The organism is Blautia sp. St.27G3 (genome assembly GCF_059728505.1).
The window spans coordinates 1-57,671 of record NZ_BAAGFO010000001.1; the positions used below are offsets into that span (position 1 = coordinate 1).

At 39.1% G+C, this 57,671-nt stretch carries 47 protein-coding genes and 1 riboswitch; of the genes, 45 read left to right on the top strand and 2 right to left on the bottom strand.

Annotated elements, in window-relative coordinates; all coding sequences use genetic code 11:
- The first annotated feature begins 100 nt into the window (after nt 1-100).
- From dnaA to AC6I2O_RS00135, 27 genes are all read left to right on the top strand, one after another.
- Nucleotides 101-1,456, top strand: coding sequence for a chromosomal replication initiator protein DnaA (gene dnaA / locus AC6I2O_RS00005; RefSeq protein WP_497742478.1), 1,356 nt, complete (start codon nt 101-103; stop codon nt 1,454-1,456).
- 413 nt (nt 1,457-1,869) lie between these two features.
- The gene (gene dnaN / locus AC6I2O_RS00010) at nt 1,870-2,976 is read left to right on the top strand and encodes a DNA polymerase III subunit beta (protein WP_497741470.1); all 1,107 of its coding nucleotides are present in this window, start codon (nt 1,870-1,872) and stop codon (nt 2,974-2,976) included.
- A 36-nt stretch (nt 2,977-3,012) separates the two neighbouring features.
- Nucleotides 3,013-3,222, top strand: a complete 210-nt coding sequence (locus AC6I2O_RS00015; RefSeq protein ID WP_497742479.1) for an RNA-binding S4 domain-containing protein — start codon at nt 3,013-3,015, stop codon at nt 3,220-3,222.
- 15 nt (nt 3,223-3,237) lie between these two features.
- Entirely contained in the window at nt 3,238-4,323 is a 1,086-nt protein-coding gene (recF, locus tag AC6I2O_RS00020) for a DNA replication/repair protein RecF (protein WP_120393649.1), read from the top strand.
- A 10-nt stretch (nt 4,324-4,333) separates the two neighbouring features.
- Nucleotides 4,334-6,250: a DNA topoisomerase (ATP-hydrolyzing) subunit B gene (gene gyrB, locus AC6I2O_RS00025; protein ID WP_120393648.1), complete on the top strand. Its 1,917-nt coding sequence runs from the start codon at nt 4,334-4,336 to the stop codon at nt 6,248-6,250.
- A 32-nt stretch (nt 6,251-6,282) separates the two neighbouring features.
- Nucleotides 6,283-8,784, top strand: a complete 2,502-nt coding sequence (gene gyrA / locus AC6I2O_RS00030; RefSeq protein WP_120393647.1) for a DNA gyrase subunit A — start codon at nt 6,283-6,285, stop codon at nt 8,782-8,784.
- A gap of 3 nt (nt 8,785-8,787) precedes the next feature.
- Entirely contained in the window at nt 8,788-10,146 is a 1,359-nt protein-coding gene (locus AC6I2O_RS00035; RefSeq protein WP_120393646.1) for a Mur ligase family protein, read from the top strand.
- 52 nt (nt 10,147-10,198) lie between these two features.
- Nucleotides 10,199-10,915 carry a type 1 glutamine amidotransferase gene (locus tag AC6I2O_RS00040; RefSeq protein ID WP_497742480.1) on the top strand — a complete coding sequence of 239 codons (717 nt, stop codon included), beginning with the start codon at nt 10,199-10,201 and terminating at the stop codon, nt 10,913-10,915.
- A 209-nt stretch (nt 10,916-11,124) separates the two neighbouring features.
- A riboswitch (SAM riboswitch) is annotated at nt 11,125-11,224 on the top strand.
- A 144-nt stretch (nt 11,225-11,368) separates the two neighbouring features.
- A complete protein-coding gene (gene metK / locus AC6I2O_RS00045; RefSeq protein WP_120393644.1) occupies nt 11,369-12,556 on the top strand; it encodes a methionine adenosyltransferase in 1,188 nt (395 codons plus the stop codon).
- Between the two features lie 231 nt (nt 12,557-12,787).
- Nucleotides 12,788-14,278, top strand: a complete 1,491-nt coding sequence (locus tag AC6I2O_RS00050) for a sensor histidine kinase (protein ID WP_120393643.1) — start codon at nt 12,788-12,790, stop codon at nt 14,276-14,278.
- On the top strand, nt 14,271-14,960 hold the full coding sequence (locus AC6I2O_RS00055; RefSeq protein WP_120393642.1) for a response regulator transcription factor: 690 nt from the start codon (nt 14,271-14,273) through the stop codon (nt 14,958-14,960). Before AC6I2O_RS00050 ends, AC6I2O_RS00055 begins: the two co-directional genes overlap by 8 nt.
- Before the next feature lie 146 nt (nt 14,961-15,106).
- A complete protein-coding gene (locus AC6I2O_RS00060) occupies nt 15,107-16,414 on the top strand; it encodes a tyrosine-type recombinase/integrase (protein ID WP_120393641.1) in 1,308 nt (435 codons plus the stop codon).
- A 147-nt stretch (nt 16,415-16,561) separates the two neighbouring features.
- On the top strand, nt 16,562-17,848 hold the full coding sequence (locus AC6I2O_RS00065) for a tyrosine-type recombinase/integrase (RefSeq protein ID WP_120393640.1): 1,287 nt from the start codon (nt 16,562-16,564) through the stop codon (nt 17,846-17,848).
- Nucleotides 17,849-18,406: 558 nt separating this feature from the next.
- Nucleotides 18,407-18,625: a helix-turn-helix domain-containing protein gene (locus tag AC6I2O_RS00070; protein WP_120393639.1), complete on the top strand. Its 219-nt coding sequence runs from the start codon at nt 18,407-18,409 to the stop codon at nt 18,623-18,625.
- The gene (gene dptF, locus AC6I2O_RS00075; protein WP_120393638.1) at nt 18,622-20,346 is read left to right on the top strand and encodes a DNA phosphorothioation-dependent restriction protein DptF; all 1,725 of its coding nucleotides are present in this window, start codon (nt 18,622-18,624) and stop codon (nt 20,344-20,346) included. The genes AC6I2O_RS00070 and dptF overlap by 4 nt, the downstream gene beginning before the upstream one ends.
- Nucleotides 20,346-21,755, top strand: coding sequence for a DNA phosphorothioation-dependent restriction protein DptG (gene dptG, locus AC6I2O_RS00080; protein ID WP_120393637.1), 1,410 nt, complete (start codon nt 20,346-20,348; stop codon nt 21,753-21,755). Before dptF ends, dptG begins: the two co-directional genes overlap by 1 nt.
- Complete coding sequence (locus AC6I2O_RS00085) at nt 21,736-27,081, top strand: helicase HerA domain-containing protein (RefSeq protein ID WP_497741471.1); 5,346 nt, start codon at nt 21,736-21,738, stop codon at nt 27,079-27,081. Before dptG ends, AC6I2O_RS00085 begins: the two co-directional genes overlap by 20 nt.
- Nucleotides 27,082-27,152: 71 nt before the next feature.
- Nucleotides 27,153-28,226 carry a DNA sulfur modification protein DndB gene (dndB, locus tag AC6I2O_RS00090; protein WP_120393635.1) on the top strand — a complete coding sequence of 358 codons (1,074 nt, stop codon included), beginning with the start codon at nt 27,153-27,155 and terminating at the stop codon, nt 28,224-28,226.
- Nucleotides 28,227-28,236: 10 nt separating this feature from the next.
- A complete protein-coding gene (dndC, locus tag AC6I2O_RS00095; RefSeq protein ID WP_120393634.1) occupies nt 28,237-29,814 on the top strand; it encodes a DNA phosphorothioation system sulfurtransferase DndC in 1,578 nt (525 codons plus the stop codon).
- The gene (gene dndD, locus AC6I2O_RS00100) at nt 29,811-31,751 is read left to right on the top strand and encodes a DNA sulfur modification protein DndD (protein ID WP_120393633.1); all 1,941 of its coding nucleotides are present in this window, start codon (nt 29,811-29,813) and stop codon (nt 31,749-31,751) included. Before dndC ends, dndD begins: the two co-directional genes overlap by 4 nt.
- An 11-nt stretch (nt 31,752-31,762) precedes the next feature.
- Nucleotides 31,763-32,146: a DNA sulfur modification protein DndE gene (dndE, locus tag AC6I2O_RS00105; RefSeq protein ID WP_120393632.1), complete on the top strand. Its 384-nt coding sequence runs from the start codon at nt 31,763-31,765 to the stop codon at nt 32,144-32,146.
- Complete coding sequence (locus AC6I2O_RS00110; protein WP_120393631.1) at nt 32,146-33,297, top strand: cysteine desulfurase family protein; 1,152 nt, start codon at nt 32,146-32,148, stop codon at nt 33,295-33,297. The genes dndE and AC6I2O_RS00110 overlap by 1 nt, the downstream gene beginning before the upstream one ends.
- A gap of 22 nt (nt 33,298-33,319) precedes the next feature.
- Entirely contained in the window at nt 33,320-35,095 is a 1,776-nt protein-coding gene (locus AC6I2O_RS00115) for a hypothetical protein (RefSeq protein ID WP_120393630.1), read from the top strand.
- A 53-nt stretch (nt 35,096-35,148) separates the two neighbouring features.
- Nucleotides 35,149-36,804, top strand: coding sequence for an RNA-binding domain-containing protein (locus AC6I2O_RS00120; RefSeq protein ID WP_497741473.1), 1,656 nt, complete (start codon nt 35,149-35,151; stop codon nt 36,802-36,804).
- A 390-nt stretch (nt 36,805-37,194) separates the two neighbouring features.
- Nucleotides 37,195-37,533, top strand: a complete 339-nt coding sequence (locus tag AC6I2O_RS00125) for a MobC family plasmid mobilization relaxosome protein (RefSeq protein WP_120393628.1) — start codon at nt 37,195-37,197, stop codon at nt 37,531-37,533.
- An 881-nt stretch (nt 37,534-38,414) separates the two neighbouring features.
- On the top strand, nt 38,415-38,636 hold the full coding sequence (locus AC6I2O_RS00130; protein WP_120393672.1) for a helix-turn-helix domain-containing protein: 222 nt from the start codon (nt 38,415-38,417) through the stop codon (nt 38,634-38,636).
- A 386-nt stretch (nt 38,637-39,022) separates the two neighbouring features.
- Nucleotides 39,023-39,244 (top strand): HAD-IA family hydrolase, encoded by a 222-nt coding sequence (locus tag AC6I2O_RS00135; protein ID WP_120393627.1) that lies wholly within the window; start codon nt 39,023-39,025, stop codon nt 39,242-39,244.
- Nucleotides 39,245-39,248: 4 nt separating this feature from the next.
- Here the strand turns inward: AC6I2O_RS00135 and AC6I2O_RS00140 are convergent, their stop codons facing one another.
- Both AC6I2O_RS00140 and AC6I2O_RS00145 read right to left on the bottom strand, forming a co-directional pair.
- Nucleotides 39,249-39,890 (bottom strand): D-sedoheptulose-7-phosphate isomerase, encoded by a 642-nt coding sequence (locus tag AC6I2O_RS00140; protein WP_120393626.1) that lies wholly within the window; start codon nt 39,888-39,890, stop codon nt 39,249-39,251.
- A 6-nt stretch (nt 39,891-39,896) separates the two neighbouring features.
- Nucleotides 39,897-40,859: an HAD family hydrolase gene (locus tag AC6I2O_RS00145; protein WP_497741474.1), complete on the bottom strand. Its 963-nt coding sequence runs from the start codon at nt 40,857-40,859 to the stop codon at nt 39,897-39,899.
- A gap of 256 nt (nt 40,860-41,115) precedes the next feature.
- Between AC6I2O_RS00145 and AC6I2O_RS00150 the strand changes: the two genes are divergently transcribed.
- From AC6I2O_RS00150 to atpC, 18 genes are all read left to right on the top strand, one after another.
- On the top strand, nt 41,116-42,117 hold the full coding sequence (locus AC6I2O_RS00150) for an extracellular solute-binding protein (protein WP_120393624.1): 1,002 nt from the start codon (nt 41,116-41,118) through the stop codon (nt 42,115-42,117).
- A 77-nt stretch (nt 42,118-42,194) separates the two neighbouring features.
- Complete coding sequence (locus tag AC6I2O_RS00155) at nt 42,195-43,319, top strand: ABC transporter ATP-binding protein (RefSeq protein WP_120393623.1); 1,125 nt, start codon at nt 42,195-42,197, stop codon at nt 43,317-43,319.
- The gene (locus tag AC6I2O_RS00160; RefSeq protein WP_497741476.1) at nt 43,319-44,365 is read left to right on the top strand and encodes an ABC transporter permease; all 1,047 of its coding nucleotides are present in this window, start codon (nt 43,319-43,321) and stop codon (nt 44,363-44,365) included. Before AC6I2O_RS00155 ends, AC6I2O_RS00160 begins: the two co-directional genes overlap by 1 nt.
- A 71-nt stretch (nt 44,366-44,436) precedes the next feature.
- On the top strand, nt 44,437-44,967 hold the full coding sequence (locus AC6I2O_RS00165) for an ABC transporter permease (protein ID WP_497741477.1): 531 nt from the start codon (nt 44,437-44,439) through the stop codon (nt 44,965-44,967).
- 19 nt (nt 44,968-44,986) lie between these two features.
- On the top strand, nt 44,987-46,690 hold the full coding sequence (locus AC6I2O_RS00170; RefSeq protein ID WP_497741478.1) for a sensor histidine kinase: 1,704 nt from the start codon (nt 44,987-44,989) through the stop codon (nt 46,688-46,690).
- Complete coding sequence (locus AC6I2O_RS00175; protein WP_497741479.1) at nt 46,683-47,489, top strand: response regulator transcription factor; 807 nt, start codon at nt 46,683-46,685, stop codon at nt 47,487-47,489. Before AC6I2O_RS00170 ends, AC6I2O_RS00175 begins: the two co-directional genes overlap by 8 nt.
- A gap of 72 nt (nt 47,490-47,561) precedes the next feature.
- A complete protein-coding gene (locus AC6I2O_RS00180; protein WP_497741481.1) occupies nt 47,562-48,323 on the top strand; it encodes an RluA family pseudouridine synthase in 762 nt (253 codons plus the stop codon).
- Nucleotides 48,324-48,507: 184 nt separating this feature from the next.
- Nucleotides 48,508-49,545 (top strand): AI-2E family transporter, encoded by a 1,038-nt coding sequence (locus tag AC6I2O_RS00185; RefSeq protein ID WP_147412328.1) that lies wholly within the window; start codon nt 48,508-48,510, stop codon nt 49,543-49,545.
- A 381-nt stretch (nt 49,546-49,926) separates the two neighbouring features.
- Nucleotides 49,927-50,178: an AtpZ/AtpI family protein gene (locus AC6I2O_RS00190; RefSeq protein WP_120393618.1), complete on the top strand. Its 252-nt coding sequence runs from the start codon at nt 49,927-49,929 to the stop codon at nt 50,176-50,178.
- Nucleotides 50,159-50,569, top strand: a complete 411-nt coding sequence (locus AC6I2O_RS00195; protein ID WP_120393617.1) for a hypothetical protein — start codon at nt 50,159-50,161, stop codon at nt 50,567-50,569. The genes AC6I2O_RS00190 and AC6I2O_RS00195 overlap by 20 nt, the downstream gene beginning before the upstream one ends.
- Nucleotides 50,570-50,704: 135 nt before the next feature.
- A complete protein-coding gene (gene atpB, locus AC6I2O_RS00200; RefSeq protein WP_120393670.1) occupies nt 50,705-51,379 on the top strand; it encodes a F0F1 ATP synthase subunit A in 675 nt (224 codons plus the stop codon).
- A gap of 35 nt (nt 51,380-51,414) precedes the next feature.
- Nucleotides 51,415-51,681: an ATP synthase F0 subunit C gene (atpE, locus tag AC6I2O_RS00205; protein WP_120393616.1), complete on the top strand. Its 267-nt coding sequence runs from the start codon at nt 51,415-51,417 to the stop codon at nt 51,679-51,681.
- Between the two features lie 101 nt (nt 51,682-51,782).
- Complete coding sequence (atpF, locus tag AC6I2O_RS00210) at nt 51,783-52,298, top strand: F0F1 ATP synthase subunit B (RefSeq protein ID WP_120393615.1); 516 nt, start codon at nt 51,783-51,785, stop codon at nt 52,296-52,298.
- Nucleotides 52,286-52,861, top strand: coding sequence for an ATP synthase F1 subunit delta (gene atpH, locus AC6I2O_RS00215; protein ID WP_120393614.1), 576 nt, complete (start codon nt 52,286-52,288; stop codon nt 52,859-52,861). The genes atpF and atpH overlap by 13 nt, the downstream gene beginning before the upstream one ends.
- On the top strand, nt 52,858-54,363 hold the full coding sequence (gene atpA / locus AC6I2O_RS00220; protein WP_120393613.1) for a F0F1 ATP synthase subunit alpha: 1,506 nt from the start codon (nt 52,858-52,860) through the stop codon (nt 54,361-54,363). Before atpH ends, atpA begins: the two co-directional genes overlap by 4 nt.
- 15 nt (nt 54,364-54,378) lie before the next feature.
- Entirely contained in the window at nt 54,379-55,236 is an 858-nt protein-coding gene (gene atpG / locus AC6I2O_RS00225) for an ATP synthase F1 subunit gamma (RefSeq protein ID WP_120393612.1), read from the top strand.
- Between the two features lie 377 nt (nt 55,237-55,613).
- Nucleotides 55,614-56,999, top strand: a complete 1,386-nt coding sequence (atpD, locus tag AC6I2O_RS00230; RefSeq protein WP_120393611.1) for a F0F1 ATP synthase subunit beta — start codon at nt 55,614-55,616, stop codon at nt 56,997-56,999.
- 13 nt (nt 57,000-57,012) lie between these two features.
- Nucleotides 57,013-57,423, top strand: coding sequence for an ATP synthase F1 subunit epsilon (gene atpC / locus AC6I2O_RS00235; RefSeq protein ID WP_120393610.1), 411 nt, complete (start codon nt 57,013-57,015; stop codon nt 57,421-57,423).
- Nucleotides 57,424-57,671: the final 248 nt, after the last annotated feature.

Here is a 57,671-nt window from a genome sequence, read left to right on the forward strand (position 1 = left end):
TTTTTACATTTTTTCTTTTTCAAAAAAGTTACCATTGCTAAATCACCCATTTTGTTTTAATATTATGGTAGGAAAAAATGGTTTTTTTGGAGATTACAACATGGACATACTAAAAGAAAAATGGGATGAGATCCTTCAGCTCGTCAAAACTGAGCATGAACTTTCTGATATCTCTTTCAAAACATGGCTCAAGCCACTGGAAATACACAGTGTTTCCGACCATATGGTAACAATACTTGTTCCATCTGAACAGATGGGCATTGATTATATTACAAAAAAATATATGTTTCCTATTAAAGTGGCAATCGCTGAGTTTACAGGAAAAGAATATGACATTGAGTTTATACTTCCGGAACAGGCAAAAGAACGCAAAAAAAAGTTCACTCCTGTAAATCTTGTAGACAACAGCCCCAGCATAGAAAAGGCTAATCTCAACCCAAGATATACCTTTGATACATTTGTTGTTGGTAATAACAACAAATTTGCACATGCTGCAGCACTTGCTGTTGCGGAGTCGCCGGGAAAAATGTATAATCCTCTTTTTATCCATGGAGGGGCCGGACTTGGAAAAACGCATCTTATGCATTCCATTGCTCATTTTATTTTGAATGAAAATCCTGAAAAGAAAGTACTTTATGTGACCAGTGAGTATTTTACAAATGAGCTGATTGATTCCATTCGTAATGGAAATAATACTTCTATGACCAAGTTCCGTGAAAAATACCGCAACGTGGATGTCCTTCTGATTGACGATATCCAGTTTATTATAGGTAAGGAATCCACGCAGGAAGAGTTTTTCCATACCTTTAACGATCTGCATAACAACAAAAAACAGATTATTATCTCCTCTGATAAACCGCCAAAAGATATTGAAACATTAGAAGCAAGGCTCCGTTCCAGATTTGAATGGGGTCTGATTGCTGATATTTCGTCTCCGGATTTTGAGACTCGTATGGCTATTCTTCATAAAAAAGAAGAAACCGACGGTTATGACATTGATAATGAAGTCATCAAATACATTGCTATGAATATTAAATCCAATATTCGTGAACTGGAAGGAGCTCTGAATAAACTCGTTGCGCTTAGCAACCTGGAAAACAGAGAAATAACGGTACGTCTGGCTGAGGAAGCATTAAAAGACATTATTTCCCCAGATGAAAAGAAAGAGATTACCCCTTCCCTCATTATTTCTGTTGTAGCAGAACATTTTCATATTACAGAAGACGATATTAAAAGTAATAAACGTAACACAGAAGTTGTTTTCCCAAGACAGATCGCTATGTACCTTTGCAGCAACATGACGAGCGTCGGACTCAAAAAAATTGGCTCCGAGATGGGAAATCGTGATCATTCCACTGTTCTTCATGGTTCCAAGAAAATTGCTTCTGAAATAAAAACTTCAGATTCTACAAGAAATATAGTAGAAATTTTGAAAAAAAAGATAAGTCCGGCATAAAGTTATCCACAAAGTTATCCACTTATCCACATGATAACCAGTTTTAATGTGTGTGAAAGAGTTGTGGACGAGTGTTTATAAACAATTTCCGGATCAGATCGTTTTATCCTTTCAAAAATTTGAAATGTGAATAAGCTTTCTGTTATCCATATCGTTTCTTAGGTGACTACACATCGTTGTCCATCTAAAAAATGCCGTAAATATAAAGCCTTATATGGGTTTTACACATATCCACAGCCCTTAATAAGATTACTGCGGATTTTTCTCATATATATATTTAAAGCGCTTCGCGCAATTTACACTTCGCAGAGCCGATTCTTTTTTGTAAGCTTTATATTTTTTGATAAAAAAATGATGGAAAGAACGATTTCCGTTCAGATCATCTGCAACATTACGAAGGGAGTATATCTATTATGAAAATTACTTGCAGCAAAAGTAACCTTCTGAAAGGTGTAAATACTGTAATGAAGGCCGTTCCTTCAAAAACCACGATGCCAATTCTCGAATGTATTCTGGTTGATGCTTCATCAGGCATCATAAAGTTCACAGCCAATGATATGGAACTGGGAATTGAAACCAAGGTGGAAGGTGAAATTCTTGAAAAAGGAATTGTAGCTTTGGAAGCAAAACTTTTTTCTGAGATTATCAGAAAACTGCCTGACAGTGATGTTACGATTGTTGCAGATGAAAAAAACAATACACAGATCACCTGTGAAAAAGCAAAATTTTCTATTATGGGAAAAGATGGAGAAGACTTCTCCTATCTTCCATTTGTTGAGAGAGATTATAAGATAAGCTTATCGCAGTTTACTCTGAAAGAAGTAATCAGACAAACTATTTTCTCAATTGCTGTGAACGACAGTAATAAAATGATGACGGGTGAGCTGTTTGAGATTCAGGAAAATGAAATGAGAGTTGTCTCTCTTGATGGTCATCGGATTTCAATTCGGAAAATAGAGCTTAAATCACATTATGGAGAGAAAAAGGTTATTGTTCCTGGTAAAACACTGATTGAAATTTCAAAAATTTTAATTGGTGGAACAGAAGATATCGTAGATATTTATTTTACGGATAATCATATTGTTTTTGAATTTGATCAGACGGTTGTTGTTTCGAGATTGATTGAAGGAAATTATTTCCGTGTAAATCAAATGCTTTCCAATGACTACGAGACAAAAGTTACAATCAATAAAAGAGAATTTCTTGATTGTATTGACAGGGCTACCCTTCTTGTAAAAGAAGGTGATAAAAGACCTATTATTTTGAATATTTCAGAAGGTGTTATGGAACTTAAAATTTCGTCTCAGATCGGTAGTATGGATGAAATTATTGATATTGAACTGGAAGGAAAGAATATAAAAATTGGTTTTAATCCGAAATTCCTGATTGATGCACTTCGTGTCATTGATGATGAATCTATTGATATCTATTACATGAATCCAAAAGCGCCATGTTTTATAAGGGATGAGGAGCAGAATTATATTTATCTGATTCTGCCAGTTAATTTTGTAGATGCATAATTACATGTTACAAGTATGGAGAATAAAATTATGGAAATGACGGAAATCAAGCTTCGGGATGAATACATTAAGCTGGGTCAGGCGTTAAAAGCTGCCGGTATTGCAGAGAGCGGAGTGGATGCAAAGTATAAGATTCTGGAAGGACAGGTTCTTGTAAACGGAGAAAAAGAATTTCAGAGAGGAAAAAAGCTTTTTGAAGGTGATGAAGTAATCTGTGAAGAAATTATGATTAAAATAACCAGATAAAAAGATGGTGTAAAGATGATTATTGAATCCATAAAGCTTTGTCATTTTCGTAATTATGATGAGCTCGAACTGAATTTTGACAGAGGAACAAATCTTTTTTATGGTGATAATGCGCAGGGGAAAACAAATATTCTGGAATCGGTTTATCTCTGTGGTACAACCAGGTCTCATAAAGGAAGTAAAGACAGAGAATTAATACATTTTGGAGAAGACGAATCCCATATCTGCATGAAAATTAAAAAAAATGAGATTCCATATCGGATTGATATGCATCTCAAAAAGAATAAAACAAAAGGGATTGCAATTAATGGTATGCCGGTTCGAAAGGCAAGTGAGCTGATCGGACTTGGCAATTTTGTATTTTTTTCTCCTGAAGATTTGAATATTATTAAAAATGGCCCTGCTGAGAGACGAAGATTTCTTGATATGGAGATGTGTCAGCTCGATAAAATATATCTTTATCATCTGTCAAACTATAATAAAATTCTGAATCAGCGAAATCGATTGCTGAAGGATTATACCTTTTATGAGGAATCGAATACCATGCTTGATGTACTGGATGAACAGCTCGTCAGATACGGACAGGTAATCATTCAAATGAGAAGTACATTTGTTGAAGTATTATGCGAAATTATTCAGGATATACATAGAAATCTTTCTGGAAAAAAAGAGATTTTAGTTGTTGAATATGAAAAAGATACAGATTATGAAAAATTAAAAGAAAAATTAAGGGGTAACAGGGAAAGAGACATCAGGACAAAGGTGACAAATGAAGGGCCACACAGAGACGATCTGTGTTTTCTGATTAATGGAATTGATATTCGGAAATATGGATCTCAGGGACAGCAAAGAACAGCAGCTCTGTCTTTGAAGCTTGCAGAAATAGAGATTGTTAAAAGAAAAATAAAGGATACGCCTGTTTTGTTGCTGGATGATGTTCTTTCTGAGCTTGACAGCAGCCGACAACGATATCTTCTTGAGAATATTCATGATATCCAAACATTGATTACGTGTACAGGCGTGGACGATTTTGTCAGTTATAATTTTCAAATAAATAGACTGTTTCAGGTTTCATGTGGAACAGTTGAGGAAAAAGGTTAGGAGGGTTTCGATGAGTGCAGAATACGGTGCAGATCAAATCCAGATTCTGGAAGGTCTGGAGGCAGTAAGAAAAAGACCCGGTATGTATATTGGAAGTACCTCGGCGAGAGGTCTTCATCATCTTGTTTATGAAATTGTGGACAATGCAATTGATGAGGCGCTAGCCGGTTTTTGTGATTATATTACAGTAACAATAAACAAAGATAATTCTGTAACAGTGACGGACAATGGACGTGGTATTCCAGTTGGAATTAACCATAAAGCAGGACTTCCGGCAGTGGAAGTCGTATTTACAGTACTCCATGCAGGTGGAAAATTCGGAGGCGGAGGATATAAGGTATCCGGCGGTCTTCACGGGGTAGGAGCTTCTGTTGTAAATGCTCTTTCTGTATGGCTTGAGGTAACAATCTGCAAAGATGGAAACATTTACAGACAGCGGTATGAGAGAGGTAAGGTTGTTGAAAAGCTGAAAATTATCGGTACGTGTGAACCGGAAAAGACAGGAACTACCGTTACATTTTTCCCGGATGGAGAGATTTTTGAGGAGACAATTTTTGATTTTAATACGCTGAAACAGCGTTTGCGGGAAATGGCGTTTCTGACAAAAGGGATCAAGATAGTTCTCCGCGATGACCGGGAGGAGGAACCGGAAGAGCGTACGTTTCACTATGAAGGCGGAATCAAAGAGTTTGTAACGTATCTGAATAAAGGAAAAACGCCCCTTTATGAGGATATCATTTTTGCAGAGGGTGAAAAAGACGGAGTTTACGTAGAAGTAGCGATGCAGCATAACGATGCGTACACGGAAGGAAGCTACAGCTTTGTCAATAATATTACGACACCGGAAGGCGGTACGCATCTGACCGGTTTTAAAAATGCACTCACAAAGACATTCAATGATTATGCAAAGACAAACAAGCTGATTAAAGAAAATGATCAGAATCTTTCCGGTGATGATATTCGTGAGGGTCTGACTGCAATTATCAGCGTTAAAATTGAAAATCCACAGTTTGAAGGACAGACAAAACAGAAGCTTGGCAACAGTGAGGCAAGAGGAGCTGTAGAAAATATTGTGTCCGATCAGCTTATGATTTATCTGGAACAGCATCCTCAGGTAGCAAAAATTATTGTGGAAAAATCGCTGATGTCACAGAGAGCGAGGGAGGCAGCAAGAAAAGCGAGAGATTTGACGAGAAGAAAATCTGCGCTTGACGGACTTTCTCTTCCCGGAAAGCTTGCAGACTGTTCGGATAAGAATCCGGAAAACTGTGAAATTTATATTGTTGAGGGAGACTCGGCAGGCGGTTCTGCCAAAACAGCCAGAAGCCGAGCAACACAGGCAATTCTGCCTCTTCGTGGTAAAATTCTGAATGTGGAAAAGGCGCGTCTTGACCGCATTTATGGAAATGCAGAGATTAAGGCAATGATTACAGCGTTTGGTACCGGTATTCATGAAGATTTTGATATCTCAAAACTTCGGTATCACAAAATTATTATCATGACAGATGCCGATGTAGATGGTTCTCATATTGCGACGCTTCTGCTGACATTCATATACCGCTTTATGCCGGAGCTGATCAAACAGGGATATGTGTATCTGGCTACGCCTCCGCTTTTTAAGCTGGAGAAAAATAAAAAAGTATGGTATGCATACAGTGATGAACAGCTGGCGGCGATCCTCGATGAAGTAGGCCGTGATCAGAATAACAAAATTCAGCGTTATAAAGGTCTTGGAGAGATGGATGCAGATCAGCTCTGGGAGACTACTATGGACCCAGAGAAACGTATTTTGAAAAGAGTTGTGATGGATGAAAATCAGTCTTCGGAGATTGATGTGACCTTCACAACACTGATGGGAGACCAGGTGGAGCCCAGACGTGAGTTTATTGAAGAAAATGCAAAGAAAGTGAGAAATCTGGACATCTGATTCTGGATTAGCATCACAGGAGGAGCGAAACTTTGGAAGATAATATTTTTGATAAAATAAAAGAAGTAGACCTCAAGAAAACAATGGAAGAAAGTTATATTGATTATGCCATGAGCGTAATCGCTTCCCGTGCTCTCCCGGATGTGCGCGATGGTCTGAAGCCGGTACAGAGAAGGGTTCTTTATTCCATGATTGAGCTGAATAACAGTCCTGACAAGCCTCACAGAAAATGTGCGCGTATTGTCGGTGATACGATGGGTAAGTATCACCCGCATGGTGACAGTTCGATTTACGGAGCGCTTGTCAATATGGCGCAGGAATGGTCCACAAGATATCCTCTTGTTGACGGACACGGGAACTTCGGTTCCGTGGATGGCGACGGGGCGGCGGCTATGCGTTATACGGAGGCGCGCCTCAGCAAAATTTCCATGGAAATGCTGGCTGATATAAATAAAGATACCGTGGATTTTGCCCCAAACTTTGATGAAACTGAGAAAGAGCCTGTGATTCTTCCTTCCAGATTTCCAAATCTTCTGGTGAACGGAACAACGGGTATTGCAGTCGGAATGGCAACTAACATTCCGCCTCATAATCTTGGAGAGGTAATTTCTGCTGTTGTAAAGATGATTGATAACCGGATTGAGGAAAAGAGAGATACCTCAATTGAAGAAATTATGGATATCATCAAAGGGCCAGACTTCCCAACCGGAGCACAGATTCTTGGAACAAGAGGAATTGAGGAGGCCTATCGTACGGGACGAGGTAAAATTCGTGTTCGAGCAATAACCAATATTGAGACAGCCCCGAATGGAAAAAGTCATATTATTGTGACGGAATTGCCGTATCTTGTAAACAAGGCGCGTCTGATTGAAAAAATGGCAGACCTTGTAAGGGATAAAAGAATTGACGGTATCACGGCAATTACAGATGAGTCAAGCCGTGAAGGAATGCGAATCAACATTGAGCTGAGAAAAGACGCGAACGCAAATGTCATTCTCAATCAGCTTTATAAGCATACACAGCTTCAGGATACGTTTGGTGTCAATATGCTAGCGCTTGTAAAAAATCAGCCAAAGGTGCTGAACATTCATCAGATGCTGAGTTATTATATCAAACATCAGGAGGATGTCGTAACAAGAAGGACAAAATATGAGCTGAACAAAGCAGAAGAACGCGCTCATATTTTGCAGGGCTTGCTGATTGCGCTTGATAACATTGATGAAGTAATTTCTATTATCCGCAGTTCTCAGAATACACAGGCTGCAAAAGCACGGCTGATGGAACGTTTCAGTCTCTCGGACGCACAGTCACAGGCGATTGTAGATATGCGTCTGCGCGCGCTCACCGGTCTGGAACGGGAAAAACTGGAAAATGAATTCAAAGAACTCATGGAAAAAATCAAAGATTTGAAGGCAATTCTTGCAGATGAAAATCTTTTGCTTGGCGTGATTAAAAAAGAGATCACGATCGTAAAAGAAAAATTTGGAGATGAGAGAAGAACTTCAATCGGATTTGATGCATTTGATATTTCCATGGAAGATCTGATACCGGATGAAAATGTTGTGATTACCATGACAAAGCTTGGATATATTAAGCGTATGACTCCGGATAATTTTAAGTCCCAGGGCCGAGGCGGCAAGGGAATTAAAGGAATGCAGACAATCGAAGACGATTACATAGAAGAACTTCTTATGACGACAACGCATCACTATCTGATGTTTTTCACAAATAAAGGAAGAGTGTATCGTCTGAAAGCGTATGAAATTCCAGAAGCAGGAAGAACGGCGAGAGGAACAGCGATTATTAATCTTCTTCAGCTCATGCCAGAAGAAAAGATAACGGCGCTGATCCCGATCAAAGAGTATAAAGACGGTCGTTTTATGTTTATGGCAACAAAAAATGGAATTGTCAAAAAAACGCCGATTACGGATTTTGTGAATGTGAGAAAAACTGGACTTGCTGCCATCAGTCTCCGTGAAGAAGATGAATTGATCGAGGTCAAATTTACAAATAATAAGAAAGACATCTTCCTTGTAACGAAATACGGACAGTGTATTCGCTTCCACGAAACGGATGTAAGAAGAACAGGCCGTGTCTCCATGGGTGTCATCGGAATGAACCTTTCAGACGGAGACGAGGTGGTCGGCATGCAGCTCGATACGCAGGGCGATTATCTTCTGATCGTATCAGAAAACGGTATGGGTAAACTCACCTCCATGGAAGAATTTACTCCTCAGAACAGAGGAGGAAAAGGTGTAAAATGTTACAAAATTATGGAAAAAACAGGAAATGTCGTTGGCGTTAAAGCAGTAAACAATGAAAATGAAATTATGATGATCAACACAGAAGGTATTATTATACAGATGTCATGTGAAGATATCTCTGTGCTTGGACGTATTACAAGCGGCGTTAAGCTGATGAATTTAAGTGGAGATGCCAGAGTAGCAAGTATTGCCAGAGTCAGAGAATCCCTGGCAAAAACAGAAGAGGATACCTTAAAATCACTGGAAGAGGAACTGAAGAAAGAAGAATAGAAAATGAGAGTACGAAGGTTAATTGCCATTTGGATGGCAAAAATCGTGAGTACTGCATGCAGAATTTCCGGCAGACAGGGTGTTACGTTTGCCGGAAAAGTTGCACTTAAGGCTGATCCGCAGATTTTAAAAGATCTGGCAGGTCAGGTGCGGGAAAAGATTTTTGTCGTATGTGGAACAAACGGAAAGACAACTACAAATAATCTGCTGTGTTCCGCCGTAGAATCGGAGGGCAAAAAGCTGGTATGTAATCACACAGGGTCCAATATGTTGGCCGGTGTGGCTGCCGCCTTTGTGCTTGCGGCAAAAAATAACGGAAAGCTGGATGCAGATTATGCATGTATCGAGATTGACGAAGCTTCAACGCTTCGGATTTTCCCGCATTTCAAACCGGATTATATGGTTCTGACCAATCTTTTCCGCGATCAGCTCGACCGATATGGAGAAATTGATATAACGATGGATATGCTAAAAAGAGCCATGCAGATGGCTCCGGATATGACAGTAATTGTAAATGGAGATGATGCGCTGTCCGCCTATCTTGCCATGGAAAGCGGAAATCCGTATAAGACATACGGTATAACGGAAAAGGTATTTGATTCCCAAAGTGAACATGAGATCCGGGAGGGACGTTTCTGCAAGAAATGCGGAGCAAGGCTGGAATATGATTTTTATCATTATAGCCAGATCGGAAAATACGATTGTCCAAATTGCGATTTTACAAGACCTGTGATTGATTATGAAGCATCCGGAATCAGTATGGAAAATGGTCTTTGTTTTGAGGTAGAAGGACGTCGCGTCGCAGCTGATTATAAGGGATTTTATAATATTTATAACATTCTTGCAGCATACAGTGCGGCAAGAACGGCAGGAATGAGTCTTGCTCATTTTGATCAAGTACTTGCAGAATTTAATCCTCAAAACGGCAGAATGGAAGAATTTGAGATTGAAGGAACGCATGTTATTTTGAATCTGGCCAAAAATCCGGCTGGATTTAACCAGAATATCTCCGCAGTCATGGAGGATGAAAAAGAAAAGGATATTGTCATCGTGATCAATGACAATGCGCAGGATGGAACCGATATTTCCTGGCTCTGGGATGTTGATTTTGACCGGTTTGCAGAGGATCATATTCATTCCATAACAGTTAGTGGAATTCGTTGTCAGGACATGCTGCTTCGAATGAAATATGTGGATATCTACTCAGAATTGATTGGTGATGTCAAAACTGCAATTGAAGCAAGAATTAAAGACGGATGTAAAAATTTATACGTTCTGGTAAATTATACAGCGCTGTTTTCTACCAGAAATATTTTAGTGGAAATGGCAGGGAAAAAGACGAATCGGTCAAATAAAAACTGAAGATTCAGTAAACAGATGACAGCGAAGCGTCACTGAGAATGAGGATTAGATGATGAAAATAAGAATAGGACACTTATATCCGGATTTATTGAATTTATATGGTGATCGGGGAAATATTCAATGCTTAAAAAAGCGAATGCAGTGGCGTGGGATTGATGCAGAAGTGCAGGAATTTCAGATCACGGATACAATTAGCTTCTTGGATCTGGATATCGTCTTGCTTGGCGGTGGTTCAGACCGGGAACAGATGCTCGTATGTGAAAAGTTAAAAACAATTCGTCAGGATTTTAAGGAGTATGTGGAGGATAACGGCGTCGTTATCGCAGTCTGCGGTGGATATCAGCTGCTCGGCCACTATTATGATACAGATGATGGAAGAATCGAAGGTCTTTCCCTGGTCGATTTATACACAGAACAGGGAACCCCCCGGCTTATATCAAATATTGTAATACAAAATGATCTGTTCCCTTATCCGATTGTCGGTTTTGAAAACCACGGAGGACGAACCTTTATCGGAGATAACAAACCGCTGGGAAAGGTTCTGTTCGGATACGGAAATAATGAAACGGAAAAAGCAGAAGGAGTTCTCTACAAAAACGTAATCGGAACCTATCTGCATGGCCCACTGTTACCCAAAAACCCTCACATCTGCGATTACCTGATCAAAAATGCGCTGGAACGCAAATACGGAACATCCGATCTCTCCCCACTCGACGACGAGCAGGAACTCCAGGCAAACCGATACATCGTGGAACGTTTTGTAAAATAATAATATGAACAGTATCTATTAATTTATTTTATCAAAATCAGACCAGAGAGAACCCATGCAAAATAAGGGGTGACTTGTTTGTTGGAACCCCGTTTTTTATGGGTTCTCTCTGGTTGTCCTCTATAAATAAACAAATCCCCAAAAAACAAAGCTTGACAAAAACCGCAAATGGCTGTAACTTATACTTCGAACAGTTGAATAATGCTTTTCTCTTATTCAGAGTGGTGGAGATACAAAGGATCTGTGAAGCCACGGCAACCCCTGAAAAGGAAGGTGCCAACCTGAGCGAGTAAAATCGAACAATAAGGGGATTTGATGATATATAATTGAGTCCGCCTTTCAGGTGGATTTTTTGTATGTATAAAAGTTTTTTAGAATGAAAAATGAGTCATACATCGTTTTACTTATCCCGGAAATAACAGAAAAGCAGCCAGAAAAAGAAAGGAAAAAACAATGGATAAATTATTATTTACCTCAGAATCCGTGACAGAAGGACATCCGGATAAAATGTGCGACCAGATTTCTGATGCAATTCTGGATGCATTGCTGGCACAGGATCCCATGAGCCGTGTTGCCTGTGAGACGGCGACGACAACAGGACTGGTGCTTGTGATGGGTGAGATTACCACAAAGGCTTATGTTGATATCCAGAAAATTGTGAGAGATACCGTAAGGGAGATCGGATATACCAGAGGAAAATATGGGTTTGATGCAGAGACCTGTGGAGTGATTACTGCGATTGATGAACAGTCTACAGATATTGCTATGGGTGTGGATAAAGCGCTGGAAGCGAAAGAAAGTGCTATGAGCGACGAGGAGATTGAAGCGATCGGAGCCGGAGATCAGGGAATGATGTTTGGTTATGCGACGAATGAGACGGAAGAATACATGCCATACCCGATATCGCTTGCGCATAAGCTGGCATTGCAGCTCACAAAGGTGAGAAAGGATGGAACACTTTCCTATCTGCGTCCGGATGGAAAAACACAGGTGACTGTTGAGTATGATAAAAACGGAAAGCCCGCACGTCTTGATGCAGTTGTACTTTCCACACAGCATGACCCGGATGTCACACAGGAACAGATACATGAGGATATTAAAAAGCATGTGTTTGACGTGATCCTTCCAAAAGATATGATTGATGGGGAAACAAAGTTTTTTGTAAATCCGACTGGACGTTTTGTCATCGGAGGCCCGCACGGAGACAGCGGTTTGACTGGGCGGAAGATTATTGTGGATACGTATGGAGGATATGCTCGTCATGGCGGCGGCGCTTTTTCCGGAAAAGATTGTACTAAGGTAGACCGAAGCGCAGCATACGCGGCGCGTTATGTGGCTAAAAATATAGTTGCAGCGGGACTTGCTGATAAATGTGAAATCCAGTTGTCTTATGCAATTGGAGTTGCCAGACCGACTTCCATAATGGTCGACACGGATGGAACCGGAAAGCTTTCGGATGAAAAGCTTACAGAAATTGTAAGAGAGAATTTTGATCTGAGACCGGCCGGTATCATTAAAATGTTGGATTTGCGCAGACCGATTTACAAGAAGACAGCAGCTTATGGACATTTCGGAAGAACAGATCTGGATCTCCCATGGGAAAAGCTGGATAAGGTAGAAATATTAAAGAAGTATCTTTAAAAAAATGAGAATCTGAATAGAAAAAAGATCAGGGTTGTTTTAAATCATTGTTAAAAGCTTGTATTTAGACAACAGCCCTGATTTTTTTCTATGTTTTTAGAGAAAGTTTAGAATCCTTCAATATTGTTTAGGTGAAATAACAAAAGGATTGTGTTATACTTAAAAAATATGAGGAAATGAAAACGTTTCATATCCGTATTTCTGGAAAATAAGTTTAAAACAGGTGATTTTATGCGATTAAAGACAAGGCTTATTACTGCTTTTCTGATTATTATTCTTGTGCCTACTCTTTTATTTGGAGTGACGATTTTCGGGTTTACAAAATATCAGATGGATCTGATCGAGAGAAATTACGGTGTTTCTGTTTCATACGAAAATCTTTCGGATTCTATGCAGATGATCGGAAGATCCACGCAGGAAATATTTGAGGGGATGAAAGAGCAGGCAAGACAGAATCCAGAGAGATTTCTTGAGGAACGTTTTTTGAAACAGGTTAACAGCGTTCTTCAGGATAAGCTTTCATTTCTACTTGTGAGAAAAGATGGAGAGATTTTTTACAATGGAAGTACGGAAAAATTAGATCTTCTTCTGAAAGAGCTGCCTGCTTTTCGTAGCTTTACGAGTGCGGCAGACGGTGGTTCTTATATTGGAAAGGCAGTTCAGGCATTTATCAAACAGCTTGATGTGAGTATGGAGGATGGTTCTGAGGTCAGTTTGTTTATTGTTTCCTCATCCAGCAAGATTGCGTCACAGACAAAGAAACTGATGCGTGATCTGATTATTTCTGTCGTAATTATTTTAATTGTCACTGTTTTAATTATGATTATGTGGATTTATACGGGAATCCACACTCCTTTGAAGAAGCTGAGCGAGGGTATGAACCGGATTAAGGGAGAGGACTTTGATTTTGAGATAGAGGTAAAAGGCAACGATGAGATCAGTGAGCTTTGCCGTGATTTTAATGAAATGAGGCAGAGATTAAAGGATGTGGATGAGCAGAAGCGTGCTTTTGATCAGCAAAGCAAAGAGCTGATTAGCAATATTTCACACGATCTGAAAACGCCAATTACAGCAGTGAAGGGTTATGTGGAAGGAATTATGGATGGAGTGGCGGACACACCAGAAAAGATGGACCGCTATATCCGAACTATTTATATTAAAGCAAATGACATGGACCGGCTGATCAATGAGCTGACTTTTTATTCCAAGATTGATACAAATCGTATTCCCTATAATTTCAATAAAATTGACGTGTCAGAGTATTTTGACGACTGTGCCGAAGAAGTGGGGCTTGAACTCAGGGAAAAGAATATTACTTTTTCTTACATCAACACAGTGGAACCAGGAGAGCTCATTATCGCAGACGCGGAGCAGCTTAAGCGTGTCGTAAATAATATTATCGGAAATTCTGTGAAATATATGGAGAAAGAGAAAAAGAACGTACAGCTGCGTGTGATGGATATGGGGGATTTTATCCATGTGGAACTGGAGGATAACGGAAAGGGAATTCCGAACAAAGAATTACCATCTATTTTTGATCGTTTTTATCGTACGGATTTGTCAAGAAATTCTGCGCAAGGAGGAAACGGCATCGGCCTTTCGATTGTGAAAAAAATTATAGAAGATCACGGTGGAAGAATCTGGGCAACCAGCAAAGTATCAGAGGGAACGGTTATGCATTTTGAAATAAGAAAATATCAGGAGGTACCTGTTCATGAGTAGAATACTGATTGTGGAAGATGAAATAGCGATTGCAGATCTAGAGAAGGATTATCTGGAGCTTTCCGGTTTTGAGGTGGAGACGGAAAATTCTGGTGATACGGGCCTGAAACGGTCTTTGGAGGAGGAATTTGATCTGATTATTCTGGATTTGATGTTGCCTGAAGTCGATGGTTTTGAAATCTGTCGCCAAATAAGGGAAAAGAAAAATGTTCCCATTGTGATGGTTTCAGCAAAAAAGGACGATATTGATAAAATACGCGGTCTTGGTCTTGGCGCAGACGATTATATGACAAAACCATTTAGCCCAAGCGAGCTGGTGGCCCGGGTGAAAGCACACCTTGCACGTTATGAAAGGCTTGTAAACAGTAATCTGCCGGAAAATGATATGGTGGAAATTCGTGGAATAAAGATTGACAAAACAGCCCGCCGCGTATGGATTGAGGGAGAAGAGAGAAACTTTACAACAAAAGAGTTTGATCTTCTCACATTTCTTGCACAGAATCCGAATCATGTGTTTACAAAAGAGGAACTTTTTAAAGAAATATGGGATATGGAGTCAGTCGGGGACATCGCTACCGTTACTGTGCATATCAAAAAAATCCGGGAAAAGATAGAGAAGCATTCTTCAAAGCCACAGTATATTGAGACGATCTGGGGAGTAGGATATCGGTTTAAAGTGTAATTCGTAAATAAAAAAGCCAATTTTCCTTGTATTTAAGCCATTCTTTAACCTTTAAGGAGTGGCTTTTTTCTTTAAAAACTACCAAAAAAACTACCAAAATCGAAAAATATGTCGCGAATGCGTCAGGATGGAGGAAAAGTAGCTTTATGAAGAAAGAATTGTACAAGGAGACCGGATACCCGGGAATTAAGCAGAGAATCAGCGATAACATGTACATCGTGACGATTGATCTGGGACGTCAGCTTCGTTTGAATAAGAAAACAGGGCTGATGGAAATGAAGCAGGCAAAAACTACCAAACACGTAACCACATTAAAAGAGGCGAAAGCACTTCTGGGAAAAAATAACAAGGAGAAAAAGGAAAGAAAGGTGACAGAAGTGGCTGAAAAAGTGATCTTCATTCGTGCCCTTGCAGAATATACTGCACATTACAAGGAGAACTGGTCGGATTCCTATATGATGCAAAAACAGTCACAGGCAAAAAGGATGCAGACCTATTTCGGAAATCGTGATGTAAAAAGCATTGATACATTGGATATCGAGGAATTCTTCAAGTGGTGCAGAAGCCCACAACCGGGATTTTCGCAGCCACTTAGTAATAACAGCATTCAGAAAATCAGAACACATCTGTATGATCTCTGGAAATATATGAAGAAGAATCAGAAAAAGTATGGAATCCGAGAGAATGTTGTTCTGGATGCTGAGGTCGGAGATATCAAAAAGTTTGAAGCAACAATACTGAATGCGGAGCAGGTCAATTATATGATTCAGTATGCAATCAACAATGAGAAAGATTACTCTATATTGGCATTGATAGGTCTCCCGCTTCTCAGTGGACTGCGCCGGGGAGAATTATGTGGTGTGAAATGGAAGAACATTGATTTTGAAAAAAGACTGATTGATGTGGAATATCAGAGATGTCAGATTTCTACAGGCAGTCTGGAGAAAGTACCGAAGGGCGGGAAAGACGATGGTAATTCCAGAGAAGAGCGTAAACAGAGATATGCGGCACTTCCGGATTCTCTGGCAATTCTTCTTGGCTACATCAAGGATCAGCAGGCGATCTATCTCAGACGCGAGGTTATTCCCGAGGACTACATTTACATGACAAAAGTAAATTTGGTGAATGGATATCTGCCACATCCGGGAAAGCTTAGCAGAAAGTTTTCGGAGTTTCAGAATAGAATGAATAAGGTTCGTGAAAAAGCAGGATTGGAAGCAATCCCACAGGTGAGACTGCATGATCTGAGGCATACTTTTATCAGTTTGTGTTTAAATGGTGGAGTTAATCAGTTTCAGGTTTCCGCAAACTGCGGACATACCTTTTCCGGAAAAGGGAATTCCATTACAGTATCAGTGTACTGGCATGATGACAACAACAGAGAAGATATAATCGCTTTCATTGATAAGATGATTACAGCGAAGCTGGAAATTCTGGATATGAGTGAATACTAATTATTATTTGAAATCCCAGATGCTAAGGTGTCTGGGATTTTTTAAATTTCTAAAAAACTTTTGAGATGTTCCTTTATTTTTACCATTTTCTTTGTCTTTAAAAGGTGAAGGAACTAATATCAATTCACCAAAAGGAGCAATCAGAAAATGAAAAAAGATACGTACGTCGATACTGGAACACCAGGAATTAAACAGAACGTAATCACTAAAAAGTATGTGGTAAGTCTTGATTTTGGACGCCAGCTACGTATGAACAAGAAAACAGGAAGAATGGAAATGAAGCAGATCAAGACAACCAGAACTGTCAGTACCATGAAGGAAGCAAAAGCAATTCAGGGAAAAAATAATGCGTTAAAGAAAACTAGGAGAACAACCGGTATTACGAGAAGGATTGCATTTGACCAAGTGCTGGATGAATATACGGAATACTATAAAAGTACATGGTCTGATTCCTACATGATGCAGAAACAATCGCAGGCGAAGAGGATGAAAGCATATTTCAGTGATCGAGATGTTCGCAACATTGATACACTTGACATCGAAAAATTCTTTGCATGGTGTAAAGAAAGTCAGCTGGGGTTTGAACATCCTTTAAGCAATAACAGCGTTCAGAAAATCAGAACACATTTGAAAGATTTCTGGAGATATATGAAAAAGAATCAGAACAGGTATGGTATTACGGAGAATGTTGTTCTCGATGCAGATTACGGAGAAGTGCAGGTATTCAAGGGCAATATTCTGAATGCTGAACAGGTCAATTATATGCTTCAGTTTGCGATAAATTATGAGGCAGATTATTCTGTGTGGAGCATGATTGGATTCACAGTCCTGACTGGTATGAGACGAGGTGAACTTTGCGGAATCAAGTGGAGAAATATTGATTTTGAAAACAGACTGATTGATGTGGAATATCAGAGATGCCAGATTTCTACCGGTAGTATTGAGAAAGTACCGAAAAGAGGAAATGATGCGGGACATACCAGAGAAGAACGAAAGCAGAGATATGCAGCATTGCCAGATATCCTGGTTCAGATGTTGGATCATATCAAAGCACAGCAGGAAGAATATCTGCAGCGTTCCGTGAAACCGGATGACTATATTTATATGACAAAAGAGAATCTGGTTAGAGGATATCTTCCTCATCCGGGAAAAGTCAGCCGGAGATTTTCGGAATTTCTAAACCGTGTGAATAAAGCCAGAGGAAAAGATGGACTGGAACCATTGCCATATGTCCGACTCCATGATATGCGTCATACATTCATAAGTCTTTGCCTGAATGGAGGAGTAAACAGGTTTCAGGTATCTGCAAATTGTGGACACACATATTCAGGAGAGGATAATAATACAACTGTTTCTACATACTGGCATGATGATGGTAACAGGTCGGAAATCATTGGTTTAATAAATCAGATTATTCAAGTGAATATAGAATAGCAAGTATAAGAGCAGCCCCTGTAAAATCTCTCAAGCGAATTACAGGGGATTTTTTGTGTGAGATGTGACGCTTTTGGCATCTGGAGACCTTGTAGAATAAGGCTTTGTGGGCACGAAAATGAAGAAGATGATATATTTGTCCAGAAAGTTGGAAATGAGGGGTGAAAGCGTCACATTTTTGGAGAAACCGTATGAAAAAGAGTAACGCTTTTTATCTTTAGAATACGTGTAAAATAAAGCTTTACGTGGATATTTAGTAGATGTGGATAAATGTTCCAGTAGTTCAAAAATTAGGGGAAAAAGCGTTACACTATTTTTTGAAAATATACATGAGATAGAAATAATTCTTATATCATTCTTATATCATGACAGAAATTGAATTTAGAAGTCATAACTGGATACTCTTCAAATAAGTAAATAATATCTTATTCAACGTAAAAATAACACGAATTCGAAAAATTCGACAATGTAGTTGTTGATGTAAATCTGGCCGATCTGTATAATTATTTTTGGTATGAATTATAGTTTTTATGATGTTACGACTCGGAGGAGATACTCATGACTTTAAGTTATAATAACCTATGGAAGACATTAATTGATAAAGGAATGAAAAAAGGAACATTGTGTGAGTTGGCTGAGATTAGCACAAGTACTTTGTCCAAGATGAAACATAATGAACCTGTTTCCTTAGGGATTATATTGAAAATATGTGAAACACTGAATTGCAAAATAGAAGATGTAGTAATAGTAATATCTTCTGACCAGAGAGGTGCATGATGGGTATTTGTAAGCTGGTAGATGAATTAAACAGATTGAGAAAATCGTCAAGTGAGTCTATTGATGGAATTGGAAGCTTTGATGATTTCAAAAAGTATATGCATGTTTCAAGAAAGGCAGAAGAAGACCTGATTGAAATACTAAGAAAAGTGGCACTTTCTGGTAAAAAAACGCTAGTGTTGTTGTGTGGTAGTGCTGGAGATGGAAAGTCGCATTTATTATCTTATCTGAAAAATGATTTGCATTTATTGGAAAATTACACAGTTTACAATGATGCAACAGAGAGTAGTGCGCCATCTAAAACTGCTATTGAAACACTGTACGAAGCTCTTGTGGATTTTTCGGATGAAAATATTGAAAACCCAGGAAATAATTTTATTCTTGCAATTAACCTTGGTGTATTGAGTAATTTTATTGAATCTGAGTATGGAGCATCTTTCCGTAAATTATACCAACATGTCGTTTCAAGTAATATTCTGACAAATAAAATAAATGAAGGTGGGTATATTGAGAACAGTCCATTCCAACATGTGAGTTTTTCAGACTATCACATGTATTCATTAACAAAAGATGGAATACACCCTGTATATCTTGAGGCCATACTAAGTAGAATATTTAACAAAGAGGAAAAGAATCCTTTTTTTACTGTTTATAAAAATGAATGTCAGATTTGTCCTCTTTCTGAAAAATGTCCTGTAAAGCATAACTTTGAATTTCTTACAAAGAATGAAAACAGAGAGTTTATTGCCAACTCACTTGTTGAAGTTATCGTGAAAGATAAAGAAATTCTTACAACAAGAGAAATCCTAAATTATGTTTATGACATTGTGGTTGCGCCTTCGTTTAATTATAAAAAAATGGCACAAGCATCAACTAACACAGTTTCATTTTTAAAAGAATATGTTAGAGATATTACACCTACTCTAATGTATGAGTATACAGACATGTCTGTTTTAATGAATCAGTTAAAGAAATACGATCCGTTATTAGAAAGATCTGAGGAAGCGGATGAAGCTGCTATATTTTATTATGTGTCATCAGATGTAAGAAAAGAAATTACCGATACTTTCGGTAAGGAGTCGTATGGGGAAATTCTGTGTAAAAATACAGCAATCGCTAAAATTAACGACGATAAAACACTGAAAGCACAGATTTTTAGTGCGCTTGTGAGAATCAATGCCATGAGGAATAGAATGAGTGTTGGTGCGGCATATTCCTCTTTTTTGCGCAACTTGTATTACTATAATATTGGAAAAACCCGAAAACTTGGTGAATTATATAATTTGGTTGAGGCTGCTATAACCCAATGGTGTGGAAGTACTCCAGACGGTAATATCTGTTTTGATGAAATACATGAGGGTATAACACTTTATGAAAAGATAGATTTCGAACCATATTTGGAAGACTTACCAAATCAAAATGCCAGTGAAGAATTGCAGCGTTTTCTTCCGTTTGTTACGGTTAAATATGAGAACAAAAAAACGGGAGAAATAGTTGTGCTTGATATCGATTATTCATTGTATGAGATGATTTATAGGCTCGAAAAAGGATATATTCAAACTGCGGACGACAGAAATAATCATGCAGATTTTATCAGCTTTATAGAAAAAATCTTGAAAACAGGATCATCGGAAAAAGAGTTAACAGTTATCACTGATGACAACAAGAAGGCTGTCATTGAAAAAACAAAATTTGGATATAAATTTAAGGTGGTGAAGTAATGAATTATCAATTTGATTATGAAAAGTTCTGTGAAACATTTAATGTAAAAACAGATAAAGCAGTAGATTCATTACGCCTCACTCATACGCAGGATATATGTTTTAAATTATTCCCGTACAAGGCTAGTGGAAAAGCACAGGCACCTATTGTTACCGAGCTGGATGGGATAGTTAGTGGGTTTTTCAGAAAAGCCTTGGGGGTGGAAACAGAGCCTGTTGAATTTGAAGCTTTATGCAATTCATTGATAGAAGAAATGGATATTGAAGATGAAGATGTTGAATTCTTTAAAGATGTAATTCAATCTCTTTTCTTCGAGGATTCAGATTTTGTTGCAAAAAACTTAGGATTATATCCATTTCAAACCAGAATGAACAATAAAAGCGAGGAGCGTTTAGCTGGTTTTCTGCTGAATATTTTAGGTGTAGACCAACATGATTGTATCGATATAGGAAATGCTATGGATCAATATCAATACAATGTTATTGAGAAAATGGTTGTTGAAGCAATCAATGCGACAAAAACTACAGAGAAAGATACAGAAATTTCATATTTTCCTATCATTATTGACGTCCAGGAAAAATTTAAAAAAGATTTCCATTTCATGTTACATACAGAAATGACCACATTGGAAGATTTTGCTAATCTATTGGCTGTTTACTATTTTTATTATATGTCGCAAACATGTGTCGCATTAGATCAGTTTGGAATGGGAAGCCGTGAGAATCCGTTATGCTTATATTATGCTTTAGATTGGGAAAAGGTTAGCAAAAACCGAAGGTGCTGTATAGAAGGCTGGGAAAGAATACAAACCAATGTAAATCATATGTTTAGCCATGCAATCACCCTGGAAATATTAAATCAGCATTCGATGAATGGAAAAATGTTTGATTACATCCAGCTTCAGGAATATGCGAAGCAGAATCCGGAAGAAGATGAGCAGATTGCAAAAGAAATCGAGAAGGCAGAAAATGCTTATGTTTCTTGCGTGGGAGATTATAAGAGATTTGATCAGATTAAATATTCAGTTGGTGGAACTAAAACAGACGCAGCAATCAGACATCTTTTTAGATGTGTTGAAGAACAGTTTTTGAATACTGACCGAAAAAGAGCTAATCAGTTTTATAATGAAAAATTTATTGAATTCTGTAAAGCAAGATGGATAAAGAATAGACGTAAGTCGGGATTAGTATTAAATCTCACAGAACGAGATATTATATTCTTGACTAAGATAGCTATCAAAGACAAAGAAAAGATTCGTTTGATTGATTTATATAAAGAATATGAGTACAGAGGAATATTTCTTGATAATACATCAAAGGAATATCTTCAGGAATTCTTTACCAAGCTGAATCTTATTGACAAGAAGAGTGATAGTGGAGATGCACAGTATGTTAAGAGAATTTTATGATTTCATAGCCAAAAGAATAAATCAGTTTTTTTTAGAATTATCTGCAGATGGTTATCTTCAAAAGGGAGAGAGTTTTTGCCTTAAGCTAGATGATATGGAAACGGTTCAAAAAGTATCTGATGCATTGAAAGATTTGGCAACAAAGGACCATAATCTTGGAAATTATGAATACGAGTGTAAGGATGGCTCCATTTATAAAACATTTACATTGAGGGTAGTAAACGATGAAATCATTATAGCTTCTCAAATAGATGGAATGACGAATGATTTTCTTTGTGCAACTTTGCGAAATGCTGCTAATGATGCTGGAAAACCTTTGTTAATGATTTCGGCTAATCCAATTGATAGTGCTAAGAGTGGTTCAAGGGATATGTCAGCTAATGGTATGCCGTTTTATGCTGATAACTTAATGGCTGAAATAAGGAGAATGGCTGAAGAGAGCACTCAGTTAACTGAATTGGAGAAGAGAATACTTGATTTTGAATTAAGGCGAAGAGATAACGATGTTTTTAGCGATAAAGCCTCTCTCTATGAGTATCGTGACTTACTATCGATTATGAGTAGTGGTAGAATCGCCAAGGAGAATTATCCGGGATTCAGATTATTTTCTGTAGATGGAAAAAATGATTATCAGAATGAAGGAAAATCTCAAGTCGATAAGAAATTAAAAGAAAATCATGATTTGTTTGAACAGATTGATCGAAGTATTCGTTTTGGTAATTTAGAGACCGATTTGGCGGATGATTTTGAAGAAGGATTTTTGGTGCAAATTGAGAAAAATCGAAAAGCAGATCCTGAGCATTGGACAATTCTTTATACTTATGCAGAAATGCTGGCTGCAATGGAGAAGAAACAATCTAAAAAAGACAATCCTTTAAAAATTGATCCTGAAAATATAGAAGTATATGGTCCTATGCCACTTTATTCATTACCTCTTGATGAAAAGGTTTTGATAAGAGACGAAGGGTCTATGAAAACAAGAAAACGAACAAGAAGTATGATTATTTTTAATCCTGATAAGTATGACACAATACATATTAGGATTAAGTGTAATGCGCGAATTCTTAACAGTGATATTTCAGCAGATGATTCAGCTTTCAGCAGAGAAGGAAAATCATTGATTTTTGAATTCCAACGTGAAATCACATCGTTTCATAAGTTGGAAATAAAGGATTCGGTAAATAATATATCGTATATCTTTAAAATTTGTATTGTTGATATTAGTGCCGAGTATTTGGCAGGAACTATACGTCGTAATTTTGGTGTTGATTATAAGGCAACGAAAAAGAAGTGCAAGATGAAACTTCTTGGTGTCGGGACTGATTTAGTCTTTAATCTTAATGGGGCTACGAATGTTTCTGAAAAAATGGATGATCATACTCAATATCAATGCAAATATGATGAGAGATTACATTTGTTTTCTACAGAGGAAGAATTATCAAATTACGGAAGCGGGATTAATATTGAAATCAATTTCTCAGGTATTATAGTTCCATTTGTTTTGTATCCAGATGAATCTAAAAGCATAGAAATTATAGGAAGAAGAATTCTTCGAGATAAATTCGCAAGCAAAAAAAGTTTTGAATTTGATGATGCGGATCATATTTATAAGGATTCCCAGGAATACTTTGCAAAAGCTAATTTATTGAGAGAACTTAGGATAGAGCGAATGATTATTAACGACCGTATTTTATATGGTCGATGTAAAAAGCAGAGTAGTTCAGAGACTGTTTCAATTCAGGCAGAAGATATAAACATACCGTTATCTTTAAAACAAGCGTATTATGATATGCTTCATGAATTTAAACAAAGAAATACAGTTCCTACACTAGCTTATTTGTCTGGGCAGTTGCACGAGGCAGTTGCACGATATTTGCAAGCATTTTCGGAAGTGTTTGCAGATTTACATGATGGTAGTAATTTGTCAGAACAACAGGAGAATTCTCTTTTACTCGGAACGTTAGTGGTAGGAAAAGATGATGAAGAGGTTATATTAACGCCATTTCATCCGCTTAATTTGGCATATCAGATTGAACTTCTTTCAGAAACTGAATTTGAGAATGCAACTGATATTGTCATAGATCGCTTGAATTCAGTGTATTTGTTGCCATATACAAAATATAATCGGAAGATTTATAAAGTTTCTGATCAGTTGTACTCGATGGAATGGAAATATTATGCGCCGGTAGAAAATAGAAGATATCGAGGAAGTAGGAGATTTGTTCCTAAGCTAATTGAAGAGAAGATAACTGAATTTGCATCACATTTTAGATATATTTTCTCAGATATAAATAATAAAAAAATCAGAATCAATCTGATTAATATGGGAGATTGTTGTGATGTATTTATGGGAATTGCTCAATTCTATGTTCACGCAATAGGAAAAACTCCAGATATAGATCAATTGATGAAATTTGAATTACATATCTACACTGATAATGCAAGGACAAATGTTTTTTCTAATATTAAAGAGTATACTCGCCTTAAGCTGTATTTGAATGCAAGCAAATTGTCATTTGCAAATGGTGTGGCAATGAGTAATCTGGAAGGTGTTCTTTCAAAGAATGTGGAATGTTATTTCCATAAAGATAATGGAAGAAATTATGAGTATGCGCATATTTCATTTTATGAGATGGAATCGGAGATTACTTCAGAAACTGCATCCATGGATCAGATTGAAACAGGAATATCTTTGGGAGGAGTAGTATCAGGTGTTCCATCAAGTAAATATGGACAAAAATATAGAACTGGTTTCGGAATGAAATACGCTAAACGTACTGCAGTAGTAGAATTGGCTGAAAAATACAATTCTCTTGTAGAAGTTGGTAATACAGGAAATCCATATCATCCAGGCATTAGCATTTCCACCCAGATTGATAAACTTGCCGAAGATAAAATGGAATATATTTATAAAGCTTCAAATTGGGTTGTATTTGTAGATCCGAAAGTGGATTTAGATTTCTTCAGTGAAAAAGAAGCAAATAGCGACTTGTTGATAATCCATTATAGTGATCAATATACGTCTAGTAGCGGATACGATGCTATTACAGTAACGCATAAGTCACAGCAATACGCGAAGGTCATTCAGGAGTATCTTAAAGAAAAGGGTGTTAATGCAGAATTAAAAGATGTTGCAAAAATCATTAATCTATTTAATGCAATTAATGGGGACTGGTTGTTAAGACTGGTTTCATCGAAAAAAATGATTGGAGCAAATAAAGACACTACTTTTTCGAGAGAAAAAATAAGTATTGTAGCTGCAATTAAATTTATGCTTGCTTTTTTACGACACTCAGATATTGTTTGGGTCCCGATTTCTCTTGAAGAAATGCTTAGAGTATCAGGTGGCGCTGGACTTTCAAGCACCGAAGGGCTTTTGTCATACAAAAATTTAGGATTTGAAAAGGGTCCAACCAGCGATGATTTGCTTCTTGTCGGTTTAAATTATTCATCTGATCAGACTAAGATATATCTCTATCCGACTGAAGTAAAAACAGGAATCAATGCCAATGATGTGATAAAGAAAGCCTTTGAGCAAGTCTCAGCAACTGCAGCAGGATTGGAAAGCGCTATGAACCCAGGTGAGGAATTGTCATCAACAATCATGTATAGGGTAAATCGAAATTTTCTTATGCAGTTATTGATTACTAGCTGTAAGAAAATGAAGGTATATCATGTAGATGATTCGCAGAATTGGGATATCATATTAGACCGATTCAGATCAGCTTTGCTCAATGAAGAGTATGTTATTTCTACAGATATACAGGAAGTACTCGGACGAGGCGCGGTATTATCATTTAGGCAGGCACTTGTTTCAAGACGTACTTCTTTTAAAGCAGATACAATCAATTTTATTGAAATGCCAGAACAAGATGAATTTAGATTGATATTAAGTAGCGTAGATGATATTCATTCTGAGATTTTGAGCAAGAAAGATAATGATTTATTAGTATTTGAAGAATTACAAGTAAATCATCTGACTGGAGATACAACAAAGATTAAGACAACACAGTTGGAAGATGATACAAACACAAATATACCAACTGAAGGCCAACAGGGCACAGAATTGTCGGAAGACAGTCAAGATACGGGAGAGAAATATGTTCCTGAAGAATCAAAGGAAGACACATATGAACAACCGTCAGAAGATGTTTGTGATTGTCGAGGTATGCATATTGTTTTTGGAACAAACCAACAGGATGGAAAGGATGTGATTTGGGAACCGAATAATACAGATGTTTTATTCCATACTAATACAGGTATAATTGGTACTATGGGTACCGGAAAGACTCAGTTTACGAAATCTTTAATTACCCAATTATACTTAGAGAGAAATAAAAACATCGGTGATGATGGACTGGGTATTTTGATTTTCGATTATAAAGGGGATTACAATGAAAGTAAACCGGATTTCTTAGATGCAACTGGAGCAACCGTATTAAAACCATATCAGTTACCGTTTAATCCGTTGGCTTTAGTTAAATCCAAAGTATTTAAGCCTTTATTGCCAGTACATACTGCAAATGCATTTAAGGATACGATTTCTAAAGTATATGGATTGGGTCCAAAACAACAGGATGCCTTATTTCAGTGCATAATAGAAACATATGCCAATTCTGTTATTTCTCCGGCAAATCCAAGTAGCTGGGATAACGAAGCGCCTACATTTGAGCAAGTATATCAAAGATATGCAAATGACGAGGATATTAAAAAGAATGATTCTTTGGCGGCAGCTATGAATAAATTACATCAGTTCCAGGTGTTTGAAAATTCACCAAGTAAAACAAAATCATTGTTTGATTTATTAAAGGGAGTGGTTGTAATTGATTTGTCAGGGTACGATGCGGACATTCAGAGCCTAATAGTAGCGATTACATTAGATTTGTTCTATGCACAGATGCAGGCAGTTGGATCAAGCAAGCTTGATGGCAAGTATCGTCAGCTTACTAAATTAATTCTGGTTGATGAAGCAGATAACTTTATGTCCGAAGGATTTCCTTCTTTGAAGAAAATTTTAAAAGAAGGACGTGAATTTGGTGTTGGAACGATATTGTCAACGCAGTTTTTAAAACATTTTGGTTCAGGAGACGATGACTATGCAAAATATATTTTAACGTGGATAGTCCATAATGTTGCCGACTTAAAATCTAGTGATGTTGATTTCGTTTTCAAAACAGAAAGTAAAAGCCAAGAAAGCCAAATGTTATATAATGACATTAAAAAATTACAGAAGCACAATAGCATTATAAAAATCAGCTCTGAAAAGCCGATATATGTCAAAGATCGTGCATTTTGGGAACTCTATAAAACAATTAAATCTGTTTGACGCATAATATTCGAGGTGATATACTTACGTAGAATACGTAAGTATATCACTTTTGCTTTGGGGGTGCGAGGATGGATTTCGTATATAAGTTTCCTGTTGTGAGAGGCATTCAAGCTGGAAGAGAATATTATATTGCAATGATACCATTGAGAATGCTTACAAGACTATTTCCGAATGAAGAAGAATATGTACTTCCAGAATATCGAGCTCAAAGAAAATTAAATGAAAGTAGAATTCCTGTCATAAGTCGTTATATTACAGAAAATAGGGATTCTTATGTTTTTTCTGCATTAGCTGCATCTATAGATGGAGAATTTCAGTTTGTACAAAGCCATGATGGTGCTGATATTGGAATTTTGGAAGTCTCGATGGATGCTAAATTTTTAATCAATGACGGACAACATCGGAAAGCTGCCATTATTGATGCATTAAATGAGGAACCTGAATTAGGAAGTGAAACGATTTCCGTTGTATTGTATGAAGATTCAGGGCTGTCAAGGAGTCAGCAAATTTTTACAGATCTTAATAAGCATGCAGTAAAAACGTCAAATTCTATTTCGGAGTTATATGATTCAAGAGATGAACTTGCGGTAATCACTAGAAATGTTGTTTCTCGAGTAGAGTTTTTAAATGATTATACGGATAAGGAAAAAGATAATTTGGGAAAGTATTCTTCCAATTTGTTCACATTAAATACATTTTACAGTTCTATTAAAAGAATGGTAGCTGGGAAACGTATAGATGAAGAAGTACAGGAATTATTAGTTGATTATTGGAAGTATGTTGCAGACAATATCGTACAATGGAACGAACTCGTAAGAAAAGAAATATCTAAAGTTGATTTGCGAGAAAATTATATTGTAACACAAGGTGTTGTAATACAAGCGCTAGGAAATGTCGGTGCTTATTTTTTTGACAATCAGGATGTTGATATGAAAGAAATGTTAAGTGGGTTAAGAACTATTGATTGGAAAAGAAGTGCTGATATTTGGAAGTATAGAGTAATCAGATCTGATGGAAAAATTCTTACGAGTAATAAAGCAATACTATTAACAGCTAACCAGATAAAAAAAGAACTGGGTATTCCACTTCTGCCAGAAGAAAAACTGAAGGAGAAGCGATATTTAGAAAGTATAAATGTCTAGGAGAGAAGCAATGGCAGAAAAGTGTTTAAGCTGCGAAGCAAATAAACAAGGAGTTACAATAAATAAAGAGACTGTTGAGGGGTTAAAAGAAACCATAAGAAATTTGTATCTTGCTGATGATATTCCATGGGTAATCGGATATTCAGGTGGAAAAGATAGTACAGCAACTTTACAACTGGTTTGGTTAGCAATCGAAGAATTACCGGAAGAACGTTTGAAGAATGCAAAAAAAATCCATGTTATCAACACTGATACGATGGTTGAATCACCTGTTATTTCAAAATGGGTTGAAAATTCCCTCGAAATAATGACAATGAGATCAAATCAGTCGGGGTTACCGTTTGTTACGCATAGATTAACCCCAGAAACAGATAATACTTTTTGGGTAAATCTGCTTGGAAGAGGCTATCCATTTCCTAGAAAAAAATTAAGATGGTGTACTGATCGTTTAAAGATACAACCAGTGAATAAATTCGTCAAAGAACAGATTGCAGAACACGGCGAAATAATTCTGGTTATCGGAACCAGAAAAGCAGAGAGTGCAAGACGAGCTAAGACCATGGCATATTATGAAAAAAAGCGTGTGCGAGAATTGCTTAGTCCAAATCCGTCAATGGCAAACGAATTAGTTTTTTCTCCATTAGAAGATTGGAATGATAATGATGTTTGGGTTTTTCTTATGCAGTATAGAAATCCTTGGGGGTATTCCAATACAGATTTATTGACTCTTTATAAAGGTGCAACAGCTGATAATGAATGTCCTATGATGGTTGAAAAAGGATTACCAAGCTGTGGAAAAAGTCGTTTTGGATGTTGGGTTTGTACTATGGTTGAAAAGGATAAATCCATGGAAGCGATGATAGCAAACGATGATGAGAAAGCATGGATGACACCACTTTTGGAATTCCGTAGCCGTTTTGGAGACGAGGAAAAGGATAGAGAGAGAAGAAGTTTTAGAAAAATGCAAGGATTTCTTCAAGGTTCTTACAAACAATTGCATCACGGTCCATATTTAAAAGAATGGCGTATGAGTTGGTTAAGGGAATTACTGGAAATTCAAAAGGATATTAATGAGAATGGGCCAGAAGAGTTTGCTGATCTGGAATTAATTACGCTTCCTGAACTCAGATGCATAAGAAGAATATGGGTTTTTGATAAACATGAATTTGATGACGCGTTACCAGGCATATACGAAGATGTGACAGGTAAGAAATTCGAAGATCCGGAATGGGTTGGCTCAGAAGCTTTTAGGAAAGAGGAGTGGGATATCTTGGAAGAAGTTGTCAAAGAAGTAACTGATGAACAATATCCTGGTGAAACATTGGCATTTGAACTAGCATACACTTTGATTGATATTGAAAATCAAGCAAGTAGCCTGAATAAGCGAAAAGGTATTACTGACACACTTGAAAATTGCATCAAAAATACATTTTATAAGGATGAGGATGATGCTACACAGTATTACATGGATCGTATAGTACGTAAAAAGGACTTAGGCGGGAAATATAATCCGTTGGCATTGGATGGAAGATATGATTATCTGAATGAAGATGATGACGATGAAGAAGATGGGGATGCAACAGAATGATTTTAAAAAAATTGATTATGCATAACTTCGGAGTATATGCATCAACAAATCAATTTGAGTTCCATGGTGAAAAACCAGTAGTATTAATCGGAGGCATGAATGGTCGAGGAAAAACCACCTTTTTGGAGGCTGTTCTACTTGGATTATATGGCTCAAATTCATTTGCATATACTGAAAGTAAATATAAAACGTATGGTCAGTATTTAAAATCATACGTAAATAAGGCAGACGGTACAAAGTATACGTATGTAGAGCTGGAATTTTCATTAGATATGTCTGATGAGGAAACATATCTTGTTCATAGAGAATGGGACGGCAATACACAGAGAATACGAGAAAAAATTTGGGTAAAGAAAAACGGCATCGATAATGGTTTCTTGACTGAAAATTGGCCAATGTTTGTTGAGAATATTCTTCCAAGTGCGTTGTCGAATTTTTTCTTTTTTGACGGTGAAAAAATAGCTGAACTCGCTGTTGAAAATACTAATGATCAGATGAAGGAATCTATAAAGGCATTGTTAGGCATTTCTGTTCTCGATTTGATAAATAACGATTTAGGCAGAATTATTACAAGGCTGAGTTCGGCTGCTTCAGAAGATCAAGATTTGATTTATCTGGAACAATTAAGGCAAAAAAAAGAAAGTGCTATCGATGATTTAAAAGCAACCGATGATGAAATACAGCGAGTGATAGAAAAAATCGAAGATTTGCGTTTGGAAGTGGAAAAGAAAAATGCTGAATATGCTATTAAGGGCGGAGATATCGTAGAGCAAAGACATGATCTTATGCGTCAAAGATCGGAGCAGCTTGCCTTGCTTGAACGGTATGAAGATGATTTTCTGGAACAAGCAGCAGGAGCAATGCCATTGCGACTTGTATCATCATTATTAAGGGATATTGAGGATCAGGGTAATCTTGAACAAGCATATAAAACGTCTGTAATTGCAACCAATAAGGTTAAGAATCTCTATAAAGATTTTATTATAAAATATCCAGATGCGGAAGCAACTATTAGCTCATTCATTAATTATGTACAGGCCGATAATGATGCACAGAAACAGGAAGAAATATATAAATTGTCTGATACAGTTCTCTATCAGATACATAGATTAAATTCTTATGAGTTGAATGAATGTGTTTCTCATACAAAAGAGCAGATGAGAAGAAGAAACGCCAGTCAACACAAGGTAGATGAAATAGACAATTATTTATCTGTTGATATTGATGAGAAGGCACTGAATAGAATTTTTAAGCGCATAAAAGAAATTGAAAAGGAAATTATAACTGAAGAAGTAAATCTGGAATCATTGCAACAGAAACGAACAACATTGCATGGTGCGGCGATGATTGCAGAAACAGAATTTAGCAAAGTGGCAGAACAGGTCCTTTCATCAATGGAAACAAGTGATGATGGCAAACGTACTGTTAAGTATGCTCATATGGCAATGGAAATCATTAACAGATATCGAATTCGTCTTCAAGAGCAAAAAACAGATATATTGGCTAAAACAATGACGGAATGTTATAGAAAACTTGCATTTAAGAAACATTTGATTGAAGAAATCCAAATGGATTCTACCACGCTAGATTTGCATTATTTAAACGGGTTAGGCGAAGAGGTAGAAAAAAAGAAGTTGTCTGCTGGTGAAAAACAATTAATGGTTATATCTCTGCTTTGGGCATTAGCGATTTGTTCAAAGAAGAAACTACCAGTTATTATTGATACACCATTATCACGTCTTGATTCCATTCATAGGGAAGCGCTTATTACGACATATTTTCCAAATGCTAGTGATCAGACTATTATTCTATCAACAGATTCGGAAATTGATCATAAGTATTACGAATTAATGAAACCAAGTATCGGTGATGAGTTTGCGCTTATTTTTGATGATGAAAATATGAAAACAACAATCAGAAAAGGATATTTGTTTTAGAGGAAAAATGCATGTTAGTAAAACAGATAAAACTGTCTAATCAATCTAAGGATAGACTCAGTAGATTGAAAGGAAAAACAGGAATTAAAAACTGGAACGTGCTTTGCAGGTGGGCTTTTTGTTATTCTCTGGGTGAATATACGATGCCGACGGATGTTCCAATAATTGCAGATAGTAATGTTGAAATGTCCTGGTATACGTTTGCCGGAGAATACAGCGATTTGTATGATGCGCTTATGAAAGCTTGGTGCATTAAAATGGGACTTCCAACAGATGAAGAAACGTTAGCCAAATATTTCAAACTCCATTTGGAGAGAGGAATAGCACATCTTTCAGGAACTAATTTTATAAAGAACTTAGATGATTTAATAAATTTGGGAATTGGGGAGCAGTAATGGGAATATATCTTGATTATAACGCGTCGGCGCCGATAGATCCTAGAGTTCTTGATGTGATGATCGATGTATATAGAAATTCATATGGAAATGCGGATAGCAGAACTCATGACCATGGGGAGAATGCCAGAATTCTGGTCGAGAATGCCAGAAAGCAGGTGGCATCCCTTCTTGGGATAACTTCATCTGAAGTTTTCTTTACAAGTGGTGCAACAGAAAGCAATAATATTGCTATTCAGGGATTAGATGAATATTCGAATCAAAGTGGTAAGAAGCATATTATCACGACTGGAATTGAGCACAAAGCGGTATTAGAGACTGTAAAAGCAATGCAGAAGAGAGGATATGAAATAGATATTGTAAACCCCAATGCATCTGGGCGTATTGATCCAAAACAGGTTATTGAGTTGATTAGAGAAGATACACTTCTTGTAAGCATTATGCACGTTAATAATGAGACGGGGATTATTCAACCTGTAGAAGAAATTGGAGAATTTTTAGAAGGCAAGAACGTATTTTTTCATGTAGATGCGACACAGAGCTGTGGAAAGCTTGTAGACGAAATTCGAAGACTTAAATATGATATGCTGTCATTTAGTGCTCATAAGTTGAGTGGGCCACAAGGCATCGGAGTGCTTGTACTTAGAAAAAGACGATATAAATTACCACCTGTAAAATCTATAATGTATGGTGGACAGCAAGAACATGGTATCCGTCCTGGTACAATTCCAGTTGCCTTAGTTGTTGGATGCGGTATGGCATGCGAATTTGCAGAAAAGGAATATCAGATTAACTGTATTTCTATGAAAAGCATCAAGGCGGAATTGGTAAATTTATTAAAGCAATCGGGTGTAGAACATTATTTTAATGGTGATCAGAATTATTGTGTAGATAGTACGGTTAATATTCGTTTCCCAGGGGTAATGTCAGAAGCTCTTATGATTTCGAGCAAGCAGTATTGTAGTATTTCAAATGGTTCGGCATGTACTTCAAAGAGTTATTCGCCAAGCTATGTTTTGGAAGCAATGGGAATTCCGGTGAATGAGATTGAAGAATCGGTACGTATTAGCTGGGGAGCTAATATTTCATTAGAGGAATTCCAAAAGAACATGGGTTATTTACTGAATGCAGTAAAACAGTTTGCCATATAACTGCTAGGAATATGAAAAATCAATGGAAAATGGTATCATTAGAAAAATTAAAGAATTATTAAGTGATGATTCGACTATTACTCAAGACGAAGTGATTTCATATATAAAAAAGAATATATCAAAGGTATCGTATGACTCTTTTCTTGCACAAAAGTTGCTTTGGAAAATACTGGGTAACAATGCTTTGTCAGATGATCAAAAAATTGCATTAGTACAGGATATTCAAAAACAGTATCCAACAGAGATGATTAGTAATTTGGCATTGTTTACGGACTATGTTATGAATAAGTTTCGTAAAGTAAATGATACGATAAAGGAAACGATTAGAAAAAATTTTGATTCGATATTTATGTTTATGACATGTTTAAACCAATTTTCTTTGATGAAGGGTGGTTTAGTAAGATACCCTAAAGATATATTAATTAAAAATGCATTCGCTATTTGGGGTAATATAGATTGTAAAGATGAATACAACTTAATATTGATACCTGATGCCATCGTTATAGAAAAGGTACATGTATTGGAAGTTGTTTATTTATTAGCTATGGAAATAGGGTGCATGTACGAACGTTATGAAGCTATTTCTTATTTGTCTGAAGAAATACTTGCTACTGATTTTAAGGATGGCAAGATGGTGTTCGAGATCGGTATTAAGGACATAGATTATTCATATGGAATTAAGTTGGGTTCTGAGTATAATCTTTTAGCATGGAGTAAAAGAGCTGAGAAAACTATTCCGGAACCAGAAATCTTTGAATATTATAAGTGCTATGTCTGTAAAAAGTGTTTCATCATGAATATTGCTGCAGATGAAAAAGAGTGGATTATTTCAATGGTGAAAAATCAGCTAACATCTGAAACATATTTGGACTTTTTAATTTGCCGTTCTAAAAAATATCAAACAGGAATATATCTTGTCTCTGTGCTGTTATATTTGTATATTGAATATTTGTTCGTTATTCTTTTGAGTAATCAAGGATATGGGGTTATTCAAATAAATGATATAAAAAGAAACTGCTGTTTTGGAAAAGATATGTCAAATATGGATTTCCAAAGAATATTAGAGTTTATAGGTATTCAGGATTCTTATAAGTTTATTGGAATGGACAGACCGTATTTTAAGGTAAAATCTCAGATATATCTTTTTTCGAGTTTGTTTGATACGGATTATAATATTTTTGAAGATTTAAGAGATATTATATTTAATCAAAGAAAATCAGAATTAGGAGAGGAAGTAAATTACTTCGGAAAAAGTGTTTTGGAAACATGCGTGAAACAAAGATTTCGATGCTCTGGTTGGACAGCATTATCATCAAGCATAAAGGTTAAAAATACAGATTTTGCTTTAGTCGCATGGAAAGATGGCAAGGTGATTCTTGGACAAGTAAAGACAGCACATTCTGGTAGAAAACCTTATCAGCTTTGGAAAGCATTTAAGACTATTGAAAAAGCAAATATTCAGATTTCTCGCTGTAAAGAGGCGATAACAAAAGATGAAAATCTTCTGTTTTCGAATTTAAAAAGAGAAAAACTAGTTCAAAGCAGACATGAGATAAAGGAAATAATATATATGATAATTACTGGTACCAGTTATTTTTCTATGAGTAGCGATGTGGCTGTTATTAGTATTGAGGATATATCGAATATATTAACTTTGGAACGAAATAATCCGGAAGAGTTTATGGATGTGATAATGAATCCCATCTCGATGTATTCGTTAGACCGGATCCCAGAAATTCATGATAGTCTCTTGGATTTTGATGATGTTCAGATTATCTACGAAGATTTAGATGAATAATAATGTAGTTAGTTGTATAACAAAAGAAGCAGAAGCAAGGAATGGTAAGCTATATGAACGAACAAGAATTTAAAGATATTCTCCAAAAGGGAGAAACTCTTACAGTAGAATTCAAAAGCTGGAAGAAAGCTTCCAATATGCGAGAACGGGTTCAGCTTGCGGTTGATGAACTGATTGCTTTTTCTAATGCGGTCGGTGGAACCGTTTATTTTGGTGTTGAAGATAATGGTACTGTTACGGGCTGTGAAAAATACGATACTCAGAATCTGATTGAATCCATTTATGACAAAACAAGACCGTCATTATTTGTGGAGATCGAGGAGATCGCCTATCAAGGGATGAAAGTTCTTGCGTTAACAGTGAAGCCTGACGGAAAAACATACGGAACGACAGATGGACGTTTTTTGAAGCGTTTAGGAAAAAACTCGAAACCGTTTTTTCCGGATGAAATGAGCAATCGATTCTATGGAGAACATATTCCAGATTTCTCTTCAAAGATCGTTGCAGACAGCACTCTGGAAGATGTAAATCTGTTGGAAGTATATTCGCTGAAAGAGAAACTCAGGGTTCGTGATCCAAAATCAACACTCCCGGATTCTGAAGATTTTGCATTTTTGCGGGATCTTGGATTGATAAAAGCAGATGGAAAAATCGAAAAGCTGACAGTTGCTGGACTGTTATTTGTAGGAAAACAGTCATCCATAAGCAGATTATTGCCGTCAGCAGAAGTGATTTATTTACATTACAGTGCAGATAATCTAGAAGAATATGATGCACGTCTTGATTTGCGGCAGCCGATCGTATCAGTCTTAGATCGACTTACAGAAATTATACAAAACGATAACCGGATTTTAAATGTTCAGATTGGACTGTTCCGGTTGGAGATAGCGGATTTTTCGGAAAAAGTATTTCAGGAAGCATTGTTAAATGCAATGTCCCACAGGGACTATCAGAGTATGAGTGCTGTATATGTAAAGCATTACCCGGATAAAATTGTGATCGAGAATCCAGGTGGCTTTTTGGATGGTATCACGGAGAATAATATCATTACACATCCTTCGGCTCCTCGGAACAAACTAATTGCGGAGACGTTACAGCATTTAAAATATGTGCAGCGAACAGGACAGGGTGTGGATATTATTTACCGGGAAATGGTATCTATGGGAAAACCTTACCCAGAATATCATGTATTTAGTGATGCTGTTTCTTTGACGCTCCGCAGTTCGGTTGAAGATATGTCTTTTGTAAAATTTGTTGTTGCTGAGCAAGAGAAAAAGCAAATTATTTTATCATTAGCGGAGTTAATGATTTTGAGATATGTAACAGAAAATAAGCAGATCAAGTTGTCTGACGCAAAGGATCTGGTGCAGTTGTCTTTAGAAGACACAAGGAAATGTTGCCTTAATCTGGTAAAATTGGGATTGATAGAAACTGTCGGTAAAGAATATATGCTGACTGCCAGAGTATATGAGATGGTAAAATCAGATGTGCAATATACGCGTGATAAGGTTGTCCAGTATATTAAGGCAAAACAGATGATCGTGGATTATTTGGAAACGAATGGTACCATTACAAATGTATCGATCCAGGAACTTTGCGGATTTACAAAGCAGCAGGCCAGAGCAACCATTGATAAAATGCGGAAAGAGAATATTATCGATATGATTGGTAAAGGTAAATCCTCAAAATATGTTCTTATTAAATCATGATACGAGTGTTCCACTCAGAAAAACTCGAAAACCACTCGAAAAAACTCGAAGCAAGAATAAGAGGCAAATGGTTTGGAGTGAGTCTTCATTCGAGTGGGAATCGAGTTTAACTCGAATAAAAACTCGTATTTAATAATGTATGAAATTCCTGGAATACGGGAGATATATGCGGCGGTGCACCTGATGGTGCGCCGCTGTTGCTTTGAACGGAGATATTTTTTTTGAATAATTTTCAAATCTTTATTTATTTTTGGAAAAAACTTTGTCCTTAGAATATGAAGGGATTACTCAGTAGAGCAAGGACAGCCAGAGGTGCCCCACTCTGGCGAAAACAGAACTGGGTCCCTGCCCAATTCCGAAAAAACACAATCAAAGAAAGGACAAATTAATATGGAAAACAGAAAAAGAAATATCCAGATACGTTTCTGGGTTACACAGAATGAAAGGGATTTGATCCGTCGAAAAATGTACATGGCAAAGACAAATAACATGGGTGCGTATCTCAGGAAAATGGCGATTGATGGTATTATTGCGAATATTGATATGACATACCAGAAAGAAATATTTCAGGAGATGCATAAGATTGGCGTGAATGTAAACCAGCTTGCCAAAGTTGCGAATACGACGGGTGCTGCAACGCCTGACGATATAGCTGAGGTGAAAGTCATGTTGGATAATTTATGGAAAATACTGAAACGTGATGCTACTCAGTGGCTGAAAGAGCAATAGATTTTGTAAAATTATAGTCGGAATCATACTTATAATAACGGAGTCTGTTCCATACCTGTTAAAAAAACAGGGTAATAATAACAAGACTGATAGGAATAAGACTGATATATGTATGTATAGCGATATCGCTTCTCTGTATGGAGCGTATCATAATGTCTGTTTTGTCTTGCGCAGGGGAAATGATGGAACTACAAAAACTATTAGAAATTAGAAATGTAACGGAAGGAGATAAACCAAATGGCAGAAATAAATTATCCGGATAAATATAAAAACAAATTGTTTCTTACGGTAAAAGATATGATTTTTTCCAATTCATTCTGGGCATGGTATAACATGCTTTGAGTAGATGAATAATATAATGATTGTAAACAAATTTCAGATCTCCACAAAAAGGAGATCCAGACCTCCACAGAAAAGAGTCCAGACCTTCACAGAAAAGAGATCTAGACCTCCATAGAAAAGAGGTCTAGACCTCCACAAAAAACACACTAATAATACTAATATTAATAAGACTGATAGGAATAAGACTGATTTATCTATTATAGCGCTTCCGTCTCCGTGCATGGCACGTTTCTTATCCGGAATGAAATATTGTTTGACAGAGTATAGTTAGTGATTCCGAGATAGTAGTACTTATACCCTGTAATATCGGATGAGATATTGCAGGGATTTTTATGGGGATCAAAGGTAACGCTTTTGGCATTCGGAGACCGCGTATAATGGGCTCTGTGGGTGTTATTTCTATGCAGGTGGAACAATTGTCCACGAACTCAAAAATTGAAGGGAAAAGCGTCACATTTTTCTGGGATTGTTTTTTGAAATACTTATTGATGCAATGCATAACATATGATAAGCTATTATTGATAGGGGTGGTTATAATCATGGATGTTCAGAAGGAAGTAAAGTCACTTAGAGAAAGTATGAATATGAACAGAAGAGAATTCTGTGAATACTTTGATATCCCGTATCGTACAGTAACTGATTGGGAGGCTGGAAAAAGATCTATGCCAGACTACGTTTTCCGGCTCATGGAATACAAGGCAAGAGCTGAAAAAATGCTTGTAAAAGATCAGGATCAGGAGCCAGTACAGCGCTGCGACTAATGCTCTGGTAAAGTGCAAAGTGGGGTGTTCTTCGGAAAGCATAGTATCCTCATTTGTACTTGAAAAAGAGTAATAATACAGACGCTTGCGGAGCACTTTCTGAAAAACGTGAAATTTAAAGAAAATTCTGGTAGTTTTTAAAAACTACTGCAAAAACTACCAAACAACCTACCAAAACAAAAAAGGTTAAAGATTCGATTAAAAAAATAAAAAAGGAAAAAAGCGGAATTCTTCCCATAAATAAAGGGTTTTTCCAAGGAAAAACGTGGTGAAAAGAGGAGTTCCGGGGTGGTCCAAACGGGCTATCGGTTTAAGATGTAAAAAGGAAAATGAAAGATAATTAAAAATACTGTATTTTATATGGGTAACGTACTTCTGAGCTTTCGCTGGAAAGATATGCTGATCGATTTTGGTCTTTCAAGAGAGGATGCGGATCACAGGCTATTTATCAGGCTCTCGGCGATAAATACCTGTCAGATCCGGAAGAATGCATGTTTTTTGATGACAGAGCTGAGAATATAGAAGGAGCGAGAGCCTTTGGAATGAAAACAATTCAGATTCTGTCCATGGAAGGGTTTTTAAATGACCTGAGAAAATTACTTTCATAAATCATTATGCAAAAAATTCATGTTCAAGCACGAGGCACAGACAGTGATACACCGGAAGGTGAAATTCCTGTACCTCGTGTGTTTTTTTTGCAGGAACTTCAATACAAATATCGGCTGTTTGAAAAAGCCTGCCTCCGCAGCTTCCAGTCAGAGCTATAGTTTGCATTTGTTTTAGCTTTGCGGTTTCAGCAGCATAAACGACATTTTCAGAATTGCCCGATGTACTGATACAAAGAAGGACATCTCCCGGATTTCCATATCCGTATACCTGTTGTGCAAAACAGAGCTGTGGGGCAACATCATTTGCATAGGCTGTATGTAATGAAGTTTCTTCAACAAGGGCAATAGCCGGAAGTGCCTGCTGGAGATGGGCAGCAAGGAACGCTCCATTGGAAGAAATCTTATGAAGGAATGTAGCTTCTGTTGGTGAAATAGGTCTTGGAAGTGTAAAACTTTTCATCAATTCTCCAACAATATGAAGTGAGTCTGATGCACTGCCGCCATTTCCGCAGATCAGAAGTTTTTTGCCGGAATAAAAAGCAGTAAACAGAAGATTCGCGGCCGAACATATAGAAGCTTTACAGGAAAGAAGAGACGGATAGCGTGCAATATATTCATCAATAATGGCCTGTGAAGAAGGTTTCATGAAAATCTATTCCTTTCTTTGAAAATATTTATATAAGATAGGGTCTGTGTAGTCTGGGAAAATCAAATTTGTACCTAGTTTTTGATGCAGGCTACGCTGATACAATGAAGTTTTCGGAAGTCGGCTGACTGTTACCGCGCCCATGGAAACACCGGCGCTGATTTCAGCACGCCCATCTCCGACTATAAGTACCTGATCTCCGGAAATAGCAAGAGTTTGCAGCAAACGGTTCATAATAACATTTTTTGGGAGTTTTTCGTCCCACGTAGAACCAATGATATCTTCTGCGAGACAGCCATTTCCGATGGTATAGCCTAGCGTCTCTATCTCTTGAAACATTCCTTTTCCTTTTTCGACAACGGCTCCTGTAACAAAATAGTTTTTTACACCATTTTGTTTTAAATATTCCAGAAATGCCAAACTCCCAGGTACACGATAAAGTTCAGGACTATGTGCGGCAACAGCCAGATTATGATTACGGCAATAACCGTTAAGTATCCTTTCATACAAGCGGAAGAGCCTTGGAGCATTGACGGAAAGAAACTGTTGCATTTCCGGAGTTTCCGGTAAATCATCAGAAATTTCTTCTCCATTCCAGATTCTTTGAATTTTCTGGGAGTTTACAAACATATCGCAAGATATGGTAATCTGTCTTTCTTCTATTGCTCTGCGGATTGCCCATTCCATTTGCGTTAAAGCAGACAAACCGGCAGATTCTTCACAGAACCGGTCTGTTTCAGGAAAAGGCTTTTTACCGGCCAGATTGATTAATCTGGTACAGTTTTCTTCACTTTCCAGATTGTCTGGCAGCCCGTACGTGATAACATCTGCAAGCAGGACACTCATGACAGGTGCCCATTCCCGAATCAGGGAATGCGTGCCGTCAATATCATGAAACGCATAAGAAATAGTTTGTGTAGAAAAAGGATTTATAAGGTAAGATGATGGAATACAATGAGCAGTTAACACAGTTTTAAAACCTCCTTTTTAATATGTGTGTTTTTTTGATTGATTATTTTTTGTTATAATTATAAAAGACGGAAGATTAAAACTCTATACCAGTAATTGTAATTATATCTTTAAAATTGACTTGTTATTATCGAAAATATTATAAAAATAGTCAAAAAAAAGGATGTTTTTATGCAATAATGGATAGTTTTTAAAAAATAAAACATTTATAATTGTGATACATACACAAAACAAACCAAATAAAGGAGGAAACAACATGAAAAAAAGAAGTAGGATAATAACATGCCTGACAATGGTTGGATTACTGTTTGGTTCCATCTCTGTATGTGCAGAAGGAAATCTGGTTATCTATACCGCGAGAAGTGATTCAGAAATCGAATTGGTTGTACCGGCTTTTGAGGAGGCATATGGTGTAGAGGTTGAACTTGTAACAGGAGGTATTGGAGAACTGATTAAACGTGTGGAGGCAGAAGGAAACAGTCCGCAGGGAGATATCCTGTTAGGTGGAACCTATACATCAAATCTTTCCGGAAGTAATTATTATGAATCATATATATCACCGGAAATGGAGAATTTAGCAGAGGAATACAGAAGAGAGGACGGTTTGCTGACGACAACCTCTATTATTGCAGTATGTATGATCGTAAATGACAATCTTGCAGAAGGCATCAAGCTGGAAGGATGGGAAGATCTGCTGAATCCGGAACTGAAAGGAAAAATTGCATTTGCAGATCCGGCAGCATCTTCAAATGCATACAATCTTCTCGTAAATATGCTGTACGATATGGGAGAAGGGGATGTATTCAGTGATGCTACATGGGAGTATGTCGGAAAATTTGTAGATCAGCTGGACGGAAAGATACTCTCAAGCTCCTCTGCAACTCCGCGTGGAGTAGCAGACGGTGAATATACGGTTGGCCTGACACATGAGGTTTATGTTGCAAATTATATCGCAGAAGGAGCACCGGTACATGCGCAGTATTTCTCCGAAGGTACTTATGTGGCAGAAGATGTCGTAGCAATTATTAAAAACTGCGAAAACATGGATAATGCAAAATTATTTGTAGATTATCTGTTGTCATATGACTGTCAGAATAATTATATGATTGGAAATTCAACTCGTCCTTCAAGAACAGATGTAGCGTCACCGGAAACCTTACCAGATGTAGAGGAATTAAATTCGATCGGTGAATATGCGGTAAGCTCTGAAGACAAAGCGCAGATTCTTGATCGGTTTAATGAACTTATGTACCAGTAAATTGCAGATAGAAATTCATTTTGCGGGCAGGGCGGTGAAACTGTCCGCAAATTTTAAAGAAAAAAAGAGGGTGTTTTATGAGTATTCAGATCACTGCAGAACATGTTGTTAAAAAATTTGATAAAGAAACTACGGTTATTCCAGATCTGTCTCTCGTTATAAAAGAGGGGGAACTTTTTACGCTACTTGGTCCATCAGGCTGTGGTAAAACGACGTTTTTGCGTATGCTGGCAGGTTTTTATCCATTGGATGGGGGTCATATATATTTTGGAGAACGTCGTATAGACTGTGTACCGGTGCATGAACGCAATATAGGTATGGTGTTTCAGAATTATGCGATTTTCCCGCATATGACAACGGCACAAAATGTAGAATATGGATTAAAACAGCGAAAGGTTGATAAAGCGCTGAGAAATAAAAAGGTAAAAGAAATTCTGGAAACTGTGAGAATGGAGGAATATGCCGACCGGCTTCCGGCGAAACTTTCCGGCGGACAGCAGCAGCGCATTGCTCTGGCAAGAGCAATTGTAATCCGTCCGGACGTTCTGCTGATGGATGAGCCACTGTCCAATCTGGATGCAAAGCTGCGTATAGAAATGAGAAGCACCATCCGGGAAATACAGAAACAAAGTTGTGGCGGTATTACAACCGTATACGTTACGCATGACCAGGAAGAAGCTCTGGCGATCTCTGACCGGATTGCAGTTATCAATAAAGGGGTCATCCAGCAGGTAGATACGCCCAGACGGATTTATCAGTATCCGGCTAATATTTTTGTTGCGACCTTTATTGGATTCTCGAATCTGTTTCATGGAACCGTACGAATACAGGATGGAAAAAAACAGGTACAGATCGGAGACTGTTTACTGCCTGTTTTGCGGCTTGGAAACAACGTACAGGATGGACAGAAAGTAATTGTCTCTATGCGTGCGGATGATTTCACCTGCGTATCGGAGGGAGGCATCTGGTGTAAAATCAAATCCGATACATTTTTGGGCCAGAATATGAATTATGCAGTAGAATTTGAAAATAAAATAGCTGTTGAGACAGAGGATGGCAACGAACTTGTAGAATCTGTCCGTACAGCCAGGCATTTTTACAGGCAGGGAGAGCGAATCTGTATAATGCCGGATGCCGAAAAGCTGAATGTGTTTACAGACGATGGAGGGACAAGCCTGATGGACAGGGGTGATGATACATAATGCAGAAAATACGTAAGCTGGATTTTTGGACATTGATTACAGTTATTATGGTGGCAGTATTTGGAATATTTTTGATTTATCCACTGTTTTCACTCTTTTCCAGTGCATTGCGGGAAAGCAGTTCAGGGATGTTTACGTTGGACCATTTTGTGAAATTTATGTCGCGCAGTTATTATATGCGTGCACTTTTGAACAGCCTGAAAATCGGGCTGGCAGTAACAGTGCTGTGTATGCTGATTGGTGTTCCGATGGCATATATTATGACATTTTACCGGATTCGCGGAAAAAAACTGATTGAAATTTTGATTGTCATTTCTATGCTTTCTCCGCCTTTTATCGGAGCATATTCCTGGATTCTTCTGCTGGGACGCAGCGGCGCTGTTACGAAGTTGTTTGCTGCAATTGGTTTGCAGTCGCCGACAATCTATGGCATGGGCGGCATTATATTTGTTATGACGCTGAAATTGTATCCATTTATGTATATGTATATGTGTGGCGCCCTGAAAAAGGTGGACGGGTCCTTGCTGGAAGCAAGCAGCAGTCTTGGGTGTCGTCCGGGCCGTCAGATCTGGAGGATGGTAATTCCTCTAGTTATGCCAACGATGCTGGCTGGCGCGCTTATGGTTATGATGAATGCAATGGCAGATTTTGGCACACCACAGCTGATCGGAGAAGGTGTCCAAACGATGACGACGCTGATTTATAAAGAATATATTGGAGAGGTTTCCGGAAACGGAAATTTTGCGGCGGCATTGGCTTCTGTGATGGCGCTTGTTACAGCTGCACTGTTTCTGGCACAGCGTCATTACATCAGCCGAAAGTCATATACAACAAACGGTGCGCGTCCGGTCGAGAGTAAAGAATTGTCGTCCGGTAAAAAAGCAGTAGCATATATCTTTATAGGCCTGCTGGTTTTCCTGTCCTGTGTGCCACATCTGGTTGTAGTTTATACATCTTTGTATAAATCAGACAGTTCCATGTACCGGAGCAGTTTTACACTGGAAAATTATAAGAAGGTTTTTTTTCTCTGTCAAAGCCAATTGTAAATACTTATATTTATGGTGTGATTGCCATTGTTATTATCATTGGTCTGTCAATGATGGTGGCATATACGTCGATGCGCAGAAGAAATATCTTTACAAGAATTATAGATACAATTACAATGTTTCCATATATTCTTCCGGGCGCAGTGCTTGGTATTACGTTGCTGGTAGCATTTAATCATGGGCCGCTGACTCTGATAGGAACGCCGTATATTATTATACTTGCTTTTGTAATTCGGAGAATGCCATATACACTCCGTTCATCTTCGGCTATTCTGTACCAGATTAATCCAAGCATAGAGGATGCATCCATCAGTCTTGGGTGCCCTCCAATACGCACATTTTTTAAAATTACGGCAAGGCTGATGCTTCCTGGTGTTTTCTCAGGAGCTATTCTGAGCTGGGTAACGGTAATCAATGAGCTGAGTGCATCTATGCTGCTTTATACCGGGAAAACTGCTACTATGTCCGTTACGGTATATTCACAGATTTTACGGACAAATTATGGTTCGGCATCAGCTTTATCGGTAATTCTTACGGTTTCTACTATTTTATCGCTGCTTTTGTTCTTTAAGCTGACAGGCAGTACAGAGGTGTCAGTTTAGCTGAAAAGGAGGGAAATGAATGCGGTCGAAATCACAGCACAGCTTCAGGCAATCCATTCAGAATGCCATATTTTATAATGCGCTTCTGCCGATGCTGATACTGACGGTTTCGGGCATTGTGTTGACCATGGTAATGTTATACAGCTCTACGATGGTGCGGGTAAAAAAATACAGCAATGAAGCCGTAGAGCTGACAAACAACCTGTACACATGTTATACAGAAAAGCTGAATCAGCTTTCCAGAAGAGAAGATTTTCGTCAGGAGTTATCAGACCGCCATATTTCAGCTGCGCTGTATCAGGAACTTTATGATTTTGTAAATGATGCTCCGGTAAAAGCAGCATTTTATTTAACAGATGAAAATTTTGAGTTCCTGGGTGGAAGTACAACATACTGCCCCTCCTATTTGACGGAAGAAGGAATTCAGACAGGCCTGATATGGAGGCGCATCCGCAGCAACCATGGAGAAGTTGCCATTGCAGGTGACAATAGCAAGGAAAAAAAGTCGCTTTTGTTTGCGGTGGGAGTAGGAGAAGCTGAGAATCCGTCTGGTTATGTGGTTTTTGAAGTACAGTGGCAGGCTTTTTATCAAAAATTTTCCGGAACAATCAATCTTGTCATGACAGATGAGTATCATTATTGCTTCTGGAACAACAGTATGCTTTTGCTGGACTCGTATCATCGTATAGAAAAGAAGATGAGATTGCGACAGGGAATAACAGAGCACAGTGGACAGCAGCTTTTTGTTATTTGTCAGAGTGCTTTTCATGAAAAAGTTCTGATTTATACGTATGCTGATACAACGGGATATCTTTCTATTTACCGGATTCTGATTCCAATTCTTGTATTAATTTTTGTTGGTATGCTGGTACTTCTGTCGGCAGCGGCGCATCGGGTGGCAGACCGGATTGGGGAAACGGTAGATCGGATTGCACGGACGATGGAACATACCGAGTATGAGACATTGGATGAACCGCTTTGCATTAATACCGGGGATGAGCTGGAAAAAATAGCAGATGCATACAATCGAATGTGCCGGGACATTCATCATCTGATAGATGACAATGCGGAACGGGCTAAAAGGCAGGCGGTTTCAGAAATCCGACAGCTGGAAGCACAGTTTAACCCGCATTTTCTGTTTAATACGCTGGAGACAATACGGGTATTTATAAAAACGGATCCGGACAAGGCCAGGGAGGCGATTGTGGCTCTGTCTGGCATTTTAAGGTACAGTATTGATAATACCATGACAAGTGTCCGGTTGCAGGAGGAAATATCATATGCGGAGTGTTATCTGCAGATTCAGAAAACCCGCTTGCAGGATCGGCTGGAATATAAACTTTCTGTCGAACCGGAAGCCGGGGAATGTATTGTTCCGAAACTTATTTTGCAGCCTCTGGTAGAGAATGCTGTGTTATACGGTAAGTCGTCTGATGGAAGCTGTACAGTTAACGTAGAGTGTCAAATAATAGATGGAAAGCTTTGGCTTGAGGTATGTGATCTTGGCGATCCACTCGCAGATGAACGTATTACTGCAATCCGAAAGCTTCTGGAACAACCTTATAATATTACATCTCATATCGGACTGTACAATGTACACAAACGAATAAGGCTAGCATATGGAGAGACATATGGTGTAACCTGTGGACGCAGTACGAGTGTGGACGGAAATACATTTACAGTTATTCTGCCTGTTAAGACAGAGGAGGATGGAAATGTATAAAGTGGTTATTATTGAAGATGAACCTGTAATACGAATGGGTCTCGTGCATACGATTGATTGGGCTTCCATGGATTGTGTGGTAGCAGGAGAGGCAGACAATGGCCGGGTGGGACTGGCGTTAATCAGAGAAAAGAGACCGGATATTGTGATTGCTGATATTTGCATGCCGCAAATGGACGGACTTACTATGTTCCGGGAGGCGAACGAGCTGTATCGGTTTTCTATGATTATTCTGACAGGATATCTGGAATTTAAGTATGCGCATGAAGCGATACAATTAAATGTTGTGGATTATCTGCTCAAGCCAATTGATGAAAGAAAACTGGAAGAGGCAGTAGAAAAAGCAAAAAGCAGCCTTTTACAGATGCACAATTCCATGCAGTACGAAATTTACAAAGGGCTGGAAAAAGAAGAAAAAACGATTATAGATGTACTTCCGGTTAAAAACGGTAATATTTATGTGGAAAAAGCGTTGCAGATTATCCATGATCGTTATAATACACAGCTAGGACTGCGCACAGTCGCAGCAGAGCTCGGCGTCAGTGAGAGTTATCTGGCACGAAAATTTAAAGAGGGAACAGGTATTACATTTCTGGATTGTCTGAATCAATACCGAATTAATCAGGCTTTAAAACGGATTCGTGCCGGAGGGTATCGTATTAATGAAATATCAGATCAGGTGGGTTTTACTCAGTATAAACAATTTGCAGTGGTATTTCGCCGTTACGTTGGCATGTCCTGTTCAGATTTTCTAAAGCTTAGCGAAGCACAGCAAAAAGAGGTTTATCCGCGTATCTAAACGGTCTGTTCAGCAGAAAAAAAACGTGTTAAAATGAAAAAAAGATCGGAAATGGCGGGAGAAAACCAGATTATGCTTTTATACGAAGATGAAGAAATTATCGTTTACCATAAACCTGCAGGACTTGCAGTGCAAAGTGCAGTAATCGGACAATTGGACTTGGTGAGTAAGCTGAATAATTATCTCGGAAAAGATATGATTCATGTAGTTCATCGGCTCGATCAGCCTGTAGAGGGAATCATTGTTTTAGCAAAGACGAAACAGGCAGCAGCGGAGCTTGGAAAGCAGGTAACAGACGGACGCATGAAAAAGATATATCATGCTGTGTGCTGCCATGAAATAACAGAAGATAAAAACAAGTCAAAAATTATTTTAAAACAGCAAAGACTGCCGGAAAATCAATTAGAAAAGTTATCTGAGACTTCAGATCGCAGCTGGTATCAGCTCGTTGATTATTTGGTAAAAGACGGTAGAAAAAATGTATCCACAGTTACTGGAAAGGATAGACGGGATGCAAAGAAAGCTGAACTTTCTTTTCGTGTTCTGGCAAAAAAAAGAATGCCGGAGGATCATGGCGAATTACTGCTCACTGAGATTGAATTGAAGACGGGACGTCATCATCAGATTCGTGTGCAGATGGCCCATGCAGGTTTTCCACTTTACGGCGATCGGAAATATAATGAGAAATGGGAGAGATTTTTAACAAACGAAGAACAGTTAAAGCTGGCGCTTTGTGCAGTGTCTCTTACGTTTTTTCATCCACGGACCAAGAAAACCATGGACTTTGCGATTTGTCCGGAAAATAAGATCTTTGCGATTTTTGAAAATCTGTAATGCAAGAAATGTGAGAAAGAAATACGTTCTGGTAATATTTTCTGCCAGAATAAGAAGTTTTAAAAATACCATACTAAAAGTATCAAAAAAGCAGCCGTGCAAAAATTTAGAAAGAAGAGAAACAACAGAAATCAAAAGATTATGCAGTACGGCGCACGGAAGAGGACAAAGAAGGTGCGAAGGTATGGTAGAAACGAAGAAGATACTCACAGGAGTTGGAGTTACATTGGCGGTGTATATTGTAATTAAATACTTACTGCCATATGTAATTCCTTTTTTAATTGCATATGTTCTGGTTCATGTTTTAAATCCCGTTGTAGAGAAAATACAGACAAAATTGAGGTGGAAGAAGGAGATTATCGTGTCAGTGCTACTGGTGATTCTGCTGGCAGTGTTCACTTTCCTTTTTTATCTGCTCTATTGTCAGCTGATGGTACAGATAAGAAGAATAGCAATGAATTTTGATTATTATTATTCATGTTTTTGCGGGATTGTCGATGATTGTTGCTTAATGGCGGAAAAAAGTTTCGGCATCCGTGTGGATGCAGTGAAAGAATTTGTGTATTCCAGTATCAATCATGCTACGGAACAGATTAAAGTATATATAATTCCGGGAGTTTTTAATTATTCTGTGCGTTATCTGAAAAAACTGGCAGATCTTGGTTTATTTCTTTTAATGTTGTTTGTATCTGTCATTCTTTTGATGAAGGATTATGATGATATGAATCAGAAGTTCAAAAGGTACAGCTTTTATGGGCATTTCCACAATATATCACAGAGAATATGGAAACAGGGCGGAATGTACATGAAAGCGCAGATGATTATTATTTTAATAATCAGTATTCTTTGTACTGCCGGACTTTGGGCGCTTGGAAATCCGTATTTTCTTTTACTTGGAATCGTGATTGGACTTCTTGATGCACTTCCTTTTATCGGAACAGGAACTGTATTAATTCCTATGTCGGTATTTCTGATGTTCCGGCAGAATTTCCGCCTTGCAGCTGGGTATATCGGACTTTTTCTTCTGACGTATGTGGTACGCGAATTTCTGGAACCGCGTCTGATCGGCGCCAAGCTGGGAGTTTATCCGTTTGTTATGGTGGTAGTTGTTTATGTAGGACTCTATCTGTTTGGCACACCAGGCGTTTTTTTCGGGCCGGTGATGCTGTTGATTGTTATGGAAATATTAAGAGAGATTTATAAAAAAACAGAGATTGAATAGGATGATGAAAAAGAGTCGCTTAAATTTAGAAAATTTAATCTATGTAAAAAGGAAAAAAATTCAGTATTTATTCAGGCAGAAAACAGCTCGGATTATAAAGGACGTATATCAGTTGATATACGTCTTTTTTATCGAATAGGAAACTACGTCTCCCATACGATAAAAGCCTCCGGCAGGATGCGCAGCTTCGCGCGCGGAACAAACGCTGTGCTCTGAAATTTATTGACTCGTGATGTGTGCGAAGCACAATTTTGTTCTTACAGAGCTTTACAGAATCGGTCCAAAAATCATTCATCTTGATGAAAGAAATTGTGGACAGAATAGGAAAAATACATTAAACTGTGTATAGTGCGAAAAATGCGCTTCTGGGAGAATTAATAAATGAAAAAGAATGCAAATGAAATTGCACGCGCTCTTTCTATGGTCACACAGCTGGGGATCAGTATGCTAGCCCCGGTGGTTCTCTGTGCAGTTCTTGGAATGTGGCTTGATGAGCGATTTGGATGGTCTGTTACGGCAGTGCTTTTGATACTGGGAATTATGGCAGGGGCAAGAAATACCTGGATTCTGGTAAAGGGAGTCATAAAGCCGGATCATAAGGGGAGCATGGATCATGAAAAAAAGAATAAATGAAACGTTGGCTGAGCTGATGGCTGGTATTTTGGTGGCCGGAGTTTTGATTCAGGCTGTGGAATTTGTGGTAGTGGCGGTATGTCCGGAATGGGCCGGGTCTCCGCTTTCCTTTGCGCTGGGGCTTTGGATCGGAATTTTCACAGCGCTGGGGCTTTCAGTGCATATGTACCGTTCAATTGACCGTGCGCTTGATATGGCTTCAGGTGATGCGGAGAGTTATATGAGAAAGGCATATCTGTTGCGCACCGTGGCTATTTTTGCGATGGCGGCGCTCGTTTATTTTCTGAAAATAGGGTATGTAATGGCAGCATTTCTGGGAGTGCTCTGTCTGAAATTTGGAGCATTCCTGCAGCCACTCATGCATAAATTATGGAAGAAATTCCATCGGTAAAATACGCTGTATTTTTCCAGTCAAAATCAGTCGAATCCCGATCGATTTTGATAAAACCATTTATTTTGAAGGAAAGGAGGATGAAACGTGGAGACTGCAAATTTGCTGGCATCTTCGGGGTCAGATGTGGATTTTATGATACATGGCGTTTTCAGCTATGAGATGTTTGGCCAGACCTTCTGGATTACAACGACACATGTAGCCATACTGATCGTCATGCTGCTTATCCTTGCTTTTGCGATTGCAGCGAGAATTGCGATCAGCCATGCAGGTGAGTATCCGACCGGCTTCCAGAATGTTGTGGAGCTGATTGTCGAGATGCTCGACAATATGGTTGAAAGCAGCATGGGCGTCCATGCAAAGAAGTTCCGAAATTATATCGGTTCGATCTTTATTTTTATTTTTATCAGCAATATTTCAGGTTTGTTTGGACTGAGGCCGCCTACGGCGGACTACGGCGTAACGCTACCGCTTGGATTGATCACATTCGGGATCATACAGTACAACAATATCAAGTACAACAAAGTCGGTGCGTTTACCGGGCTTTTTCAGCCCCTGCCGTTTCTGTTTCCAATCAATCTGATTGGAGAGATAGCGGTGCCGTTTTCGCTGTCGCTGCGTCTTTTCGGAAACGTTCTGTCCGGTACGGTTATGATGTCGCTGATCTACTCATTGCTGTCCAGAATCGCAATCGGATGGACCGGATTTCTGCACATCTATTTTGATGTATTTTCAGGAGCCATACAGACGTATGTATTCTGTATGCTGACAATGGTATTTGTGTCAGATAAATTACCAGGTACAGAGTAAAATTAAAAATGAAATAAAACAGGAGGTTAATTATTATGGAAGGAATTACAAACGAAGGTTTAGTATTAGCTTGTTCAGCAATCGGTGCAGGTCTTGCTCTTATCGCAGGTATCGGACCTGGTGTAGGTCAGGGTATCGCTGCAGGACACGGCGCATCAGCAGTTGGAAGAAATCCGGGAGCAAAGGGTGATATCACATCTACGATGCTTCTTGGACAGGCTGTTGCCGAGACGACAGGTCTTTATGGTCTGGCTATCGCGTTCATTCTCTTATTTGCAAATCCGCTTATTGGAAGACTTTAATTAGCACAGACTCTAGGTGCACATAGCGGAAAACGCCGGATGTAAAATCAGCAGATTTGCAAGCGGCGGTATAAAAATAACAAGTGAAAGGAGGCGAAATCTTGGAACGACTGTTTAATCTTGACCCACAGCTGTTGCATGACGCAGTACTTCTCGCAATTTCAGTATTCGTAATGTTTCTGTTTTTGTCGTATCTTCTGTTTAATCCTGCGCGGGAATTTCTGAAAAAGCGTGAGGATAGAATCAAAGGAAATATTGATTCAGCCGAGAAGGCAAAGGAAGATGCAGATCGTCTTCGTGCAGAATATGAGGAGAAGCTCCGCAATATTCACCGCGAAGAGGATGAGATTTTAAGTGCGGCGCGCAAGAAAGCACTTGATACTGAGGCAAAAATTATCGAGAATGCGAAGGCTGAGGCGGCAGGAATTATTGAAAGAGCCAACAAGCAGACGGAGCTGGCAGTCAAGAAGGCTGAAGACAACATAAAGAAGGAGATCATTACGGTAGCTTCCATGATTGCTGGAAAGGTAGTCAGCGAAAATATTGATCTTACTATCCAGGATTCGTTAATTGATGATACATTGAAAGAAATAGGTGAAAAGACATGGCAAAGCTGATCGCGGGAACCTATGGGGATGCGTTGTTTGAGCTTGCTGTGGAACAGAACCTGACGGACAGTTTAATGCAGGAAATTGATTTTTTGCAAACTGTTCTGAAAGAAAACAGTGACTTTGAAAAAATTCTGATGCATCCGGAGATTCCGAAGCAGAAAAAACTCCAGCTGATTGAGAATGTTTTCAAGGGAAGGATATCCGACGCCCTCACAGGTTTTTTGAGAATTGTGGTAACAAAGGGAAGATATGAAAATTTACCGGATATTTTTGCATATTTTATTGCAAGGGTGAAGGAATACAAAAAAATTGGAATTGCCCAGGTGGTATCGGCGATTCCGCTTCGGGACGAGCAGAAGCAGAAAATCGAACAGAAGCTTCTGGAGACGACCCATTATGAGACAATGGAAATCGACTATAAGGTAGAGGAGAGCAGTATTGGTGGTCTGATGATCCGGATAGGCGATCGTGTGGTAGACAGCACGATTCGCAGTAAGCTGAGCGCTCTGACCGGAAGCCTCATGAAGATTTCATTAGAAAGCGAGAAAGAAGGTGTGCAGATCTCATGAATTTAAGACCAGAGGAAATCAGTTCTGTGATCAAAGAACAGATTCAGAGATACTCCTCCGAAATCGCGGTGTCTGACACAGGTACTGTCATTCAGGTAGCAGACGGTATTGCACGTATTTACGGTCTGGAAAAGGCAATGCAGGGTGAACTTCTGGAATTTCCGGGAGAGGTATACGGCATGGTCCTGAATCTGGAGGAGGATAATGTCGGTGCGGTACTCCTTGGCAGCAGCGATGATATCGGAGAAGGAGATATCGTAAAGACGACCGGACGTGTAGTTGAGGTTCCGGTAGGAAATGGAATGCTGGGACGTGTTGTTAATGCACTTGGCCAGCCGATTGACGGAAAGGGCCCGATCCATGCAGATAAATATCGCCAGATCGAGCGTGTAGCTTCTGGTGTTATTTCCAGAAAATCCGTAGATACGCCGCTTCAGACAGGTATCAAGGCGATTGACTCCATGGTACCGATCGGAAGAGGACAGCGTGAGCTGATTATCGGCGACCGTCAGACAGGTAAGACAGCGATTGCGGTCGATACAATTATCAACCAAAAAGGTCAGGGCGTAAAATGTATTTACGTTGCAATCGGCCAGAAATCTTCCACAGTGGCTTCCATCGTGAATACACTGGAGGAATACGGCGCAATGGATTATACGACGGTAGTTGCAGCTACGGCGAGCGAGCTTGCTCCGTTGCAGTATATCGCTCCATATTCCGGCTGCGCAATCGGTGAAGAATGGATGGAAAACGGGGAGGACGTGCTGATTATTTATGACGATTTGTCAAAGCATGCGGCAGCTTACCGTACACTCTCCCTGCTTCTGAAGCGTCCGCCAGGACGTGAGGCTTATCCGGGTGATGTCTTCTATCTGCATTCCAGACTTCTGGAGCGTGCAGCAAGGCTTTCCGATGATCTGGGCGGCGGTTCTCTGACCGCGCTTCCGATTATCGAGACACAGGCCGGTGACGTTTCCGCATATATTCCGACAAACGTTATTTCGATTACAGACGGACAGATTTATCTGGAGACAGAGATGTTCAACTCCGGTTTCCGTCCGGCTATCAACGCAGGTCTTTCCGTATCACGAGTTGGTGGTTCGGCGCAGATCAAGGCTATGAAGAAGATTGCAGCTCCGATTCGTGTGGAGCTGGCGCAGTACCGCGAGCTGGCAGCATTCTCACAGTTCGGTTCCGAGCTGGACGATGATACGAAAGAGAAGCTGGCACAGGGCGAGCGCATCAAGGAAATTCTGAAGCAGCCGCAGTACCAGCCGATGCCGGTACAGTATCAGGTTATTATTATTTATGCTGCTACAAAGAAATATCTTCTGGATATTCCGGTAGGAGATATTCTCCGTTTTGAGAGAGAGTTCTTTGAGTACCTGGATACAAAATATCCGGAAATTCCGGAAAGCATTGCTTCCGAGAAACAGATTTCTGATGAGACAGAAGCGAAGCTGCAGGCAGCGATTACAGAGTTCAAAGCGAGCTTCAAATAAGGAAAGGGTGACAGTATGGCCTCAATGAGAGACATCAAGCGGCGCCGCAACAGTATTGCCAGTACCCAGCAGATTACGAAAGCTATGAAGCTGGTGTCAACGGTAAAGCTGCAGAAAACAAAGATGCGCGCCGAGCGTTCCAAGCCGTACTTCGATAAGATGTACGAGACGGTAACCTCCATGCTGGCCAAATCCGGGATGATTGAGCATCCGTATTTGAAGCCACAGCCTTCTACAAAAAAGGCAGTGATTCTGATTACTTCCAACCGCGGACTTGCCGGTGGATACAATTCCAATGTGATCAAGATGGTGACAGGTTCCGACCTGAAGCAGGAGGACGTTGTTCTCTTTACCGTCGGAAGCAAGGGAAAAGAGTATTTTGCCCGCAGAGATTATAACATTGCAAAGGAATACAACGAGGTGATTGAGAACCCGATGTTCCCGGATGCAAAGGAAATCTGCGACGAGGTACTGAAATTGTATGTATCCGGTGAGGTTGGAGAAATCTATCTGGCATATACGTATTTTAAAAATACGGTAGTCCATGAGCCGAAGCTTTTGAAGCTTCTGCCTGTGGAGGTGGACGAGGCGGATATTGAAGCTGCAAAGTCTAATGCGCTGATGAATTACGAGCCGGAGGAAGAAGAAGCGCTGGAGATTATCATACCAAAATATATGACCAGCATTTTATATGGCGCTCTGGTAGAAGCAGTTGCCAGTGAAAACGGCGCCAGAATGCAGGCAATGGATTCCGCGACGAGCAACGCGGAAGAGATGATAGAAAAACTGACGCTCCAGTATAACCGCGCGCGTCAGGGCTCCATCACGCAGGAGCTCACCGAAATCATTGCGGGAGCGAATGCCATATCGTGATGGCAATGAGCCGTGCAAAATCAGAGGATGATAACCTGGCCGCTGGCGGACGGGGTTATCAGGCGCTGATTTTATAGGGCGAAGCCCGCGTACCGAGATGAAGCGAAGCGGAATCGAGGTTCGCAGCACGGCGTGGTAGAGCCGTGCAAGGAGGTTCGCAGCACGGCGTGGTAGAGCCGTGCAAGGAGGTTCGCAGCACGGCGTGGTAGAGCCGTGCAAGGAGGTTCGCAGCACGGCGTGGTAGAGCCGTGCAAGGAGGTTCACAGCACGGCGTGGTAGAGCCGTGCAAGGAGGTTCGCAGCACGGCGTGATAAAGCCGTGCAAGGAGGCATCGCAGCACGGCGTGGTAAATATAATTAAGGAGAGTGATTAAAAACATGCAGAACAAAGGTAAAATCACTCAGATTGTCGGTGCAGTATTAGATATTAAATTCACGGAAGGAAAGCTTCCGGCTATATACGAAGCGATTCATATTACAAGAGCAAACGGCGAGCTGCTGGTAGTAGAGGTTGCACAGCATCTTGGTGATGAGACGGTGAGATGTATCGCTATGGGTCCGACTGACGGACTCGTTCGAGGAATGGAAGCGGTGGCTACAGGGTCTCCGATTACTGTTCCGGTTGGAGAGAATACCCTGGGACGAATTTTCAATGTAACAGGAGATCCGATCGATAACAAGCCGGCGCCAAAAGGCGTAAAGAAGATGCCGATTCACCGTGAAGCACCGTCATTTGAGGAGCAGTCTACTTCAACAGAAGTATTGGAGACAGGAATCAAGGTTGTTGACCTGCTCTGCCCGTATCAGAAGGGTGGAAAGATCGGCCTTTTCGGAGGTGCAGGAGTAGGTAAGACAGTTCTGATTCAGGAGCTGATCCGTAACATTGCAACAGAGCACGGCGGCTACTCTGTATTTACAGGTGTAGGCGAGCGTACACGTGAAGGAAACGACCTGTATCATGAGATGCAGGATTCAGGCGTTATTAATAAAACAACGATGGTGTTCGGACAGATGAACGAGCCGCCTGGAGCGAGAATGCGAGTTGGTCTGACGGGACTGACGATGGCTGAGAATTTCCGTGATGAGGGCGGAAAGGACGTGCTTCTGTTCATTGACAATATTTTCCGTTTCACACAGGCCGGTTCTGAGGTTTCCGCTTTGCTTGGCCGTATGCCATCAGCGGTAGGCTATCAGCCGACGCTGCAGACAGAGATGGGCGCTCTTCAGGAGCGTATTACCTCAACAAAGAACGGTTCTATCACATCCGTACAGGCAGTTTACGTTCCAGCCGATGACCTTACTGACCCGGCTCCGGCAACAACATTTGCCCATCTGGATGCAACGACCGTACTTTCACGTTCTATCGTAGAGCTTGGTATCTATCCGGCAGTAGACCCGCTGGAGTCTACATCCCGTATTCTCGACCCGAGAATCGTCGGAGAAGAGCATTATGCGGTAGCCCGCGGTGTACAGGAGATTCTTCAGAAATATAAAGAGTTGCAGGATATCATTGCAATTCTTGGTATGGACGAGCTTTCTGAGGATGACAAGCTTGTCGTAAGCCGTGCAAGAAAGATTCAGAGATTCCTGTCACAGCCGTTCTTCGTAGCTGTTCAGTTTACAGGCGTGGAAGGAAAATATGTACCGCTTTCTGAGACGATCCGCGGCTTTAAGGAGATCCTGGAAGGTAAGCATGATGATATTCCGGAGAGCTATTTCCTGAATGCTGGAACGATTGACGAAGTTGTTGCCCGCGTAAAGTAGGGGGTGACTGAGTATGGCAGACGAGAGAAATTTTGATTTGGAAATTATCACACCCGACCGTATTTTCTGGAAGGGGCAGGCAAATATGCTGGAGCTCAATACGACAGAGGGACAGGTTGGTATTTACAAACGCCATATTCCGATGACGATGATTCTGGAGCCTGGCATTGTGACCATCCATCTGGACGGAGAGAACAAAGAAGCGGCGGTACACGCCGGATTTATCGAGATTCTGCCGGAAAAGATTACCGTGATGGCTGAGATTGCCGAGTGGCCGGATGAAATCGACGAGAATCGTGCGCGGGAGGCAGAAGAGCGTGCAAAACGCAGACTGCAGGCGCATGATCCGAAGATTGATCTTTCGAGAGCGGAAATCGCACTTCGAAAGGCTATGGTACGTCAGGAATTGGCGAAAATGCGATAAACAGAAATAAGAAAAAATTCGTATGGATTTCCTGAAAAGGAGAAATGGAAGATCAGCTGCACAGTGGCTGGTCTTCTTTTTATGCATACAGATGCAAATACAACGATATTGTGCCTCTATTGTGACGAAGCTTATTCTATGGTAAATAACCTAAAAAAATAAACGGTGACAGGGTATTTCGATGGAAGCTTTCCAATCGTGCAGCAGGTACTATACGTTTGAAAATATTGGTAAAAATGAAAAAAGCT

Excerpts from the sequence above, each read along its gene's own strand:
- AC6I2O_RS00065 (WP_120393640.1), top strand. The coding sequence starts at position 16,562 with ATGAAAAAAGATACGTACGTCGATACTGGAACACCAGGAATTAAACAG.
- recF (WP_120393649.1), top strand. The coding sequence starts at position 3,238 with ATGATTATTGAATCCATAAAGCTTTGTCATTTTCGTAATTATGATGAG.
- dptF (WP_120393638.1), top strand. The coding sequence starts at position 18,622 with ATGATGGGTATTTGTAAGCTGGTAGATGAATTAAACAGATTGAGAAAA.
- dptG (WP_120393637.1), top strand. The coding sequence starts at position 20,346 with ATGAATTATCAATTTGATTATGAAAAGTTCTGTGAAACATTTAATGTA.
- atpE (WP_120393616.1), top strand. The coding sequence starts at position 51,415 with ATGGAAGGAATTACAAACGAAGGTTTAGTATTAGCTTGTTCAGCAATC.
- atpH (WP_120393614.1), top strand. The coding sequence starts at position 52,286 with ATGGCAAAGCTGATCGCGGGAACCTATGGGGATGCGTTGTTTGAGCTT.
- dndD (WP_120393633.1), top strand. The coding sequence starts at position 29,811 with ATGATTTTAAAAAAATTGATTATGCATAACTTCGGAGTATATGCATCA.
- AC6I2O_RS00035 (WP_120393646.1), top strand. The coding sequence starts at position 8,788 with ATGAGAGTACGAAGGTTAATTGCCATTTGGATGGCAAAAATCGTGAGT.
- AC6I2O_RS00085 (WP_497741471.1), top strand. The coding sequence starts at position 21,736 with ATGTTAAGAGAATTTTATGATTTCATAGCCAAAAGAATAAATCAGTTT.
- AC6I2O_RS00190 (WP_120393618.1), top strand. The coding sequence starts at position 49,927 with ATGAAAAAGAATGCAAATGAAATTGCACGCGCTCTTTCTATGGTCACA.
- AC6I2O_RS00155 (WP_120393623.1), top strand. The coding sequence starts at position 42,195 with ATGAGTATTCAGATCACTGCAGAACATGTTGTTAAAAAATTTGATAAA.
- metK (WP_120393644.1), top strand. The coding sequence starts at position 11,369 with ATGGATAAATTATTATTTACCTCAGAATCCGTGACAGAAGGACATCCG.
- dnaN (WP_497741470.1), top strand. The coding sequence starts at position 1,870 with ATGAAAATTACTTGCAGCAAAAGTAACCTTCTGAAAGGTGTAAATACT.
- dndB (WP_120393635.1), top strand. The coding sequence starts at position 27,153 with ATGGATTTCGTATATAAGTTTCCTGTTGTGAGAGGCATTCAAGCTGGA.
- AC6I2O_RS00130 (WP_120393672.1), top strand. The coding sequence starts at position 38,415 with ATGGATGTTCAGAAGGAAGTAAAGTCACTTAGAGAAAGTATGAATATG.
- AC6I2O_RS00120 (WP_497741473.1), top strand. The coding sequence starts at position 35,149 with ATGAACGAACAAGAATTTAAAGATATTCTCCAAAAGGGAGAAACTCTT.
- atpA (WP_120393613.1), top strand. The coding sequence starts at position 52,858 with ATGAATTTAAGACCAGAGGAAATCAGTTCTGTGATCAAAGAACAGATT.
- AC6I2O_RS00040 (WP_497742480.1), top strand. The coding sequence starts at position 10,199 with ATGAAAATAAGAATAGGACACTTATATCCGGATTTATTGAATTTATAT.
- gyrB (WP_120393648.1), top strand. The coding sequence starts at position 4,334 with ATGAGTGCAGAATACGGTGCAGATCAAATCCAGATTCTGGAAGGTCTG.
- AC6I2O_RS00050 (WP_120393643.1), top strand. The coding sequence starts at position 12,788 with ATGCGATTAAAGACAAGGCTTATTACTGCTTTTCTGATTATTATTCTT.
- AC6I2O_RS00180 (WP_497741481.1), top strand. The coding sequence starts at position 47,562 with ATGCTTTTATACGAAGATGAAGAAATTATCGTTTACCATAAACCTGCA.
- AC6I2O_RS00150 (WP_120393624.1), top strand. The coding sequence starts at position 41,116 with ATGAAAAAAAGAAGTAGGATAATAACATGCCTGACAATGGTTGGATTA.
- AC6I2O_RS00165 (WP_497741477.1), top strand. The coding sequence starts at position 44,437 with ATGCGCAGAAGAAATATCTTTACAAGAATTATAGATACAATTACAATG.
- atpC (WP_120393610.1), top strand. The coding sequence starts at position 57,013 with ATGGCAGACGAGAGAAATTTTGATTTGGAAATTATCACACCCGACCGT.
- AC6I2O_RS00140 (WP_120393626.1), bottom strand. The coding sequence starts at position 39,890 with ATGAAACCTTCTTCACAGGCCATTATTGATGAATATATTGCACGCTAT.
- AC6I2O_RS00060 (WP_120393641.1), top strand. The coding sequence starts at position 15,107 with ATGAAGAAAGAATTGTACAAGGAGACCGGATACCCGGGAATTAAGCAG.
- dndC (WP_120393634.1), top strand. The coding sequence starts at position 28,237 with ATGGCAGAAAAGTGTTTAAGCTGCGAAGCAAATAAACAAGGAGTTACA.
- AC6I2O_RS00055 (WP_120393642.1), top strand. The coding sequence starts at position 14,271 with ATGAGTAGAATACTGATTGTGGAAGATGAAATAGCGATTGCAGATCTA.
- AC6I2O_RS00170 (WP_497741478.1), top strand. The coding sequence starts at position 44,987 with ATGCGGTCGAAATCACAGCACAGCTTCAGGCAATCCATTCAGAATGCC.
- AC6I2O_RS00125 (WP_120393628.1), top strand. The coding sequence starts at position 37,195 with ATGGAAAACAGAAAAAGAAATATCCAGATACGTTTCTGGGTTACACAG.
- atpD (WP_120393611.1), top strand. The coding sequence starts at position 55,614 with ATGCAGAACAAAGGTAAAATCACTCAGATTGTCGGTGCAGTATTAGAT.
- dnaA (WP_497742478.1), top strand. The coding sequence starts at position 101 with ATGGACATACTAAAAGAAAAATGGGATGAGATCCTTCAGCTCGTCAAA.
- AC6I2O_RS00115 (WP_120393630.1), top strand. The coding sequence starts at position 33,320 with ATGGAAAATGGTATCATTAGAAAAATTAAAGAATTATTAAGTGATGAT.
- atpB (WP_120393670.1), top strand. The coding sequence starts at position 50,705 with ATGATACATGGCGTTTTCAGCTATGAGATGTTTGGCCAGACCTTCTGG.
- dndE (WP_120393632.1), top strand. The coding sequence starts at position 31,763 with ATGTTAGTAAAACAGATAAAACTGTCTAATCAATCTAAGGATAGACTC.
- AC6I2O_RS00110 (WP_120393631.1), top strand. The coding sequence starts at position 32,146 with ATGGGAATATATCTTGATTATAACGCGTCGGCGCCGATAGATCCTAGA.
- AC6I2O_RS00175 (WP_497741479.1), top strand. The coding sequence starts at position 46,683 with ATGTATAAAGTGGTTATTATTGAAGATGAACCTGTAATACGAATGGGT.
- AC6I2O_RS00070 (WP_120393639.1), top strand. The coding sequence starts at position 18,407 with ATGACTTTAAGTTATAATAACCTATGGAAGACATTAATTGATAAAGGA.
- AC6I2O_RS00195 (WP_120393617.1), top strand. The coding sequence starts at position 50,159 with ATGAAAAAAAGAATAAATGAAACGTTGGCTGAGCTGATGGCTGGTATT.
- AC6I2O_RS00160 (WP_497741476.1), top strand. The coding sequence starts at position 43,319 with ATGCAGAAAATACGTAAGCTGGATTTTTGGACATTGATTACAGTTATT.
- AC6I2O_RS00015 (WP_497742479.1), top strand. The coding sequence starts at position 3,013 with ATGACGGAAATCAAGCTTCGGGATGAATACATTAAGCTGGGTCAGGCG.
- atpG (WP_120393612.1), top strand. The coding sequence starts at position 54,379 with ATGGCCTCAATGAGAGACATCAAGCGGCGCCGCAACAGTATTGCCAGT.
- AC6I2O_RS00185 (WP_147412328.1), top strand. The coding sequence starts at position 48,508 with ATGGTAGAAACGAAGAAGATACTCACAGGAGTTGGAGTTACATTGGCG.